Origin of the sequence: Streptomyces sp. NPDC047974 (assembly GCF_040653375.1) — a bacterium.
Taxonomy (GTDB): domain Bacteria; phylum Actinomycetota; class Actinomycetes; order Streptomycetales; family Streptomycetaceae; genus Streptomyces.
Genome location: NZ_JBEZNU010000013.1, coordinates 166414 through 211142, shown reverse-complemented (window position 1 = coordinate 211142; position 44729 = coordinate 166414). Strand labels below are relative to the sequence as shown.

Below are 44729 nucleotides of genomic sequence, written 5' to 3'. Positions count from 1 at the left end.
GCGGCTGCGCCGCCAGGAGGTCCTGGACCGGCCGGTGCCGTACGAGGCGGTGATCCACGAGGCGGCGCTGCGCATGCAGTTCGGCGGCCCGAAAGTGGCCCGCGCACAGCTGGAGCACATCCTGGAGCAGTCCGAGCGGGCGACCGTCACCGTGCGGGTCATCCCCTTCGCCGCCGGGGGTTTCCCCGGCGCCGGACAGTCGTTCACCTATGTGTCCGCGCCGGTGCCGCAGCTCGACACCGTGCAGCTCGACTCCTCGCACGGCTCGCTCCTGCTCGACGCCGACATGAAGCTGCGCCGGTACCAGGGGCTGCTCGGGCGGCTGCGCGGACTCGCCCTGCCCACCGCCGACTCCCGCGCGTTCATCCGCGCGATAGCCCAGGACCTGTGAGGGACCCCCCACCATGAACGCCACCGACACCACCTCCGCCTCCCCCGACCGCATCGCCTGGGGCGACGCCTTCTGCAGCGAGGGCGCCAACTGCTTCCGCTTCGGCCTCGACGACGCCGGCCGCGCCTACATCGGCTCGACCCTCGCCCCGGGCGAGTACGTCAGCGACTCGGTGGAGGCGCTGCGCGCGCTGATCTCCGCGGTGAAGTCCGGCGCCGCCGATCATCTGCTCTGAGTAGCCGATCAGTTGTTCGCGGGTGACCACCCCCGAGGTGACCTGCGTCTCTTTTCCCGGCCCGAGCTGGGTTCATAACGGAACGTAACCGGACAACGCCCGGAAGGGGCTTGGTCGACCCCTTACAGAGCCTTAACCTACGGTCTCGTAACCTACGAGTCCGTAGGTAGTTCCGTTTGCCCTTTCTCCGTCCCCAGGAGTCCCCGTGACGCTCACCTCTCCCCACCTCGGCAGCTCGGCAGGGTGGACCGACGCGCGCTTGCTGTACGCGCTGGAAGAGGTGGTGGAGAAGGAGCTCAACCGGCACCTCAAGGTCGCCAAGGACTGGATGCCGCACGAGTACGTGCCGTGGTCGGACGGTCGCAACTTCCCGGGCTTCTTCGAGGACGGCGAGGCCTGGGACCCGGCCCAGTCCAAGGTCACGGACATAGGGAAGATCGCCCTCGTGGTGAACCTCCTGACCGAGGACAACCTCCCCAGCTACCACCACGAGATCGCCAGCCTCTTCGGCCGCGACGGCGCCTGGGGCACCTGGGTGCACCGCTGGACCGCCGAGGAGGGCCGGCACGGCATCGTCATGCGCGACTACCTGCTCGCCTCCCGCGCCGTCGACCCGGACAAGCTGGAGCAGTTCCGGATGTCGCACATGAGCGAGGGCTTCGAGTCGGACAACCGCCACTCGATGCTGCACTCCGTGGCGTACGTGTCCTTCCAGGAGCTCGCCACCCGCATCTCGCACCGCAACACCGGCCACCAGTCCGGAGACCCCGTCTGCGACCGGATGCTCGCCCGCATCGCGCTCGACGAGAACCTCCACATGATCTTCTACCGCAACCTGCTGAAGGCGGCCCTGGAGATCGCCCCCGACCTGGCGATGCAGGCCGTGCGGGACGTGGTCGTGGACTTCCGGATGCCCGGTCACGGCATCCCCGGCTTCGAGCGCGCCGCCGCCCAGATGGCGATCGGCGAGGTCTACAACCTGCGCATCCACCACGACGACGTCCTGGCGCCGGTCATCCGGCACCTGCGGATCCTGGAGCTGGACGGCCTCGGCCCCGACGGGCTGCGCGCCCAGGAGGAGCTCGGCCTGTTCATGAACGGCCTCGACACGGAAGCCGCGAAGTTCGACGAGAAGCTCGCCGCCCGCAAGGCCCGGATGGCCGCCCGCGCCGCGCACTGAACGGGGTCGTGCCCCGGAGCGGTCGTCGGACCCCCGGAGCGGTTCAGGAGCGCTGCGTGCGCCGCAGCCTGAGCCGCTCCTTCTCCGAGAGCCCGCCCCACACCCCGAACCGCTCGTCGTGCGCGAGCGCGTACTCCAGGCAGGCCACCCGCCCCTCGCACGCGCCGCAGAGCTGCTTGGCCTCGCGGGTCGAGGACCCCGGGGCGGGGAAGAAGAACTCGGGTCCGGCCTGGGCGCACAGCGCGTCCTCGCGCCAGGCGAGGTCGGCGGCGGGGCGGGCGGTCGGGAAGGTCAGGACTGCGGTCTCGGTCTGCATGGCTCCACCCTGCCGGGGGCCGCTAAACACACCGTCAACGTCCGATCAATGCGGCGCGTCGGGCGCGTCGGCACCGTTCCCTTCCGGCTTCCTCGCCCGGCTCGGCTGGACCCGCTTCGGCTCCCCGGGCATCTTCGGGTACTCGGGCGGATAGGGCAGGTCCCCGAGGGCGTGCTCGGCCTCGTCGCGCCGGGCCAGTTCGAGGAGCGGCTCCAGGTCGAAGCGCTCGTCGTCCATGTCGGCATGGACGTCGCCCAGTGCGGCGTAGCGGGCCGGCATGGTGCGGATGTCGAAGTCCCGCGGCACCGCGTCGTCGATCTCCTCCCAGCGCAGCGGCGCGGAGACCGGGGCGTGCGGCCGGGGCCGTACCGAGTAGGCGGAGGCGATCGTGCGGTCGCGGGCCGTCTGGTTGTAGTCCACGAAGATCCGCTCGCCGCGCTCCTCCTTCCACCACTTCATGGTCACCCGGTCCGGCATCCGCCGCTCCAGCTCCCGCCCGCACGCGATGGCGGCCCGCCGCACCTGGACGAAGGTCCAGTCGGGGCGGATGGGGACGAAGACGTGCAGCCCGCGTCCGCCGGAGGTCTTGGGCCAGCCGCGCAACCCGTACTCGCCGAGGACGGCGCGCAGTTCGTGGGCGGCGCGGACCGCGTCGGCGTAGTCGGTGCCCGGCTGCGGGTCGAGGTCGAGGCGGAGCTCGTCGGGGCGGTCGGTGTCGGCGCGCCGCACCGGCCACGGGTGGAAGGTGACGGCGCCGAGGTTGGCCGCCCAGAGCACGGCGGCCGGTTCGGTGGGGCACATCTCGTCGGCCGAGCGTCCGCTGGGGAAGGTGATGTGCGCGGTGGGGATCCAGTCGGGCAGGTACTTCGGGGCCCGCTTCTGGAAGAAGGACTCGCCCGTCACCCCGTCGGGGTAGCGCTCCAGGGTGGTGGGCCGGTCCCGCAGGGCGCGGGTGATGCCCTCGCCGACGGCGAGGTAGTAGTTCACCATGTCCAGCTTGGTGTAGCCGGGCTCCGGGAAGTAGACCTTGTCCGGGTTGGAGACGCGGACGGTGCGCCCGCCCGCCTCCAGTTCCACCGCTGCCGTCTTGCCTGCCATGGGCGCCACCCTAGAGCTCGCCGACAACTGCCGCATACCGGACAATCTGCTGCATGGATCTGCCGGTGATGCCGCCCGTGAAGCCGATGCTCGCCAAGGCGGTGAAGAAGATCCCGCCCGGGATGCAGTACGAGGCCAAATGGGACGGCTTCCGGGCGATCGTCCACCGCGACGGCCCCGAGCTGGTCATCGGCAGCCGCACCGGCAAGCCCCTCACCCGCTACTTCCCCGAACTCGTCGAGGCCCTCGCGGAGCGGCTGCCGGAGCGGTGCGTGGTGGACGGCGAGATCGTCGTCGAGCGCGGCGGACGGCTCGACTTCGACCGGCTCAGCGAGCGGATCCACCCGGCCGACTCCCGGGTCCGGATGCTCGCCGACACCACCCCCGCCCGCTTCGTCGCCTTCGACCTGCTCGCCCTCGGGGACGACGCCCTCCTCGACACCCCGCTCGCCGAGCGCCGCGCGGCCCTGGAGCGGATGCTCGCCGGCACCACCGCCCCGCTGCACCTCGCCCCCGCCACCCGGGACCCGGAACTGGCCGCGCGCTGGTTCGAGCAGTACGAGGGGGCCGGGCTCGACGGGGTGATCGCCAAACCGCTCGACCTGCCCTACCGGCCCGACGCCCGGCTGATGTACAAGATCAAGCACGAGCGGACCGCCGACGTCGTCGTGGCCGGGTACCGCTTCCACAAGAGCGGCCCCGTCGTCGGCTCGCTCCTCCTCGGCCTGTACGACGACCGGGGCGCCCTCCAGCACGTCGGCGTCTGCGCCGCCTTCACCGCCACGCGGCGGGCCGAGCTCGTCGAGGAGCTGGAGCCGCTGCGGATGGACCCGCCCGACGGACACCCGTGGGCGGCCTGGGCCGAGGAGGCCGCGCACGAGGGGGCCAGGCTGCCGGGCGCGCCGAGCCGCTGGTCGGGCAAGAAGGACCTCTCGTGGGTGGCGCTGCGGCCGGAGCGGGTCTGCGAGGTCGGCTACGACCACATGGAGGGCGACCGCTTCCGGCACACCGCGCAGTTCAAGCGCTGGCGCCCGGACCGCGCCCCCGAGTCCTGCGGCTACGCGCAGCTCGACGAGCCGGTCTCGTACGACCTGTCGGACGTCCTGGGCTGACCCTCCGGGCGGGACGGCGACGGGACAAGCGGACGATCTTGCCGGTCCTGGCGTCCGCGCGCCACGTGATTTCCTTCACACAGGCAGGGCCGTCACGGGTCTTGCGCGCCCCGCGCCCCGCCCCGAGGACACCCCTCCGCGCCCGCGATACGCAGGGACCGTACGCAATGCGGCGCCGGCGACACGCCCCGTACCTGCGGGAACGCCGGGGCCGGCGATCACCGGGGCCGCGCGGTCCGAGGCGGGTGCGCCCGCGCACCCCGCGCGGGGCGGGCGCCCCCGGCGCACCCCGGCACCGGAGCCGTACCGGAACCGCTCCCGCCATCCGGTACGTATGGAGGTGAGAGCCCTTCCCGTCCGCCCCCACGAACCGCTAGGACTGACCCGTGATCGCCTCGCCCTCCCCCCTCGTCCCCGTCCCGATCCCCGACCGCGTGGCCGCTCTCATCGGCGCCTGTCTGCCCGCGCACGTCCTCCAGGCGGAGATCGAGGCGGACTGCGCGGCGCGCGAGGTCTACCGCTTCCGCGGGCCGCTCTGCCCCGAGGACCTCGCCGACCGCGAGCACGCCCTCGCCGCGCTCGCCCGCGCCAACAAGATCCTGGCCAAGCACCACCCGACGCTGCCGGTACGCCCCTGAGGGCCGTCTGAGGGCGTCGCCCGTTCGGGCGCATCCCACGGGCAGCGGAGGCGGCGCGGTGTGACGCTGCGAGGGTGACCACGACCAGCGACGCAGCACCCGCCGCCCCGGCCGCGCCCGCACCGCCCGTGCTCGACGGCCGGCGCCGCAACATCGTCTTCGGCACGATCATGCTCGGCGTGCTGCTCGCGGCACTCGACCAGACCATCGTGGGCACCGCCCTGCCCACGATCGTCGCGGACCTCGGGGGCGCCGCCCACATGTCGTGGGTCGTCACCTCCTACCTCCTCGCGGAGACCGTGGCGACGGTCCTGGTCGGCAAGTTCGGCGACCTCTTCGGCCGCAAGCTGATCTTCCAGATCTCCGCGGTCGTCTTCATCACCGGCTCCTTCCTCTGCGGCCTCGCCACCAACATGACGCTGCTGATCGTCTGGCGCGGCCTGCAGGGCATCGGCGCCGGCGGCCTCATGGTCACCTCGATGGCGCTGATCGCCGACGTGATCCCGCTGCGCGAGCGCGGCAAGTACCAGGGCGCGATCGGCGCCGTGTTCGGCGTCTCCACGGTGATCGGGCCGCTGCTCGGCGGCCTGTTCACCGACCACGCCAGCTGGCGCTGGGCCTTCTACGTCAACGTCCCGATCGCGATCCTCGTCGTCATCGCCGCCGCCCGGACCATCCCCTCCGTGCGCTCCGCGAGCCGGCCGGTCATCGACTACCTGGGCATCGCCCTGGTCGCGATCGGCTCCAGCGCCCTGATCCTGGCGACCAGTTGGGGCGGGAACGAGTACGCGTGGGGATCCGGCGTCATCATCGGCCTCTTCGCCGGCGGCCTGATCGCCCTCGCCCTGTTCTGCTGGGCGGAGATGCGGGCCGCCGAACCCATGCTGCCGATGCGGCTGTTCCGCAATCCGGTCTTCACCGTCTGCTCGGTGCTGAGCTTCGTCGTCGGCTTCGCCATGCTCGGCGCGATGACCTTCCTGCCGACCTACCTCCAGTACGTGGACGGGGATTCGGCGACCGTCTCCGGCATCCGGACGCTGCCGATGGTCGTCGGTCTGCTGATCGCCTCGATCTACAGCGGCAACGTGGTCAGCAAGACCGGGCACTACCGGATCTTCCCCATCGTCGGCTGCGCGGTGATGGGCGTCGGGCTCTATCTGCTGTCGCTGATGGACCAGAACACCGGCGCCTGGCTGGAGTCGCTGTACATGTTCGTGCTCGGCGTCGGCATCGGCCTGTGCATGCAGGTCCTGACGATCGCCGTGCAGAACACCGTCGACTACGCCGACCTCGGCACCGCCACCTCCGGCGTCACCTTCTTCCGCACCCTGGGCAGCTCCTTCGGCACCGCCGTCTTCGGCACGATCTACACCAACTCCCTCAAGCCCAACCTCACCGACGGGGTCGCCGAGGCGTCCGCGCTCGCCGGGCAGGCGGGGCTCGACCCCGCCTCGGTGCCGGGGGCCGCGCAGAGCCCGCAGGGACTGCACGGCCTGCCCGACGGGGTCGCCGAGCCGATCGTCCAGGCCTATGCCGACACCCTGCACACCGTCTTCCTGTGGACCGTGCCGGTCGCCGTCGTCGGCTTCGTCGTCGCCCTCTTCCTCAAGCAGGTCGAGCTGCGGGACTCGGCCCGGGAGGCCGCCCCCGACATGGGCGAGGGCTTCGCCTCCCCCACCGCCAGCGGCGACTCGGCGAAGCTCCTCGAACTCTCCGTCGGCCGACTGCTGCGCCGGGTCGACATGGACACCGCCCGCCGGATCGTCGCCGGCTCCGACACCCGGCTGGACACGGCCGGCGCCTGGGCGGTCATGCAGGTGGAGCTGCACACCCGGACGGTCGGGCACGCGAGCCTCGGCCTGATCGCGGCGAGCCGCCGCCTGCCGCCGGAGGTCATCCTCCCGGTCTTCGACCGGATGGTCGACGAGGGCTTCCTCACCCGGGACGGCAACCTCCTCTCGCACACGCCGGCCGGCACCCGCGAGGCCGAGGTCATCACCCACGCCTGGGGCGACTGGCTCTCCGCCCGCCTGGAGCAGGAGCGCGACCGCCCCAGCGGCCCCGAACTGCGCGCCGCCGTCGACGCCATCGCGAAGAAGGCCGTCGCCGAGGACCTGTCCACCGGCATCCCGACGGGCCGCGCGAACGACCGGCCGAAGGCCGCCTCCCGGTCGTGAGCCCCGGGAACGGCGCCGTTCCGGCCGGGGTCAGTGCTCCGGGAAGTCGCCGTCGACGTAGACCCAGGCGCCGTCGTGGCGGGTGAAGCGGCTGTGTTCGGTGAGGGCGCCGGGCTCGCCGTCGTGGACGTAGCGGGCGGTGAAGGTGACGGTGCCCCGCTGGTGGAAGGCGGTGCCGTCGGTGGTGCCGAGGATCTCCAGGCCCGTCCACCGCATGCCGGGGTCGAGGTCGAGGGTGCCGGGGCGGGTCTCCGGGGCCCAGGTGCCCAGCAGATAGGCCGCGTCGCCGATGACGAAGGCGCTGTAGCGGGAGCGCATCAGCAGTTCGGCGGTGGGCGCGGTGGCTCCCGTACCGGCGTGGAAGCGTCCGCAGCAGGCACCGTAGGCACCGCCGAGACCGCAGGGGCAGGGCGTGTCGGCGGTGACGGCCGGGGCGGGCGCGGGCGTACGGCGGCGGGGGGCGGTCTTGCGTCGGGACATGCGGTCATTCTCCCCCAGGAGCCGGGCGGTCCGGCGGGGCCGGCCGAGTAGCGTACGGCCCATGCGACTGACGATTCTCGGAGGCGGCGGTTTCCGGGTGCCGCTGGTGTACGGCGCGCTGCTCGGCGACCACGCCGAGGGGCGGATCACCCACGTCACCCTGCACGATCTCGACGGGGACCGGCTGACGGCCATCGCCCGGGTGCTCGCCGGGCAGGCCGAGGGGGTGCCGGACGCGCCCGTCGTCACGGCCACCACGGACCTCGACGAGGCTCTGCGCGGGGCGGACTTCGTCTTCTCCGCGATCCGGGTCGGCGGTCTGGAGGGCCGGGCCGCCGACGAGCGGGTGGCGCTGGCCGAGGGGGTGCTCGGGCAGGAGACGGTGGGCGCGGGCGGGATCGCGTACGGCCTGCGGACCGTGCCGGTCGCGGTCGCCGTCGCCCGGCGGATCGCCGCGCTCGCCCCGGACGCCTGGGTCATCAACTTCACCAACCCGGCGGGGCTGGTGACGGAGGCGATGTCCCGGGTCCTGGGCGACCGGGTCGTCGGCATCTGCGACTCCCCCGTGGGACTCGGCCGCCGGGTGGCGCGGGTCCTCGGCGCGGACCCGGACCGGGTGTGGATCGACTACGCGGGCCTCAACCACCTGGGCTGGCTGCGCGGGCTGCGGGTGGACGGGCGGGACGAGCTGCCGCGGCTCCTCGCGGACGACGCGCTGCTCGGCTCCTTCGAGGAGGGGCGGCTCTTCGGCACCGGGTGGCTGCGCTCGCTCGGCGCGGTGCCCAACGAGTACTTGCACTACTACTACTTCAACCGGGAGGCGGTCGCGTCCTACCGGGGCGCGGAGAAGACCCGGGGCGCCTACCTCCTGGACCAGCAGGCCGGGTTCTACGCGGAGGCCGGCCGGCCCGGGGCGCGGGCCCTGGACGCCTGGCACCGCGCGCTGGCCGACCGGGAGGCCACCTACATGGCGCACAACCGGGAGGCGGCCGGGGCCGGCGACCGGGCGGCGGAGGACCTGGAGTCGGGCGGCTACGAGAAGGTGGCGCTGGCGCTGATGCGGGCGATCGCGCGCGGCGAGCGGGCCACGCTGATCCTGAACGTGCGCAACGGCACGGCGCTGCCCGGCCTCGACGCGGACGCGGTGGTCGAGGTGCCGTGCCTGGTGGACGCGAACGGCGCCCGCCCGGTGGCGGCGGCCCCGCTCCCGTCCCACGCGATGGGCCTGGTGACGGCGGTGAAGGCGGTGGAGCGGGAGGTGCTCGCGGCGGCGGAGAGCGGGTCGCGGGCGACCGCCGTGAAGGCCTTCGCGCTGCACCCGCTGGTGGACTCGGTGGGCGTGGCCCGCCGGCTGCTCGACGGCTACACGGCGGTGCACCCGGGGCTCGCGTACCTGCGGGCGTGACGCGCGCGGGCCCGGGGACACTCCCCGGGCCCGTGCGGACGTGCGGTCAGGGCTTGCGGGCCACCGCGGCCCAGCCCGGGATCGGGTCGTCGCCCTGGACCGGCACCGGCTCGCCCAGCTCGGGGTGCCACTCGGCGGTGAGCGACACTCCGGGCTCGACGAACTCCAGGCCGTCGAAGAAGGCGGCGAGCTCGTCGCGGGAGCGGGGCCGCAGGGTCAGGCCGCGGGCCTTGTACATGCCGACGGCCTTCGCGGCGCCCTCGGGGTCGAAGTCCCCGGTGACGTGCGAGAGGACCAGGTAGGAGCCGGGGGCGAGCTGGTCGACGAGCTTGGCGACGATGTCCCGGGCGCCGTCCTCGTCCCCCAGGAAGTGGAGCAGGGCCAGCATCGACAGCGCGATCGGCTTGTCGAAGTCAAGGACCTTTCCGGCCCTTTCGAGGATCATCTCGGGGTCGCGGGCGTCCGCCTGGATGTACTCGGTGGCCCCCTCGGGGGTCGAGCGCAGCAGGGCGGCCGCGTGCGCGAGCACGATCGGGTCGTTGTCGCAGTAGACGATCCGGGACTCCGGCGCGGCCGCCTGCGCGATCTGGTGCAGGTTGGGCTCGGTCGGGATCCCGGTGCCGACGTCCAGGTACTGGCGCACGCCGTGGGCGCTGAGCCAGCGGATGGCGCGGTGCATGAAGGCGCGGTTGACCCGGGCCATGTCACGGCCGCGGGCGTCGACGGTGAGGAGCTGGCGGGCCATCTCCTCGTCGACGGGGTAGTTGTCCTTGCCGCCCAGGAACCAGTCGTACATCCGCGCGGGGTGCGGCTTGCTGGTGTCGATCCGAATCTCGCGGGATGCGGGGTCCTGGGTCATCGTCGGCTCTCCTGGTAGGGACGAACGGGTGGCGCTCCTACAAGAGTTACGTGACGGTAGGGGCGCGACGGAAGGGGTCAGGTGAGCAGAAAGTCAGCCTGGCCGGATTTGGCTCCCGCGATGAACGCGGCGATCTCCCCGTGGGTGTAGATCAGGGCGGGTCCTTCAGGGTCTGCGGACTGTCGCACGGCGACCCTGCCGTCGGCCAGCTTCATGGCCTCCACGCAGTTGCCCCCGTTCCCGCCGCTCCAGGGCTTGTGCCATCCCTCGGCACCGAGCTCCGCGGCGGGCATGCCGTTGTATATGCGATCCATTCACAGCTCCTTGCGGAGATCCCGGAGGACCTCCTTCGTGCGTTGTGCAGTCGCGGCCTGCGCCGCCATACGGTCCATGACCTCCAGGTGGGACGCCACCTCGGGACGCGCGTCGAGGTAGACGGCGCCGGTCAGGTACTCGCTGTAGACCATGTCCGGGAGTTCGGGCATGGCGAAGCGGAAGAGGACGAAGGGACCGTACGTGCCGGGGTGGTGGCCGGACGCGAACTCCGCGATCTGCAGGGTGACGTTCGGCAGCTCGGACGCTTCGAGCAGCCGGTCGAGCTGGTCGCGCATCACCTCGGGCCCGTCGCCGACCGGCCGGCGGAACACCGTCTCGTCCATGATCACCCAGAACTTGGGGGCGTCCTCCCTGGTCAGCAGGGACTGGCGCTCCATCCGCAGGGCTACATGCCGATCGATGTCCTCCTCGCGCGCGGCGTCGCCGCCGCCGCCGACCGCTCCGCTGCGCAGGATGGCGCGGGCGTACTCCTCGGTCTGGAGCAGACCGGGGACGAACTGGGGTTCGTAGGCCCGGATGAGGCTCGCGGCCCCCTCCAGGCTGACGTACATGGAGAACCAGCCGGGCAGCACGTCGTGGAACCGCTGCCACCAGCCGGGCAGGTTGGCCTCCTCGGCGAGCGCCACGAAGGCCTCCGCCTCGGGGCCGTCGATGCCGTACGCGCGCAGCAGCAGCTGGACGTACGGGATCTTCAGCGCGACCTCCGCGGTCTCCATGCGGCGGATGGTGGCCGGGGCGACGTGGAGGACCTTGGCGGCCTCCTCCCGCTTGAGGCCCGCGCGCTCGCGCAGGTCCTGCAGACGCCGACCGAGTACGACCTGTCCCACCGTGGGGGCGGACCGCGGCTCGCTCACTCTCAGACCTCCCCGACGCGCTGTGTTCGACGAGTGTGCCACGAAGCCCGGCCAGAGAGAACAAGGCACTCTGCATTTTTCAGAGTGCCACTTGCCAAGTGTCCGAGTCAGGAGGACAGTGTTCCGGTGAACCAGTACGGACTGCCGCCGGTGCCCCCCTCGGGCCCGGCGACAGCGACGTACGGCAGCCCTGCCCACTGTTGTGAGGAACCGGTCGTGGCTTCTGGTAACGCGCAGCCCTCAGGTCTCATGAGCCCCAGAGTCATGGCCCAGCGTCCCCAGGCCCACCACGATCCCGCCCACCGCTTCGCCTTCGAGCTGCCCGCCCTCACCGAGTCCGTGAGCCGCGCCCGCCACCTCACCGAGGAGCGGCTGCTGCTCTGGGGCCGCGGCGCCGAGATACGCGACACGGCCGCCCTGGTCGTCTCCGAGCTGGTCACCAACGCCGTGCTGCACACCGCCAGCAGCCGGATCGTCTGCGAACTCCGCCAGGGCGCCGACAGCATCCGCATCGCCATACGCGACGAGGGCGGCCCCGCCGGCCCCCGGATACGCGACTGCGGCGCGGACGAACGCGGCCGCGGACTCCTCATCGTCGACGCGCTCTGCGAGGCCTGGGGCGCCGAGCGCACCGGCCACGGCACGGCACAGATCGTCTGGGCGGAGCTGCCCCTCTCCCTGGGGGAGCGATGCTGAAGTCGATGGCCGGCCTGCTCGTCCCCCGCGCCCGCCGCTCCCCCGAGCACGGCCCCGGCCTCTCCCCCGCCGTCCCCGCCACCCGCCTCTCCGTGCCCACCGGCCTCAGCACCGGACTCGGCTGCGACGCCGTCGGCGTCCCCGCCCGCTTCGGCTTCAAGATCCTCTCCCGGCTCCCCGCCAAGGGCTGCGTGTACGCCGACACCGACTGGTGGTGGTGGCTGGTGCCGGCCGGCTCCGACCTCGACCTGGTCTGGCCGCTGCCCGCCTGCTACGCCCGGGGCGCCGAGATCCCCGACCGCGGACCGCGCCTGATCCACCACCCGGACGGCACCTCGCCCTACACCCCGCCGATCCCCCTCTACCTGCTGGCCTGCCAGCTCACCGGCATCGCCCCGGCCTGGCCGACCCCCCAGGTGCGCACCGCCCTGTGACGCCCCGGGCCGCCCGCTGCGTAGAGTCGGCACCATGTTCACCCCGCAGGGCCCGACCCTCCGCGAACTGACCGTCCAGGCCCTCTCCTCGGTCGAGCACGGCTACGACCTCCTGGCGCCCACGTTCGAGGCGACGCCCTTCCGCACCCCGGACCGGATCCTCGCGGCGGTGGCCCGCGCCCTGGAGGAGCTGGGCCCCTTCGACGCGGGCCTCGACGTCTGCTGCGGCACCGGCGCCGGCCTCCCGGTCCTCCGCTCGGTCTGCGCGGGCCGGGTCACGGGCGTCGACTTCAGTACGAACATGCTGGCCGAGGCGCGCCGCCGGCACCCCGACGCGACCCTGGTGCGCGCCGACGCCCGGGCCCTGCCCTTCACCGCCGCCTTCGACCTGGCGGTCAGCTTCGGCGCCTTCGGCCACTTCCTCCCGGACGAGCAGCGCACCCTCTTCGCCGGCGTCCACTCGGCCCTCCGCCCCGGCGGCACGCTCGCCTTCCCCCTCCCGGCCCCGCCCCGGGTCGGCTCCCGCGCCTACTGGGCCCTCTGGGCCTTCGACGCGGCGATGCGCGTCCGCAACGCGGTGTGGCGCCCGCCGTTCGTCATGTACTACCGCACCTTCCGCCTGGCGGACGTCCGCACCCGCCTGGAGGAGACGGGCTTCCACGTCACCCACCAGCCCCTGACCGCCTTCGGCACCCGCCCTGACGGCAGCCCGAACTGCCGGCTGGTGGTGGCCCGGAAGGGGTGACGGCGGGGCTCAGGGAAGCTCGCCGGCCCAGTGGACGGCGTCTCCTTCGAAGCCGACGGTCACCCCCACCTCCAGGGTGTTCCCCGCACCGGGCGGGAGGTCGAAGCCGTACGCGGCGACGGTCCTGCGGCCCGGCAGGAGGTCTCCCTCCAGGGGCATGACCACCTGCTCCGGGTCGAAGACGCCGGCGGCCTCCCGGCCGTCGCCGTCCCGGCCCTGCACGATCACCGTGACGAGCTTGAGCCGCTCGTCCGAGCCGTTGCGGACGGTCACGTCGACCTTCACGGCGATGTTCCCGTCCTTGTGCCCGGCCGAGGACTGGGCGGGGGTGAACCGCTCGGGCGGCGACACCGTCACCTCGACCCCGCTCGCGTAGCGGTGGGTCCGGCCGAACGGCAGCAGCCCCGCGCTCTCCGGCGGCGGCGGCGCGGTCGTCTTCCGCGCGGGGGCCGCCGGCGGTGAGGTCGAGGCCGCTCCGCCGTCCCCTCCCCCGCCGTCGCCCCCGAACGCGCCCGTGCCGACGAGGAGGCCGGCGACGCCGACGGCGAGGACCAGCACCCCGGTCAGGGCGAGCAGCCAGGTGCGGCGGCGGGGCGGCGTGGGGGTCGGCCCGCTCAGCGGGCCGGGCGGGGGGCCGGCGGGAGGGCCGCCGCCCGGGGCGGGCCGTCCGGGACCGGAACCGTTCGCGTCGCTCATGGCACGCCTCCGCTGTCCCCGAGGGGTTTTCCTCAGGGTAGGCGCGGCATGCGGAAAGCGCCGGTCGATGAGATCGACCGGCGCTTCCGTGTGGTGTCCGAGGGGGGACTTGAACCCCCACGCCCGATAAAGGGCACTAGCACCTCAAGCTAGCGCGTCTGCCATTCCGCCACCCGGACAGGGTGTGTGTCGTTCTCGCGGGTGTTCCCCGCGGCGACATGGATAACTCTACCAGGGGTTCGCGGGGGCTTTCACCGGCGTTTTCCGTGGTCAGTCGTGGGGTGGCCCAGAGGGGGGAGGTCCCGTGCGCCGGTGGACCCCGGGTCGTGACCGGACGCACGGGGACCGCCCATCCCCTGGAGGATGCCGCCGTGGCGGCCGGGAGCCGGGCGCCCCCCGACGCCCGCTCCGGGGACCACGATCGCTCCGAGGGGTTGGTCCAGGCCAGTCCGTGTCCGGAATACGTCAGGTCAGGCCCGGAGGTCGGTGAGGCGGGCGGAGACGACGACGTTGCCGGTGTAGCCGGTGGCGCGGGTGTAGGTGCCGCCGCAGGTGATCAGGCGGAGTTCGGGGGCGCGGGTGGAGGCGTAGACGCGGTCGGCGGGGAAGTCGTCCTTCGGGAGGAGTTCGACGGCGTGCACGGTGAAGACGGCCGTGCGGCCGTCGGCCCGGCGGACCTCCACGGTGCGGCCCCGGGTGAGGGCGCCGAGGGAGTGGAAGACGGCGGGGCCCGCGGGGGTGTCGACGTGGCCGGTGAGGACGGCGGTGCCGGGTTCGCCGGGGGTGACCGCGCCCGCGTACCAGCCGGCCCGGCCGGGGTGCTCGGCCGGCGGGGCCTCCAGCCAGCCGTCCGCGTCCAGGCCGACCCGGGCGAGGGGGGCGTCGACGCCGATCGCGGGGATCGCGACGGCGATGGGGGCCGAGGCGGGGAGGCCGGCGCGGGCCGGGGGCGGGGGCGCCGCCGGGGCCGGGGCGTCCGCCGCCGGGGGCCGGGGCGGGCCGGGGGCGGTGAGCTGCTCGGTACCGCCGCGGACGAGGTGGACGCCGGCGAGGAGGAGGATCGCGACGACGCCCCAGGCGCCGCGCCGGCCGTAAGCGCTGTCCACGGCCACGGGACTCCTCTCCTCGGATCCTCGGATGCGTGCTGGTCGCCCCTCCGTCCCGGACCTCGTCACACCGGGACGGAGGGGCGGTCTCAGGGGCGGCGCCGGGCGAGGACGAGGGCGGAGCCGGCCGCGGCGGCGATGAGGACGGCGCCGGCGGCCAGTTCCGCGGCGCCCAGCGCGTCGGAGCCGGTGGAGCCGCCGAAGCCCGCCTTCACGCCCTTGTGCGGGGGCGTCGGGTGCGCCGGGGTGACCGGCGCGGGCGGCGGGGTGGTGCCGTGGGTGACGGTCAGGGTGGTGGTGCCGCGCTCGCCCTTGCAGTCGAAGGCGATCTCGTACTCGGCGCCGGCCTTGGCGTCGAGGTCGACGGTCGCGCGGCCGGGGCGGCCCTCGGTGAGGGTCACCGTGTCGAAGACGCCGGAGGTGACCGTGACGGAGGGGACCTCGCAGCCGTCCGCGGTCAGGGTGACCGTGCCGCCGGGGGCGACGGTGCGGGGCGTGACGGAGAAGCCGAAGGAGGTGATGTCCGCGTCGGGGCGGGTGTCCGTGCCGCCGTCGTCGGCGGAGGCCGTGGGGGCGGCGGAGAGCGCCAGGGCCGCGGTGGCGATCAGGGCGGCGGAAGCGGTACGTATCGCGCGCATGCGGTCCTCCGGTTCGCGGCGGGGGCACGGGCACCCCCACCGCGATCGAAGCTAGGCGCGCCCCGGGGGCGCCGCCACCGGGCTCCCCCTCGCGCTCCGCCGAACGGGGTCGTTTCAGGGCAGTCGGACGACCTGGCCGGCGTAGGAGAGGTTGCCGCCGAAGCCGAAGAGGAGGACGGGCGCCCCGGAGGGCAGCTCGCCGCGCTCGACGAGCTTGGCGAGGGCGAGCGGCACGGAGGCGGCGGAGGTGTTCCCGGAGTCGACGACGTCCCGGGCGACGACCGCGTTGACGGCGCCGATCTTCGCGGCGAGGGGTTCGATGATCCGGAGGTTGGCCTGGTGGAGGACGACGCCGGCGAGGTCCTCGGGGACGATCCCGGAGCGGGTGCAGACCTCGCGGGCGAGGGCCGGGAGCTTCTGGGTGGCCCAGCGGTAGACGCTCTGGCCCTCCTGGGCGAAGACCGGCGGGGTGCCCTCGATGCGGACCGCGTTGCCCATCTCGGGGACGGAGCCCCACAGGACCGGGCCGATGGCCCCGGTGTCGGTCTCGGTCGCCTCCACGATCACGGCGCCCGCGCCGTCGCCGGTGAGGACGCAGGTGGTGCGGTCGTTCCAGTCGGTGACGCCGGTCATCTTGTCGGCGCCGATGACCAGGGCGCGGCGGGCGGCGCCGGCGCGGACCGCGTGGTCGGCGGTGGCCAGCGCGTGGGTGAAGCCGGCGCAGACCACGTTGAGGTCGAGCGTGGCGGGCGAGGCCATGCCGAGGCGGGCGGCGACCCGGGCGGCCGTGTTGGGCGAGCGGTCGATCGCGGTGGAGGTGGCGACGATGACGTAGTCGATGTCGCCGGGGGCGAGACCCGCGGCGGCGAGCGCCTTGCCCGCGGCGTGCGCGGCGAGCTCGTCGACCGGCTCCTCGGGCCCGGCGACGTGCCGCGTGCGGATGCCGACCCTGCTGAGGATCCACTCGTCGCTGGTGTCGACCAGCTCGGCCAGGTCGTGGTTGGTCAGTACCTTGGCGGGCTGGTAGTGCCCGAGCGCGGCGATGCGAGTGCCCGTCATCCCGGGACCCCCTCGATGGTTCGTTCAGCGGCAGGAACCACCCAGTCTTGCCAGCGACTGATGGGTAACAGGTGACGTAAACCACCAAGATTCCCCCGGATGGCTTGGCCGACCGTGACAAGGGGTCAGGCGGCACACCGGATCCGGCGGGTCGGGCGGGGGTGGCGCAGAATGGCACGGTCAGGGCCAGGAACACCGGAAGAATCGAAGGCGGCGGGGATGGGACGGGTCACCGAGCGACGGCGGGTCACACGGATCCGGGGCGGCGCGGTGAGCACGCGGCCGGACACCCTGGTGGCGGAGGAGCCGCTGGAGATCCGGCTGAACGGCAAGCCGCTGGCGATCACCATGCGGACGCCGGGCGACGACTTCGCGCTGGCGGCGGGCTTCCTGGTGAGCGAGGGCGTGCTGGCCTCGGCGGCGGACGTGCGGTCCATCGTGTACTGCGCCGGGGCGAAGGAGGACGGGACCAACACGTACAACGTGGTGGACGTGCAGCTCGCGCCCGGGGTCGCCGTCCCCGACATCACGCTGGAACGGAACGTCTACACGACCTCGTCGTGCGGCCTGTGCGGCAAGGCGAGCCTGGACGCGGTGCGGACGACGGCCCGCTTCCCGATCGCCGACACCCCGCCGGTACGGCTCTCCCCCGCGCTCCTGTCCGAGCTGCCGGACCGGCTGCGGGCGGCGCAGAAGGTCTTCGACACGACGGGCGGGCTGCACGCGGCGGCGCTCTTCACGGAGGACGGCGAGCTGCTCGACGTGCGGGAGGACGTGGGCCGGCACAACGCGGTCGACAAGCTGGTCGGGCGGGCGCTGCGGGAGGACCGGCTGCCGCTGGACCGGGCGGTGCTGCTGGTGTCGGGGCGGGCCTCGTTCGAGCTGGCGCAGAAGGCGGTGATGGCGGGGATCCCGGTGCTGGCGGCGGTGTCCGCGCCGTCGTCCCTGGCGGTCGACCTGGCGGCGGAGACGGGCCTGACGCTCGTCGGCTTCCTGCGCGGCCCGGACATGAACATCTACACGGGCGAGCACCGCGTCACGCTGTGACGGCGCCCTTCTCGGGCGCGACCGGCTCCGGATCCGGCTGCTGCTCCGGCTGCGGCTCCCCGGCCCGGCGCCTGGCCAGGGCGGCGCAGGTCATGAGCTGGAGCTGGTGGAAGAGCATCAGGGGGAGGACCGCGAGCGAGGCGTGCGCGCCGAAGAGGACGCTCGCCATGGGCAGGCCGGCGGCCAGGCTCTTCTTGGAGCCGGCGAACTGGATCGCGATCCGGTCGGCCCGGTCGAAGCCGAGGCGGCCCGCGCCGTACCAGGTCAGCGTCAGCATGACCGCCAGGAGGACGGCCTCCGCCGCGAGGAGGAGGGCGAGCCGTCCGGGGGTCACCAGGTGCCAGACGCCGGCGACCATGCCCTGGCTGAAGGCCGCGTAGACGACCAGCAGGATCGAGCCCCGGTCCACGTACCCCAGCGCCCGCTTGTGGCGGACCAGGACGCCGCCCAGGCGGGGCCGCAGGAGCTGGCCCAGGAGGAACGGGGCCAGGAGCTGGAGGGCGATCCTGAGGACGGAGTCGGCCGACGGGCCCCCCGTGCCGCCGCCGAGCAGCGCCGCGGCGAGCAGCGGGGTGAGCACGATCCCGGCGAGCGAGGAGAAGGAGCCCGCGCAGATCGCGGCGGGCACGTTGCCCCGCGCCATCGACGTGAAGGCGATCGAGGACTGGATCGTCGACGGCACCAGGCAGAGGAAGAGGAAGCCGGTGTACAGCCCGGGGGTGAGGACCGTGGGCACGAGGGCGCGCGCGGCGAGGCCGAGCAGCGGGAAGACGAGGAAGGTGCAGCCGAGGACCGTGAGGTGGAGCCGCCAGTGGCGGAGCCCGTCGAGGGTCTCGCGGGTGGAGAGCCGGGCGCCGTAGAGGAAGAAGAGGACCGCGACGACGGCCGTGGCGGCCGACTCGGCGACGGTGGCGCCCGCTCCGGACGCGGGCAGCAGGACGGCGAGGCCGACCGTGCCGAGCAGCGCGAGGAGGTAGCCGTCGACGGGCAGCCAGGAGGGCGGGAAGGAACGGCGGCGGGTCATGGCTCCACGGAGGTTCTCGGGGGGTGGTTCGGTGTCCATCCTGGTCCACGCGGGGGTCATCGGGAATCCCGTACAGCGCTCTGACTGTCATCACGGATCGCGATAGCCTCGTTTCGTGTACGAGCCCACCCAGTTGCGCACCTTCCTGGCCGTCGCGCAGACGCTCTCCTTCACCCGGGCCGCCCGCCGGCTCGGGGTGCGGCAGTCGACCGTCAGTCAGCACGTGCGACGCCTTGAGGAGGCGGTGGGGCGGCCGCTGTTCACGCGGGACACCCACAGCGTGGAGCTGACCGGGGACGGGGAGGCGATGCTCGGCTTCGCCCGGACGATCCTGCGGGCGCACGAGCAGGCGGCGGCCTTCTTCACGGGGACGCGGCTGCGCGGGCGGCTGCGGTTCGGGGCCTCGGAGGACTTCGTGGCGACCCGGCTGCCGGAGATCCTGGAGTCCTTCCGGCGCGCGCACCCCGAGGTGGACCTGGAGCTGACCGTGGAGCTGTCGGGGACGCTGGAGGCGCGGCTCGCGGCGGGCCGGCTCGATCTGGTCCTGGCGAAGCGGGGCACGGGGGCGGACGGCGACGGCGGGGTCCTGGTGTGGAGCGGCGTCCTGGTGTGGATCGGTGCGCCGGGGCTGCGGCTCGACCCGGAGCGGCCGGTGCCGCTGATCGTCTACCCGCCGCCGGGCATCACCCGCGCGCGGGCGCTGGCCGCCCTTGAGGCGGAGGGCCGGTCCTGGCGGATCGCGTGTACGAGTTCCAGCCTGAGCGCCAATGTCGCGGCGGCCCGCGCGGGGCTCGGCGTGATGGCCCACACGCGCGGTCTGGTGCCGCCCGGGCTCGTCCCCGTACCGCCCAGGTCGGGGCTGCCGGAACTGGGCGGGGTGGACTTCGTGCTCCGGCACGGACGGCGCGGCGGGGCGACGCAGGAGGCCGCGGACGCGCTGGCGGAGGCGATCCTGGAAGGCGGCGACGGACTGCGGCGGCCCGACGAGCGGCACCCGCCCGGGGTGTGACCGCCCGGGGTGCGTCCCCCCGGGGCGCGGCGGGGCGCGGCCGGTGGGGCTCCGTCGGATACCGGCCGGTCACGGGGGCGTGCGGGGGCGGTACAGATTCCGTGGAGACTTCGGGACGGCCGGACCTACCGGACGGTACGCAACGGGGGGCTTCCGCCGGTCACTTGCCTGCCCACCTGCCCTGACCTGTACGAACGGCGAATGTCGCGGCTTGGTGAAGGTCCTGCCGCGGGCCGTCCGGGTGGGGTACGGTCACGGCGCCGCAGCCGACGCAGCGGCCCCTTTCAGCCACCGAGCCGTCGAGGGAGGAGCAGGTCCGTGCGTGAGTTCACCGTGCCACCCGTCGAGGCGGCCCCGCTCGGCGGCGGGCTCGCGGACGCCGTCTTCACCCGCGCCGACACCACCCCCGACGCGGTCGCCTTCGGGCGCCGGACGCCGCACGGGGAGTGGGAGGACGTCAGCTGCGCCCGTTTCCGGGACGAGGTGCTGGCCCTCGCGAAGGGGCTCGTCGCGCACGGGGTGCGGTTCGGCGACCGGGTCGCGATCATGTCCCGTACCCGCTACGAGTGGACGCTCTTCGACTTCGCGCTGTGGACGCTCGGCGCCCAGCCCGTGCCGATCTACCCGACGTCCTCCGCCGAGCAGGTCCACTGGATGCTGTACGACGCCGAGGTCACCGCCTGTGTGGTCGAGCACGAGGACCACGCCATGACCATCGGGTCCGTGGTGGACCGGCTGCCGCGGCTCCAGCGGCTGTGGCAGCTCGACCCCGGCGAGGACGCCGGTCCCGGCGCGGTCGCCGAGCTGACCGCCGCCGGCGAGGCCATCGACGAGGACGTGGTGCAGCGGCACCGGCGGGCCGTGACCCCCGAGTCGGTGGCGACGGTCATCTACACCTCGGGCACCACGGGCCGCCCCAAGGGCTGCGTGCTCCACCACGGCCACTTCATGGTCGAGACCGACGCCCTGCTCGCCGGCTGGGAGCCCGTCTTCCGCTCGCGCCCCGGCGACCAGGCGTCCACCCTGCTCTTCCTGCCGCTCGCCCACGTCTTCGGACGGATGGTGGAGGTCGCGGCCGTCCGCGGCGGGGTGAAGCTGGGCCACCAGCCGTCGATGACCGCCTCGGCGCTCCTGCCCGACCTGGTGACCTTCCGGCCGAGCTTCGTCCTCGCCGTGCCGTACGTCTTCGAGAAGATCTTCCACGCGGCGCGCCGCCGGGCGGAGGCGGACGGCCGGGCCGGCGTCTTCGACAAGGCCGCGGACGTGGCCGTGAAGTACGCGGAGGCGCTGGAACAGAAGGCCTTCGGCCTCGGCCCCGGCCCGTCGGCGGCGCTGCGGATGCAGCACCAGTTCTTCGACAAGACGGTGTACGGCAGGGTCCGCGAGGCGCTCGGCGGGCGGATCCGGTACGCGATGTCGGGCGGTTCGGCGATGGACCGGCGGACCGGGCTCTTCTTCGCGGGCGCCGGCGTCACCGTCTTCGAGGGGTACGGCCTGACGGAGACGACGGCGGCGGCGACCGCGAACCCGCCCGGCCGGGTCCGGTACGGCACGGTGGGCCGGCCGGTGCCGGGCACGACCGTGCACATCGCGGAGGACGGCGAGGTGTGGATCCACGGCGGCCAGGTCTTCTCCGGCTACCTCGGCGACCCCGCCGCCACCTCGGCCGTCCTGAACGACGGCTGGCTCGCCACCGGCGACCTGGGCGCGCTGGACGGCGAGGGCTATCTGACGATCACCGGGCGGAAGAAGGAGATCCTGGTGACCTCCGGCGGCAAGAGCGTGGCGCCGTCCGGTCTGGAGGAGCGGGTGCGGGCGCACCCGCTGATCGCCCAGTGCCTGGTCGTCGGCAACGACCGCCCGTACATCGCGGCGCTCGTCACCCTGGACCAGGAGGCGGTGGACCACTGGCTGGCCATCCAGGGCCGGGCGCCGCTCTCCCCCGCCGAGCTGGTCCGCGATCCCGACCTGGAGACGGAGATCCGACGCGGGGTGGTGGCCGCCAACACGCTGGTGTCGCAGGCGGAGTCGATCCGTACCTTCCGCATCCTCGCCCAGCCCTTCAGCGAGGAGCACGGGCTGCTCACCCCGTCGCTGAAACTGAAGCGGAAGGCGATCGAGCGGGCGTACGCGGCGGAGGTCGAGGCGCTGTACGGCTGACGGAACCGCCGTACGGCCGTGGCGCGGCGACCGGAATGATGCGGGACGCGTGATCGTTGGGGTTCGAGGGGCGGTCGTTTCGCGCGCCCGCCCGCGTACGAGGCACGAGCACGACGACGTAAGGATCCCTCCCACGTGAGCACGGACAGCAAGGTCCCCCCGGTCACCCTCAACAACGGCGTGGCGATGCCGCAGCTCGGCTTCGGCGTCTGGCAGGTCCCGGACGACGAGGCGGAGAAGGCGGTGGCCACCGCGCTCGAAGCCGGCTACCGGTCCATCGACACGGCCGCGATCTACGAGAACGAGCGGGGCACCGGCAAGGCCCTCGCCGCCTCCGGGGTCCCCCGCGAGGAGCTCTTCGTCACCACGAAGCTGTGGAACGCCGACCAGGGGTACGACTCCGCCCTGCGGGCCTTCGACACCTCCCTGGAGCGGCTCGGCCTCGACCACGTCGACCTGTACCTGATCCACTGGCCGACGCCGGCGAAGGACGCGTACGTCGACAGCTACCGGGCCCTGGAGAAGATCCTCGTCGAGGGCCGCGCCAAGGCGATCGGCGTCTCCAACTTCCTCCCCGAGCACCTGGAGCGGCTGAAGGCCGAGACCGGTGTGGTGCCGGCGGTGAACCAGATCGAGCTGCACCCGCAGCTGGCGCAGGCCGAGTCCCGCGCCCTCCACGCGGAGCTGGGCATCGCGACGGAGGCGTGGTCGCCGCTGGGCTCGGGCCGCGGCCTGCTCGACGTGCCCGCGATCGTCGCCGTCGCCCGCAAGCACGGGCGGACCCCCGCGCAGGCGGTGCTCCGCTGGCACCTCCAGACGGGCAACGTGGTCATCCCGAAGTCGGTGACCCCGTCCCGGATCCGGGAGAACATCGACGTCTTCGACTTCGAGCTGGACGCGGAGGACATGGCCGCGATCGCCGCGCTCGACGAGGGCCGGCGCCTCGGCCCGAACCCGGCCGAGTTCAACGCGGGCGCCTGACGCCATGGCCGAGGGGAGGGTCGACGGGGGCACCGCCCCCGTCGAGGACGGGCTGTACCGGCTGCGGAACGTGGGCAGCGGCCTGGTCCTGGAGGTGTACGCGGGTTCCCGGCGCGGCGGCGCCAAGGTGCAGCAGGGCGCCGGGACGGACGCGCCGGGGCAGCGCTGGCAGGTGTCCGCGGTGCCGAACGGCGGCGGGCTCTACCACCTGGTCAACGCGGCCAGCGGGAAACGGCTCGACGTCGTGAACGCCTCCACGGAGCCGGGCGCGCTGATCCAGCAGTGGCGGGCGAACAACTTCGGCGCCCAGGAGTGGATCATCGAGCAGGACGTCGAGTCGCCCGGGACGGTGACGCTGGTGAGCTTCATCAGCGGGCTGCTGCTCGAAGTGGCGGACGGCTCGACCGCCGAGGGCGCCGACATACGCCAGGGCGAGGACACCGACTCGCCGTTCCAGTGGTGGCGGCTGGAGCCGGTGTCCTCCTGAGTGCCCCGGGTGCGCCCTGGGCGGTCAGCCCTTGCGGGCGGTGTGGACCGTGTGCGCCGCCAGGTGGAACAGGTCCGTGCGGTGGTGCAGGGACTGCTCGTCGGCCGGGTCGAGGAGCCGGTCGAGGGTCGCCCGGTCCTCGGCCCCCAGGTGCTCGCCGAAGCCCTCGCGGAGCCGCCCGAAGTGGCTGACGGCGAGCTCGCGCACGACCTGCGGGACGGGCGCGGGCACGTCCACCAGGAAGGTGCGGGTGCCGGCCGGGGTGAGGCCCGCGGAGACGAAGAGGGCGCGCCAGTCGTCGGGTTCGCGCGTCGAGCCGGGCAGCTCGGCGCGCATCCGGGCGAACCAGTCGGCGTGCTCGGCGTCGAAGCGGGCCTCCAGGCCGGGGCGGCCGATGCCGATGTCGCGGGGCAGGTGGCGGGGGGTGAGCCCGCCCTCGACGAGGGCGATCAGGCCGCCCGGGCGGAGCAGCTTCGCGAAGTCGGCGACGGCGGCGCGCTGGTCGCCGATGTGGTGCAGGGAGTTGCCGGCCCACAGCAGGTCGGCCTCGCCCAGGCTGCCGGTCTCCTCCGGGAGCTCGGCCCGCAGGGTGCCGACACGCGCGCCGAGGCCCTGGGCCTCGGCCCGGGCCCGGGCCCGCTCCAGGAGCTCCGGGGTGCCGTCGACGGCGACGGCCTCCGCGTAGGGGAAGGCCTCCGCGAGCACGGCGGTGATGACGCCGGGGCCGCTGCCGACGTCGAGGAGCCGGCGGACGCCGCTCGCGGGGACGAGGGTGCCGAGCCAGGCGGCGGCCTCCCGGTAGGCGCCGCCGGCCACCTCGGCCTGCGCCTCCAGGAGCGGCGCGAGCCGACCCCAGTCGAGCTCGGTGTCGTGCCCGTGGGAGTGCGCGTGCGCCTGGCCGTGGGAGTGGTCGTGGTCGTGGTCGCCGTGCGGCGGGTGGGATGCGCGATGCCGGTTCATGGCACCAGCGTGCGCCGGGACCCCCGGAAGCGCGAGAAAAGTTGCCGGTACGGCAAACGTGTCGGGCCCCGCGGAAAAGGGGCGGCGGCAGGATGCGGGCGGCTGTTAGCCTCGACGCATGGGCGCTTTCCAGCACTACTTCTTCCTCTGATTCCGGGTACCGGCCCGGCCGCCGTCGCGGCCGTGGGCCGGTTTCGTGCGCCCTGATTCCACGAACCCACCAGAGGAACACCCATGCGCGAGCGCGCTCAGCTCACCCTCCGTCACGTCGGCGTCGCCTTCGGCGACCGTCGCGTCCTCGACCAGGTCTCGTTCACCGTCCGCCCCGGCGAGAAGGCGGTCGTCGTCGGCGAGAACGGCTCCGGCAAGTCCACCCTGCTCCGACTGCTCGACGGCGGTCTGACCCCCGACGAGGGCGAGGTCCTCGTCCGCTTCCCCGGGTCCGCCGCCCGGCTCGCCCAGACCCTCCCCGAGACGTACCCCGTCGGCCCCGACGACACCGTCCAGGACGTCGTCGACCTCGCCCTGCGCGAACTGCGCGCGATGGAGGCGGAGTTGCGGGCCGCCGAGGACCGGCTCGGAGAGGCGGGCGCGGAGGAGCTCACCGCCTACGGGGAACTCCTCGAACGCTTCGAGGAGCGCGGCGGATACCGCGCCGACGCCGAGGTCGCCGCCTCCCTCCAGGCCCTCGGCCTCGGCCACATCACCGCCGACCGGCGGCTCGCCGGGCTGTCCGGCGGCGAGCAGGCCCGGCTGGCGCTGGCCTGTGTGCTCTCCTCCGGCGCCGAGCTGCTGCTGCTCGACGAGCCGACGAACCACCTCGACCGCGACGCCGTCGACTGGCTGCGCGGGCGGCTCGCCGCGCACCGGGGCACCGCGCTGGTCGTCACCCACGACCGGTCCTTCCTCGCCGGTTTCGCCACCACCGTCCTGGAGGTCGACCGGGACCGGCGGACCGTGCTGCGGTACGGGGACGGCTGGGCCGGCTACCGGGCCGCGAAGGCGGCCGAGCGCCGCCGCCTGGCGCAGGAGCACGAGGAGTGGCGGGAGGAGGTGGCCCGCACGGAGGAGCTGGTCGCGGCGGCCGGGCAACGGCTCGCGGTGACCGGGAAGGATCCGCGCCAGGGCTTCGGCAAGCACCGCCGCTCCAGCGAGAACAAGCTCTCCGGGCAGGTCCGGACGGCCCGCCGCCGCCTCGACGAGCTGCTGCGGGAGCCGGTGGCCGCGCCGCCCGAACCGCTGCGGTTCGGCGGCCGGTTCACCGGGGACGGGGTGCTCGCCGACGTGCTGGTGGAGTGCGACGGGGTCCGCGTCGGCGAGCGGCTCGCCGTGGACGGGGTGCGGATCGGGGCCGGTGAGCGGGTGCTCGTCTCCGGCCCCAACGGGGCAGGGAAGACCACCCTGTTGCGGCTGCTCGCCGGTGAACTCGCCCCGGAGGAAGGAGTGGTGCGCCGCACCGGCCGGGTCGGGTACCTCGCCCAGGAGCTGCCGCACTCCCCCACCCGCCGGACCGCCCTCGCGGTCTGGGCGGACGGCAGGCCCGGACCGCCCGAGGAGCACGCGGCGGAGCTGCTCGCCCTCGGGCTGCTGCGCGAGGAGGACCTCGCCGTCCCCGTGGCCGCCCTCTCCGCGGGCCAGCGCCGGCGCCTCGAACTGGCCCTGCTGGTCTCCCGCCCCGCGGACCTGCTGGTCCTGGACGAGCCCACGAACCATCTGGCGCCCGCGCTGGTGGAGGAGCTGGAGGAGGCGGTGGCCGCCTTCCCCGGCACGGTCGTCGCGGTCTCGCACGACCGCGCGTTCCGCGCGCGCTTCGGCGGCCGTTGCCTTGAGCTGGCCGGAGGCCGGGTCGCCGGCTAGGTGACGGGCCTGGCGTAGGCCGTCAGGCGGTACTCCGGGGCCGGGCGGGGGCGGGCCTGGTCCGGGAGGGCCGCCAGGGCGGTCGCCAGGGAGTCCGTCACGGTCCGGTCGCCGCGGAACCAGGAGGCGTAGGAGCCGGCGCGGAGCTTGCGGGCGGTGTCCTCCGGGGTGGCGCCCTGGCCGTGGCCGGTGAAGGCGGTCCCGCCCGCGGGGGCGAGCCCGTGCGCGGCGGCGAGGGCCTCGACGCGGTCGGCGCGGTCGTGGGCGGCGCCGGGCGCGCGGTGCGGGCGCAGCAGGGCGTCGATGTCGCTGCCGACGTCGTGGGCGGCGTCCTTGTCGACGGTGACGGCGAGGACGCCGCCGGGGCGGAGCACCCGCGCGGCCTCGGCGACGACCTCCTCGGTGAACGGCACCAGGTGGAGCAGCCACACCGCGCTGACCGCGTCGAGGCTCGCGTCGGGGAACGGCAGTCGGCGGGCGTCGGCGCGCAGGACCCGGCCGGGGAGGCGCCGCCCGGCGGCCAGGAGCATGGCGTGGGCGGCGTCGGCGCCGAGGACCCGGAGGCCGGGCCGGGCGATCCGTCCGGTGACGAGCCCGGTGCCGCAGGCGAGGTCGAGGAGGGTGCGGGCGCCGGGCGGCACCAGGCGCAGCACGGCCGCGGCCGCCGCCTCCGCCCGGGGCACGCCGCCGCGGGTCTCGTCGTAGTGGGCCGCCTCGGTCTCGTAGTCGAGCAGGGTGTCCGCCATGACGGACAGCCTAGGGAGCGGATCGTGCGTCAGTGGGCGCCGTGGCCGGGGGCGATGGCCTCGACGCGCTCGGCCAGCGCGAAGTCCTTCTCCGTGAGGGCCCCGCCGGCCGAGTGGGTGTGGACGGCGAGGGCGACCGTGTCGTAGCCGAGCGTCAGGTCCGAGTGGTGGTTCAGCTCCTGCTGGATCTGCGCGACGTGGACGACGAGGGCGGTGGCCGCGAAGTGGTCGGGGAGACGGTAGGAGCGGACCAGGCGGGCGTCCTCGACGGACCAGCCGGGGAGTTCCCGCAGACGGTCCTCGATCTCCTTCTGCGACAGCGGCTGCGTGGACACAGGGGTGCTCCCTCCGGTCGGTGGTGCGCGGGGCGTGGTCGGTGGTGCGGACGCTCCCCGGGGTACGTACCCGGGTCACCCCTCTGGGATACCGTCTGCGCATGACGACTGTGGTGAGCGACACGGGGGTCGGGCCGCTGCTGCGCGGCTGGCGCGAGCGGCGGCGGCTCAGCCAGCTGGAGCTGGCGCTGCGCGCGGACTCCTCGGCCCGGCACATCTCCTTCGTCGAGACGGGCCGGTCGCGGCCGAGCGAGGAGATGATCCTGCGGCTCGCGGAGCACCTGGACGTGCCGGTGCGGGACCGCAACGCCCTCCTCCTCGCGGCGGGTTACGCGCCACGGTACGCGGAGTCGACGCTGGACGCGCCGGAGCTGGAGACGCTGCGGGAGGGCATCGCGCGGCTGCTCCAGGGGTACGAGCCGTATCCGGCGCTCGTGGTGGACGGCGCGTACACGGTGGTGGCGGCGAACCGGGCGATCGGGCTGATGCTCGGCGGGCTGCCGGAGCACCTGCTGACGCCTCCGCTGAACGTCATGCGGATCACCCTGCACCCGGAGGGCCTGGCGCCCCGGATCCAGAACCTGCGGGAGTGGCGGGCGCATCTGCTGGCCCAGATGGAGCGTCAGATCGCCTTCGCCCGCTCGGACGCGCTGCGCGCGGTGTACGAGGAGGTGAAGGCGTATCCGCTGCCCGAACCGCGCCCGGACGACGTGCCGGACCCGGAGCCGTACCCGTACTTCGCGCTGCCGCTGCGGATCGAGCACGACGGACGGGTGCTGTCCTTCGTGTCGTCGATCTCGACCTTCAACACGCCGATGGACGTGACCGTCGCCGAGCTGGCCATCGAGACGCTGCTCCCGGCGGACCCGGCGACGGTGGAGTACCTGAAATCCCTGGAGTTCTGACGGTCCTTCAGTCGGTGGAGGCCCGCAGCGCGGCCCACTGGAGGAGGGCGAAGCCGGCGACGGTGCCGGCCTGCATCGGCGTCCAGACGAGTCCGGCGGTGGTGGGCTCCAGCCAGGCGACGAGGGCGACCACGCTGAGGGCGGCCCACAGCAGGTTCGCGTCGACGACCAGCTTCACGGCGGTCGCCGGGGGCTGCGGGCGGCTCGCGAGCCAGGCGACGCCGGCGGCGTACGCGGTGAGGAAGAGGCCGAGTCCGAGGAGCAGCCCGGCGTCCACGCCGAGGAGTTCGCCGAGCGGACCGGAGGCGAGGGCGTAGGCGAGTCCGTTGGCCCCGGTGACGACGGCGTCGAGGGCGAGGAAGCGGCGGAGCGCGGTGGCCGGCCGGGTGGTGCGGGCGAGACCGGTGAGCAGGGTCTGGGACATGGCGGATCACCCTCCAGTAGGGGTCGTTCGTACGCGGGGACCCGGCGCCCGGGCGGAGTGCGCCGCCCGGGTTCCGGTGCTTCAGAGCTTGCCGCCGGGGGCCGGTGCGGGTCGATTACCTGAGAGGTCATGCCGGGCGGCCGGGGCCCGGATCCGCCAGGAGGCGGCCGGGCGGTGTCGGCGTCGGTCCGGCCCGGGGGCGGGACGACGGCCGCCCAGCCGTCGACGGCTCCGGCGCCGTAGCGGTGTCCGTGCGGGGCGTCCACGCCGGACGGGACGGCCGCCGTGTCGATCGGGGTCCGCCGGAAGGGGACGAGGGGGAACCAGCGGATCTCGGGGGCGGGGCCCGGTCCGGAGGGGGTTCCGGTCCGGAGGGGGTTTTGGTGGACCGCTCGGGGCCGGCGTGCCGGTCGGTCGAGGTCATCCGGTCGGCCTCGTACGCCCGGACGGCCGCCCGCCGTCGGATTCCCCGGCCGCCGGAGGGATCCGGCCGCCGGGCGGCCGGATCCCCCGGGGGGTCAGCGGGTCGGGTGCTCCCGGCGCGGGCGCGTCCCGGCCGCTTCGGGGGCGGTGTCCGGGGCGGCCGGCTCGGGCGCCGGTTCGGGCCGGTGCTCGGCGGCCCGGCGGTCCCGGGCGGCCTCGGCGCGCAGCAGGGCCTGGAGGACGGCGTACGGATCGGTGGGCATGGCGGTGCTCCTCGCGGACGCGGGGGTGGGTGGGGGGCTGCTGGAGGCACGGCCTGTCAGCAGCGCAGCACCACCCGCCGGCGCGAGGACGGCCGCGGGGCGGGGACGGGGGCGGGGGCGGGGCCGCGCGGCGCGCGGCGGCGGCGCGGGCCCGCAGGTCCCGCGGTCCTGGCCCTGGTCCGGCGGTGCCGGGTGCGCCCGGGCAGCCCCGCCTCGGCGCTCCCCGGCTCGTACGTCTCCCCACCGGGGTCGGGCACGGCGGGCGCCCCCGCCGGCCGGGGTTCGGCGCCGGCCCCGGCGAGCGGCCCCGCCGGACCGGACGTGCCGGGCGCGGTGAGGACCGCGACCACGGTGAGCACGAGGAGGACCCCGCGGAGCAGGGCCGGCAGCCGCCGGACGCGCGCCGCCCGCCCCGCCGGGGCGGCGGTGCGGGCGGGGGGCCTGGGGGCGGGGGTCACGGTGATCCGTACTGCCCCGCGCGGCCGGTGCGCGCTCCGGACGGGCCGGAGATCCGCCCTCCTGGGCTACGCCTCCGGGGCCGGATTCACCGCCTCGGCCGCACGGGCGGCCGCCGCGCGCTTGCGGCCGGCCATCCAGGCGTGGACGAGGACGCCGCCGAAGAGGAAGAGGACGCCCTGGTAGACGGCGGCGTAGCCGGAGCCGGCGACGAGCCAGAGGGAGAAGCCGAAGGCGGCGAGGGCGAGGACCGCGTCGCGGATCAGCCGGGGCCGGTGGACGCGGTCGCCCTGGCCGGAGAGCAGGAAGTGGATCTGGGCGGCGGCGGAGAGCAGGTAGGGGACGGTCGCGGTGAAGGTGGTGACGAGGACCAGCATCTCGAAGACGCCGCTCGGGCCGGCCGTGTAGTTGTACACGGTCAGGAGGGAGGCGAGGACGACGGTCACGATCACGCCGACGGTGGGCACCCCGCGCCGCTTCACGGTGAAGACCCGCGGGAAGAGGCCGTCGCGGGCGGCGGCGTACGGGGTCTGGGCGCTGAGCAGCGTCCAGCCGTTGAGCGCGCCGACCATGGAGACCAGGGCCATGCAGGCGACGGCGGCGCCGCCCCAGCTTCCGCCGAACATCAGGTTGACGGAGTCGGCGAAGGGCGCGCTGGAGGAGACGAGCGTGTCGTGCGGGACGGTGCCGAAGACGGAGACCATGGTGAGCAGGTACAGCGTGGCGGCGGCGAGGGTGCCGAGGACGGTGGCGCGGCCGACGTTGCGGCGCGGGTCGCGGACCTCGCCGGCGCTGACGGTGGCGGACTCGACGCCGAGGTAGCTGAAGAGCAGGATCGCCGCGGAGGCGGAGACCGCGCCGAGCGCGCTCTCGTCGCCGGCCCGGAAGGGGCCGAGGTTGGCGCTGTCGAAGAAGAAGAACCCGCCGACGGCGACGAGCAGCAGCGGCACGAACTTGAGCACGGTGGCGACGAGCTGGACGGCGCCGACGTACCGGGTCCCGGCGAGGTTGGCGAGGGCCGGAAGCCACTGGATCAGCAGGGCGGCGCCGATGGTGGCGGCCTTCGACTCGTGGAGGGGCACGAGGACGTCGAGGTAGCCGACGGCGGCGACGGCGAGGGCCGCGTTGGAGACCCAGGCGGTGATCCAGTACGACCAGGCCGCGAGGAAGCCGGCGAAGTCGCCGAAGGCCTCGCGGGCGTAGACGTACGGGCCGCCGGTCATCGGGTGGCGGTGGGCGAGCCGGCCGAAGACCAGGGCGAGGGCGAGGGCGCCGAGGGTGAGGACGCCGAAGGCGACCAGGCTGATGGTGCCGAAGGGGGCGACGGAGGCGGGCAGCAGGAAGATGCCGCCGCCGATGATGTTGCCCATGACCAGGGCCGTCGCGATCGGGAGGCCGAAGCGACGGGTGTGCTGCCGGCCGGGGTCGCCGGTCCCTTCCGTGCCGTCCGTGCCGTCCGTGGGGAGCGTCGGGGCCGAGGGGGCCGTGGGGGCCGTGCTCATGGGGTGGTGCGCCTTCCGTCGTGCGGTTCCGGACAAGCCTCCGGAACCGGACCATGGTCGGGTACGGCGAACACCCGTCCAAATCAGTGGTTTTTGTCCGGCCGGACCGGCCACTCCACCGGAAGAACTGATTCCGTTTCCGCGCCCGACGGGGAAATCTCCGGGGCGTCCGCCGGGTCGGCGGACGGGCCGAGCGGCACCTGCGGCCCGTCGTCCTCGCGCAGCCAGCGCCGCAGCACCCGGTGCACCCGCTCGGCGCCCACCAGCTCCTCCCCCTCACCGACCGGCGGCGACAGCTCCGGCGGCGACAGCAGGAAGGGGTGCGCCTGCTCGCCGCCCAGACCGCCGTGCGAGCCGATCTGCTCCTCGAAGGCGTGCACGGTGCCGGTCGCCGGGTCGTACATCGAGTTCACCATCACGTCGGCGACGTGCGGGAAGCCGTCGGTGCGCCGCACCGCGTCGGCCGCGCCCCGGCCGAAGACCGCCAGCGGCCCGTCGTCGGCCAGCTCGGCCACCGGCACCTCCACGCCGTCCCCCGCCAGCACCACCGACCCGTGCGCCTCGCTCGCCACGAGGAGGAAACCGATCCCCGGATGCTGGGCCAGGGCGCGCAGCAGCGCCGGATGACGCCGGTCGATCTCCTCCCGCGTCATCCGGTGCGGCACGTCCGGGAAGGAGACCAGGCCCAGATTGCCCGAGGCGAGGACGACCGGCTCGGACGGCCGGGCGGGCAGCTCCCGCTCCGTCTCCTCGCCCGTCTCCACCGGCCGGTGCAGGGCGCTGCGCAGCGCGTCCCGGGCGGCGTCCCGGGCCTCCGCGCCGCTGCGGGTGCGGCCGACCCGGCGCGACACCGGCAGCCCGCAGCCCGCCCGCACCAGGTCCTTCAGCGTCAGCCCGTACGCGCCCTCGAAGGTCTCCCCCGGGCTCTGCCCGTGGTCCGACAGGAGCACGATCCGGTACGGCCGCGGGGCGTGCTCGGCGACCCGGGCGATCAGCCCGACGGCGCGGTCGAGGCGGCGCAGCACCTGGTCGGTGTCGCGGCCGCGCGGCCCCGAGTGGTGCGCCACCTCGTCGTACGCGACGAGGTCCGCGTAGACGGCGGTGCGGCCGGCCAGCATGTCGCCCAGCACCGCCGCGACCACCACGTCCCGCTCGACGACGGTCGCGAAGGCGCGCACGAAGGGGTACGTGCCGCCGCGCCGGATCCGGGGCGTCTCGCGGCGCAGCCGGGCCCGGGTCGACTGGGCCACCTCGCGGACCACCTCGTTGACCAGGGAGCCGGCGGTGCGGACGGCGTTGGCCGGATCGGAGAAGTACGCGAAGTAGCCGGCGCGCGAGCGGTTGCGGCGGCCCCGGCGCGCGGCGACGGTCAGGACGAGCGCCACCTCGTCGGCGCCGCCGCTGAAGAGGTTGCCCCGGGAGGCGCCGTCCAGGCTGAGCAGGCCGCCGTCTCCGGTGCGGCGCACCGCCCGCCGCTGCAGCTCCACGGCGCTCGCCGGCCGGTTCGACACCATCAGCCGCCCGGTGTCCTTCTCGTACCAGCGGAAGGCCGGCACGTCCTCGTTGCTGCCGTGCAGGATGCCGAGCTGGCTGGCGCCCGTCTGGCTCGACCAGTCCGTCCGCCACGGGGTGAGCCGGTACCCCGCCTCCAGCCACCCCGCCACCGTCGGCATGAGCCCGTCGTCGACGGCCCGCCGCAGCACCTCGTGCCCGACGCCGTCGAGCTGCAGGAAGACCGTGCCCGGCGCGGGCACGGGGACGGACCGGGGGTCGCGCGGACGGGTCCGGCCCGTCAGGCGGTACAGCCGGCGGCGGTAGGCGTCGTCGTCCCGCACGGCGAGCGCGGTCGAGCTCGCGGACGCCACGGCGGACATCACGGCCGCGACGACGACGGCCGTCTCCGGATCCGCCGCGCCCCGGCCGTCCGGGATCAGCCACAGCGCGACGAGCAGCAGCGAGCCGTTCAGGAAGAACACCAGCAGTCCGAGCACCAGCGCGGGCACGAGGAGCAGGGCGCGGACGACGAGCGGCCAGACGAGGGCGGTCAGCAGGCCGAAGGCGCCGGCGGCCCAGGCGGCGGTGAGGGCCGTACGGGTGAGGCTGTCGCCGTCCGGCGACTGCAGCTGGAAGTCGGGCAGGAGCGCGGCGAGCACGAGCAGCGTCGCCGTCGACACCGCCCACACGCTGACCACCCTGACGGCGGCCCGCCCCGCCCCGCGCCATCGCCCGTACCCCACGCCACCCGACCTTCCACCCAAACGTCCCCCCACCCTGACATACCCACTCCGTTGCGGGCATACGTCCTGGGGGCGACGGGGTCAGGTGCCGTCGTAGCCGGCGGTGGGCATGGAGAGGCGGCGGTGGACGGCCGCCTTCGCCGCCGAGTCGTAGCCGGGCAGCGGCCCGTCCGCCGTCTCGACCCGCACCCCCCGCCGCGCGCACTCCGCGCGGAAGTCCGGCACCGAGGTCAGCGCCCGCGCGAGGACCCGCTCGTTCGCCGCGACGAAGACGTCGACCTCGCCGGACTCGACGTCGGCCCAGAGTGCGTCGTGGTCGGGGCGGACGCCGTAGCAGTGGAGCTCGCGCGCGAGGACGTACCCCCGTTCCACCGCCCAGCGGGCGCAGACCGCGTGCTGGCCGCGCGTGTCGACGAGGAAGGGGTCGGAATCGAGTTCTTCGAGCGGGGTCAGGCTGGCGATCGCCGCGACCCGGACGTCGTTCATGCGCAGACCCTACTGCCCGGCGCAGCCGCACGGGAGGGCCGCCGGGCCTCTACCCTCGGGAAGGAGAGCGCGCGGGCGAGGGAAGGGCGGCATGCCGGTGGAGGTCACCTGGTGGGGGCACGCGACCTGCACGGTCGAGGACTCCGGGATCCGGTTCCTCACCGACCCGCTGTTCGCCCGGCGCCTCGCGCATCTGCGGCGCAGGAGGGGCGCCCCGCCGCCGCCGGAGGCGACGGTCGCGGAGGCGGTGCTCGTGTCGCACCTGCACTCCGACCATCTGCACCTGCCGTCGCTCGCGCGCCTGGCGCCCGGCACCCGGATCCTGGTGCCGCGCGGCGCGCCGGAGGCCGTGCCGGGGCTGCGGCGGCTCGCCGGGGCGGGGCTGCGGCTGACGGAGGTCGCGCCGGGCGACGAGGTGACGGTGGAGGGCGTGACCGTGCGGGCGGTGCCGGCCCGGCACGACGGACGGCGGCTGCCGTTCGGCCCGCACCGGTCCCCCGCGCTCGGGTACGTCGTCGAGGGCGAGGCGCGCACGTACTTCGCCGGGGACACCGGGCTGTTCGACACGATGGCGGAGGAGGTCGGCCCGGTGGACGTGGCGCTGCTGCCGGTCGGCGGCTGGGGTCCGTACCTGGGGCAGGGGCATCTGGACGCGGGGCGCGCCGCGCAGGCGCTCGCCGCGCTCTCCCCCGCCGCGGCGGTGCCGGTGCACTACGGCACGTACTGGCCGATCGGCCTGGACGGGGTGCGGCCGCACGAGTTCCACGCGCCGGGCGACGAGTTCGTGCGCCACGCGGCGCGCCTCGCGCCGAAGGTGGCGGTGCACCGGCTCGGCCACGGCGAGCGGGTGCGGCCGGAGGTCGCCCGGTGACGGGTGCCCTGCTGGCGGCGGCCGGCGATCTGCCGCCGGAGTCGACGCAGCAGGCGGTCGGCTATCCGTCGCTGTTCCTCCTGGTGGCGTTGGGCGCCCTGGTGCCGGTGGTGCCGACGGGGGCGATCGTCAGCTCGGCGGCCGTCGTCGCCTTCCACCAGGCGTCGCCGTTCTCGCTGCTCGTCGTCTTCCTCCTCTCCTCGGCCGCCGCCTTCCTCGGCGACCTGGCCCTCTACTGGCTGGGCCAGCGCGGGGTGCGGTCGCGGAACGGTTCGCGCTGGCTGGCCGCCCTGCGCGCCCGGGTGACCCCGGACCGCCTCGCGCAGGCCCAGGGGCGGCTCGACACCCATCAGGTGTCGGTCCTGGTCCTGTCGCGGCTGGTCCCGGCGGGCCGCATCCCGGTCATGCTGGCCTGTCTCCTGGCCCGCATGCCGCTGCGCCGCTTCGCCCGCGGTGACGCGGCGGCCTGTCTGGCGTGGGCGGCGACGTACCAGCTCATCGGCATCCTGGGCGGTTCCCTGTTCCCCGAGCCCTGGCAGGGCGTGGTCGCCGCGGTCGGCCTGACCGTGCTGATCAGCGCGGCTCCGGCGGTCTGGCGGCGGCTGCGGGGCAGTGGCCGGCGCGACGGCGAGGGGCGGGACGGCGACGGGCAGGCGCTACGGCACGAGGACGCGTGAGCCGCCGACCGGGAGGGTCCACAGGTCCTCGGCGGGGAGGCCCGCGTGCGCCCAGGCGGCGCGGACCCGGGTGAGGGGTTCCAGGACGGGTTCGGAGGAGAGCACGAAGGTGGCCCAGTGCATGGGGGCCATCCGGCGGGCGCCCAGGTCCTGGAGGGCGCGGACGGCCTCCTCCGGGTCGGTGTGGACGTCGCGGAGCCACCAGCGCGGGGCGTAGGCGCCGATGGGGAGGAGAGCGAGGTCGATGCCGGGGTGGCGGCGGCCGATCTCGGCGAACCAGTGGCCGTATCCGGTGTCCCCGGCGAAGTGGACGCGGTGTCCGGCGGGGTCGGTGAGCACCCAGCCGCCCCACAGGGAGCGGCAGGTGTCCAGGAGGGTGCGCTTGGACCAGTGGTGGGCGGGGACGAAGTCGAAGCGGACGCCGTCGAGTTCGGCCGCCTCCCACCAGTCGAGCTCGGTGACCCGGGTGAAGCCGCGGCGCACGAACCAGCGGCCGAGGCCGGCGGGGACGAGGACCGGGGTGGCGCGCGGGAGGCGCCGGAGGGTGGGGGCGTCGAGGTGGTCGAAGTGGTTGTGGCTGATGACGACGGCGTCGACCGGCGGCAGGTCCTCCCAGCGGACGCCGACCGGGGTGAGCCGGGCGGGCGTGCCGAGGATCCGCCGGGACCAGACGGGGTCGGTGAGGACGGTGAGGCCGCCGACCCGGAGGACCCAGCTGGCGTGCCCGGCCCAGGTGACGGCGACGGTGGACGGCCCGGCGGGCGGCAGCGGCCCGGGGGCGAAGGGCAGCAGCGGAGCGTCCCGCAGCCCCTCGGGGCGCGGCCGTACGGCCCCTTCGCGCGCGAGCCGCGCGAGCGCCCGCACTCCGGGCAGCGGCGCGGTCAGCCGGTCGGCGAAGCTGCGGGGCCAGTCCACCCGCAGCCTCCCGAGCGGCTGGAGCACGGAGGTGGGCAGCACGGTGGCCCCGGCCGGACGCGGGTGGCCGGCGGGCGCGGTCGGGCGGGGGTGGTCCGTGGGTGTGGCCCGGGGCGGGGTTCCGGGCGGCGCGGCCGGGGGCGGGGCCTGGGTGGCCGGGGCGGGGTGGGCCGTCCGTTCGGTCATCTGCGGGCTCCGTTCTGCGCGGTCGGATGGGCCAGGTCGTCGAGGACGGCGGTGAGGGCGGCCAGGGCCCGTACCGTCTGGGGCAGGTGTTCGGGTTCGCGGGTGGCGAGGGTCTCGGCGCGTTCGGGCGGGGTGGCGCCGAGCAGCGGCGCGGTGGCGAGGCGGACGCGCAGGGCGCCGAGTTCGTCGCCGAAGCGGTGGCCGCCGGGGGTGGGGGCGCCGAGGCGGGCGGTGAGGTACTGCTCCAGTTCCAGGGAGTCGGTGACGCCCCGGGCGGCGAGGCCGGCGCGGAGCGGTCCGAGGTCGGCGTAGAGGTGGCGGCCGGCCCGCGGGGGCCGGGCGAGGGCGCCGGCGGCGAGGACGGCACGGTGTGCGGCGGCGGCGAGCCGGCCGTGGACGGCGGCGGCGCGCAGGGCCGGTACGAAGACGTCCTCGGGTTCGTCGAGGGCGTGCGCGACGGCGGGCGCGACGGGGGCGGGGAGCACGGCGCCGAGGGCGGTGAGGACGTCGAGGGCGCGGGCGCGGGGGTCGCCGTACCGGTCGGCGCGGGCGGCGGCGGTGGGCGGGAAGCGGGCGATGGCGCAGGGCCAGGAGCCGGGGACGAGTCCGCCGCCGGCGAGGTCGGCGAGGACGGTGACGTCGTCGGGGCACATCTCGGCGGGGCTGAGCAGGACGGTGTCGCGGGGGTGGTGGAGGGTGTCGCGCCAGGTCTCGTCGCTGATGACGTGGAGGCCCTCGGCGACGGCGGCCTCGCAGCTCTCGCGGACGAGTTCGGGCGGGGGGACGGTGGCGGTCGGGTCGTCGGCGACGGAGAGCAGCAGCACCCGGGGGTCGCCGCCCTCGGCGCGGACCCGGCGGACGGTCTCCAGGAGGGCGTACGGGTCGGGGACGCCGCCGGCCTCGGCGGTGGTGGGCACGTGGTACGCGGGCCGGCCGAGGAGCCGGATCTGCGGGGTCCACCAGGCGGGGCAGGGCCGGGGCAGCAGCACGTCGCCGCCGTGCGCGGCGAGGAGGGCGAGGAGCAGGGCGGGGGCGCCGGGGGCGGCGAGGGAGTCCTCGGCGTGGCCGCGCAGGCCGCGGCGCCACCAGTAGCCGGCGGCCGCCTCGCGCAGGACGGGTCCGCCGCCGGGCGGTTCGGGGTCGGTCCGGCCGGCGGCGGCCGCGAGGAGGGCGGCGAGCCCCGGGGGGACGGGCCGGCCGCTCTCGGGCGCGGGAGGTCCGTAGCGCACCGGGCCGCGGCCTTCCGGAGCCGTCTCCCGCATGTCCCGTACCTCCTGAGCGCGCGGGGCGCCGGGCAGGGCGTCCCCGTGCCCTTTATACGGAGGTTCGTTCCGTCATGCCCGTTCAGGCGACGGTGATCGGGTGACGGACGACGGCGTCGAAGAGGTAGCCCTGGGTGTTGTGGACGGCGGTGCCGGGCTGGACGTTCCCCGCGGCGTCAGTGGTGCGGGAGAGGAGGGTCGCGGGCCCGGCGGCCGCGGGCCGCCAGGGCAGCGACCAGCGGACCCAGGCGCCGCGCCGGGGGCCGTCGTGGAGGCGTGCGGGACGCCAGGTGCCGCCGCCGTCGGTGGAGACCTCGACGGAGCGGACGGGCGCGTGCGCGGACCAGGCGCGGCCGGTGAGCCGGTGGACCCTGCCCGCCTCCAGGGTGGCGCCGAAGGGCAGCTGGAAGCCGGACTTGAGGGTCTGGCGGGTGATCGGGGCGCTGCCGCCGGCCGGGTGGGGCTCCCCGAACAAGCGGTACCAGTCGGTGGACCAGGGGCTGGCGAGCGGCCGGGTGGCGACCTCGATGTCGCCGAGCCACTTGATGGAGGCGATGCCGACCCAGTGCGGCACGACGAGCCGGACGGGGTGCCCGTGGTCGTACGGGAGCGGCTCGCCGTTCATCTCGTACGCGAGGATCACGTCGTCCAGCGCCTTGGCGACCGGCAGCGGGCGGCGGACCCGGCCGTGGTCGGTGCCGCCGGAGACGTACGGGTCGTCCAGGCCGCGCGGCAGCAGGTCGACGGCGTCGTGGGCGAGTCCGGCGCGGTGCAGCACCTCGGCGAGGCGGACGCCGCGCCAGCGGGCGGCTCCGACGGCGCCGAGCGTCCAGGCGGTGCCGGAGACGGGCTGCCCCTGCTGGGTGGCGTAGAGGCTGCGGCCGTTTCCGGCGCATTCGACGAGGGCCGTCCGGGTGACGGAGGGCAGGTCGCGGAGCTGTCCGTAGGTGAAGTGGACGGGGGCGCGGCCGTGGAGTCCGTCGCCCCAGAGGGTGAGCCGCCAGTCGGCGGCGTCGAGGACGGGGGTGGAGGTGTGGTTGCGGACGAAGAAGCGGTCGGCGGGGGTGAGGTACCCGGTGTCGCCGAAGGCGTCGAACCGCGCCTCGGCGTTGGTGCCGCGCACGGTGAAGTGCGCGTCGGGCAGCGCCTTGACGATCCCGGGCGCGGCGGAGGCGGAGGCCACGGACGCGGCGCCGGCAGGAGTGGCGGCGGCACCGAGGGCGACGGCGGCGGCCGGGGTGGCGGCGAGGGCCTTCAGGAGCGTTCGGCGGGCGGGCGCGGACGGGTGCGGCACGGGACTCCTCGGCACGGTCACGGGTCGGTCCGCCGGACGGCGGCGGGCCGATCGTAGGCGCGCGCGGGGCGCCCGGGCCGGGGCGACGGGGGTCTGTTCACGAGGCTGTCACGAGAACGGCCGAAAGGACACGGCGGCGGCCCGGTTTCCCCCACGGTCCGGGCCGCCCCGCGCGGTACGCGCCCCCGTTGCGCGTCCCCCCGGACCGAACGATATAGAAGTCGTTTCTAGAAACCAACTTCAGTCCCTCCGCTTCTCGCCGCGGCCCGACGGAGCACCATCCGAACTCCCCTCCTCCCGGCGAGCGTTCACCACTCCCCTCCCCGCCGATCGAGTCCATATGTCAAGACGGCAGTCTCACCATGCGGCGATCGGTCGTACGGTGGACCCACCACCCACACCGAGGGAGTCGGTTCCATGACGCAGCAGCCCGTCGTCTACACCCATGGCCACCACGAGTCGGTCCTCCGTTCCCACACCTGGCGCACGGCCGCCAACTCGGCCGCCTACCTGCTGGGCGAACTGCGCCCGGGGCTCGACCTGCTGGACGTCGGCTGCGGGCCCGGCACGATCACCGCCGACCTGGCCGCGCTGGTCGCCCCCGGGCGGGTGACCGCCGTGGACACCTCCGAGGAGGTCCTGGCGAAGGCGCGCGCCACGGCCGCCGAACGAGGCCTGGAGAACGTGGAGTTCGCGGTGGCGGACGTCCTGGCCCTGGACTTCCCCGACGACTCCTTCGACGTCGTCCACGCCCACCAGGTGCTCCAGCACGTGGGCGACCCGGTGGGGGCGCTGCGCGAGATGCGCCGCGTCTGCCGGCCCGGCGGGATCGTCGCGGCCCGCGACAGCGACTACGGCGCCTTCGCCTGGTATCCCGAACGGCCCGTCCTGGACGGCTGGCTGGAGCTCTACCACCGGGTGGCGCGCGCCAACGGCGGCGAACCGGACGCCGGACGGCGGCTGTTCGCCTGGGCCCGGAGCGCCGGGCTCGCCGACGTCACCGTCACGACGACGGCCTGGACCTTCGCCACCCCCGAGGAGCGGGCCTGGTGGAGCGGCCTGTGGGCGGACCGCACCACCGCCTCCTCCTACGCGGACCTGGCGGTCGGGGGCGGTCACGCCACCCGGGCCGAGCTGGCGGAGATCGCCGCGGCCTGGCGGGAGTGGGGCGCCCGGGAGGACGCCTCCTTCATGGTGCCGCACGGCGAGATCCTCTGCCGCGTCTCCTGAGACGGGTGCCCGGGGCCGCGGGCGGCAGCCGTTTATTGGCGCGCGTCCGCGCCCGCCCCCGACCTAGGGTGGAGGGTCGTCCGCCGTCGGGGCGGGCGCGGGAGCACCACGGGAGTACGAGAGATGGGCACGCCACACACCTACCGGGTCATCGTGCGGGGCACCTTCGACGGGCTGACGCCGGAGGGCCGGGAGCGGCTGCTCGCCGGGGTGGAGGAGCACGGCCTGGCCTCGATGCGGTTCACCGAGGAGGGCTCGCTGACCTACGACCGGGCGCTGAAGCACTTCTCGTACCGGCTGGTCGTCGTGTCGGACGCCGAGGACGGCGACGAGATGGCCGGGGCGCTCGCCGAGGAGCGGGTGGAGGCCGCGCTGGCCGCGCTCGGCCACGGCCACCAGGGGCTGAAGTCCACGGTGACCGACCTCGACACGATGAAGATCAACCGCAAGGGTCGGTGATCGCCCAGCGCTCGTGGTCCCGCCAGGCGCCGTCGATGAACAGCATGGCGGGCGAGAAGCCCTCCAGGCGGAAGCCGGCCCGGCGGACCAGGGCGCGCGAAGGGGCGTTGCCCGGCTGGATGTTGGCCTCCAGGCGGTGCAGTCCCATCGGTCCGAAGGCATGGGCCAGGAGGAGGCCGAGGGCCTCCCCCATCAGGCCGCGCCCGGCGGCGTGGGCGAAGGCGCCGTAGCCGAGGGCGCCGCTGCGGAAGGCGCCGCGGACGATGTTGTTGACGGTGAGGAAGCCGGCGATGCGGCCCGCCTCGCCGTGCTCGCAGACGAGGAAGCCGGCCCGGGCGGGCTCCGCGATCAGGGCGCCCGCGTAGGCGGCGTAGTGCTCGGCCGTCCGGGGCGGGAACAGCCACGGCCGGTGGAGCTCGACGCTCTCCTCGGCGCGGGCGGTGAACTCCTCGGCGTCGTCGAGGGTGAACGGCCGCAGACCCACGCGGGGTCCGGCCGTGAGGAACCGGTCGGGTCCATCGGGCATGCGCCCAGGCTAGCCCGGGCCCGCGGACCGGCCTCCGGAGCCCCGTGCCCGCCCGGCCCCGCACCCGCCCGGCCCCGCACCGGCCCGACCCCGTGCCCGCTCACCCCGTGCCCGCTCAGCGGCGGGCCACCGTCACGCGGACCGGGCAGGGCTCGCCCTTGCGGAGCACGCCGATGACGACCGTGGTGCGGTGGTCGAGGCCCGTCCCCGCGGAGGGGTACTGGGTGCAGACCCGCCAGCGCGGGGGCCACAGGACCCGTCGGTCCCGGCCGCTCGCGTCGTGGACGTCGAGCCGGATGCGGTGGTCCAGACGGGTGAAGACCCGCCACAGGCCGCCGTCCCGGAAGTCCGGCATCGGCGGCCACGCGCCGGCCGCCGCCCGCCGGGCCCGCCGCGTGTCGGCGTCCCCCGCCGCCCCGGCCGCCACGGCGGCGAGGGCGAGGGCCGCGCCCGCCCCGATCAGGGCGCCGCGCTTCACCCGCTCCTCCTCGGGCCCCTCCGGGCCGCGTACCAGCCGCAGGCCGCGCCGAGCAGTGCCGTCGCGAGGAGCGCGAGGTAGAGCGGCATCGTCACCTCGGGGATGAGCAGCCGGATCTTGACGTCGCCGGTGTTCTCGAAGATGAAGACGAGCAGGAGGACCGCGACGACCGCCATCCCGATCCGTCCGGGGGTGATGGCGCCGAACCTGTCACCCCTCCGCGTGCCCGCCGTGTCCTTGGGACTCATGCCCGCCGCCTCCTCCGTCGTCCGTCACGGGCGTACCCGTGGGACCAGAATGGGGGGACCGGCACGTCGAGGGGACGGTGGACGACGCCGTCCGGGTGACTTGTCAGACAACCAGGACCGTTACGGTGGTGGGGACCGGGCGCGGGACGAAACGGCAGGAGGAGGGGCCTTGGCGGCCAGCGGGCACCGGCGGCGACCTGTGGTGGCGCTCTACGAGCGGATCGCGGACGCCGTCCACGACGGCACCTATCCGCCCGGCTCCACCCTCCCCTCCGAGCCGAAGCTCGCCGCCGAACTGGGCGTGAGCCGGCCCGCGCTGCGCGAGGCGCTGCTGCTGCTCCAGGAGGACGGCCTGCTGACCGTGCGCCGGGGCGTGGGCCGGACGGTGAACGCGCGGCCGCCGCGCCGGGGCTTCGAGCAGGTCCAGCCGCTGGAGGAGCTGATCGGCGGCGGCACGGGGCCGCGCGTGCGGGCCCTGCTGCGCACGGTGGAGGAGCCCACCGACTTCACCACCCAGCACCTGCTGGCGCCCGCCCGCGCCGAACTGCGGTTCTGGGAGTCGGTGCTCGGCGGCGAGGCCGGACCGGCCGCGCTCTGCCACGAGTGGGCGGCCGCCGACGAGGTCCTGGACCGCGTCCACCCGGCCTTCGCCACCGCCCTGCGCGGGTGCGGTTCCGCGCCGGTGTCCGAACCGGCCGTGTCGATGCTGTCGGTCCTGCTCGGCGCCTCCCGCGAGGTCGCGCTGCGCGCCCACAGCGGCATCACCGCCACCCTCCTCGGGCGGCGCCGCGGCGAGCAGCTCGGCCGCCCCGCCGACACCCCGGCCGTCCTGGTCACCCAGGTCGTCCGGGTCGGGGACACCCCGGTCCTGGCCGCCAAGCACATGCTGCCCACCGGCGCACCCGCCCTCCCGGTCCTCCAGTCCCACTGAGCCGCGCCGCGCCCCGGGCCGGCGGGCCCATCCGGGCCCGGGGCGCCCGCCTTCGGAGCCGTACCGAATCGTCCTCGCACATCCGTGCCCGCGCCGGGCGGGTCATGACGTACACTTCCCGGCCATGCACTTGTCTGACAACTCTGCCACGCCTGCCCGGGCCGCCGTCTCCGACTGGATCCGCCGCGCCCCGAAGGCCGTCCTCCACGACCACCTCGACGGCGGGCTCCGCCCGGCCACCATCGTCGAGCTGGCCAGGGAGTGCGGCTACACCGCGCTGCCGACCGAGGACCCGGCCGAGCTCGCGGTCTGGTTCCGGGACGCCGCCGACTCCGGCTCGCTGGAGCGCTACCTGGAGACCTTCGCCCACACCTGCGCGGTCATGCAGACCCGCGAGGCGCTGGTCAGGATCGCGGCCGAGTGCGCCGAGGACCTGGCGGCGGACGGGGTCGTCTACGCCGAGGTGCGGTACGCCCCCGAGCAGCACCTGGAGGCCGGCCTCACCCTCGACGAGGTCGTCGAGGCCGTCAACGACGGCTTCCGCGAGGGCGAGCGCAGGACCGGCGGCCGGATCACCGTCCGCGCCCTGCTCACCGGCATGCGGCACACCGACCGGTCCCTGGAGATCGCCGAGCTGACCGTCGCCCACCGCGACAACGGCGTCGCCGGCTTCGACATCGCCGGTGGCGAGATCGGCAACCCGCCCGCCCGCCACCTGCCCGCCTTCCAGCACCTGAAGCGGGAGAACTGCCACTTCACCATCCACGCCGGCGAGGCCGTCGGCGCGGAGTCGATCCACGAGGCCGTGCAGGTCTGCGGCACCGAGCGGATCGGCCACGGTGTGCGGATCACCGACGACATCGCCGAGGACGGCACCCTCGGCCGGCTCGCCGCCTACGTCCGCGACAACCGGATCGCCCTGGAGGTCTGCCCGACCTCCAACCTCCAGACCGGCGCGGCCAAGGACTACGGCTCGCACCCGATCGACGAGCTGCGCCGGCTCGGGTTCAGGATCACCCTGAACACCGACAACCGGCTGGTCTCCGGCACCACCATGAGCGAGGAGTTCCAGCACATGGCGGACGCCTTCGGGTACGGCCCCGAGGTCTTCGAGGAGTTCACGGTCGCCGCCCTGGAGGCCGCGTTCCTGCCGCTGCCCGAGCGCGAGCGCCTGATCGAGGAGCTCGTGCGTCCGGGGTACGCGGCGCTCTGACGGACCGGCCGCGGGAAGGGAGGGCGGCGGCCGCCGCCCTCCCCGATGGAAGAATGGCGGCCATGACAGCTGCTGAGGAGTTCAGGCCCGAGTCGGAGCGGATCACGCGCACCCTGCGCGACCAGATCATCGACGGGACCCGGGCCCCCGGCAGCCGGCTGGTCGAGCGGGAGATCGCGGCCGAGCTGGACGTGAGCCGGCTGCCGGTCCGCGACGCCCTGCGGGACCTGGTCAACGAGGGGCTCGTGACGCCCCGGCCGCGGACCTGGGCGGTGGTCCGCGAGTTCACCGCCTCGGACATCGCCGACCTCGTCGAGGTGCGCTCCGCCCTGGAGATCCTCGCCTTCCGGCTCGCCGCCCAGCGCCGCACCCGCGCGGGGCTCGCCAAGCTGCGCGCCGTGCTCGACGCCGAGCAGGCGGCGGCGGCGCGCGGTGACGGCGCGGAGGCCCGGCGCGCCGCGGCGGACTTCCACGAGACGGTCACCGAGCTCGCCGACAACGCCCTGCTCAACGAGTTGGAGGGCACCCTGCGCAGCCGGATGCGGTGGCTGCTCGGGCAGCACGACGAGTTCTCCGTCGTGGCCGAGGAGCACGAGGAGCTGTTCCGCGGGATCGAGGCGCGGGACGTCGAGCGCGTCGAGGAGCTGGCGCTGCGCCACCTGGAGACGAGCCAGAGCAAGGC

Annotated in this window: 50 protein-coding genes, 1 tRNA gene and 1 pseudogene (1 of these 52 running past the window's edge); 24 read left to right on the top strand and 28 right to left on the bottom strand. The window is 74.8% G+C overall.

What is annotated here, in order from left to right:
* The 3 genes from AB0E19_RS20510 to AB0E19_RS20500 form a co-directional block, all read left to right on the top strand.
* A partial coding sequence (locus AB0E19_RS20510; RefSeq protein ID WP_362181848.1) for a DUF5753 domain-containing protein occupies positions 1 to 391 on the top strand: 391 nt, incomplete at its 5' end.
* A 13-nt stretch (positions 392 to 404) separates the two neighbouring features.
* Positions 405 to 626 (top strand): hypothetical protein, encoded by a 222-nt coding sequence (locus AB0E19_RS20505; RefSeq protein WP_362181845.1) that lies wholly within the window; start codon positions 405 to 407, stop codon positions 624 to 626.
* Positions 627 to 831: 205 nt separating this feature from the next.
* Positions 832 to 1806 (top strand): acyl-ACP desaturase, encoded by a 975-nt coding sequence (locus AB0E19_RS20500; protein WP_362181842.1) that lies wholly within the window; start codon positions 832 to 834, stop codon positions 1804 to 1806.
* A gap of 43 nt (positions 1807 to 1849) precedes the next feature.
* Here the strand turns inward: AB0E19_RS20500 and AB0E19_RS20495 are convergent, their stop codons facing one another.
* Both AB0E19_RS20495 and ligD read right to left on the bottom strand, forming a co-directional pair.
* A complete protein-coding gene (locus AB0E19_RS20495; RefSeq protein ID WP_362181839.1) occupies positions 1850 to 2122 on the bottom strand; it encodes a WhiB family transcriptional regulator in 273 nt (90 codons plus the stop codon).
* A gap of 45 nt (positions 2123 to 2167) precedes the next feature.
* The gene (gene ligD, locus AB0E19_RS20490) at positions 2168 to 3220 is read right to left on the bottom strand and encodes a non-homologous end-joining DNA ligase (protein ID WP_362181836.1); all 1053 of its coding nucleotides are present in this window, start codon (positions 3218 to 3220) and stop codon (positions 2168 to 2170) included.
* Positions 3221 to 3273: 53 nt separating this feature from the next.
* On the opposite strand from ligD, the gene AB0E19_RS20485 reads away from it, so the two are divergent.
* The 3 genes from AB0E19_RS20485 (at position 3274) to AB0E19_RS20475 (ending at position 7147) form a co-directional block, all read left to right on the top strand.
* Complete coding sequence (locus AB0E19_RS20485; RefSeq protein WP_362181833.1) at positions 3274 to 4332, top strand: ATP-dependent DNA ligase; 1059 nt, start codon at positions 3274 to 3276, stop codon at positions 4330 to 4332.
* A gap of 386 nt (positions 4333 to 4718) precedes the next feature.
* Positions 4719 to 4970 carry a hypothetical protein gene (locus AB0E19_RS20480; protein ID WP_360609325.1) on the top strand — a complete coding sequence of 84 codons (252 nt, stop codon included), beginning with the start codon at positions 4719 to 4721 and terminating at the stop codon, positions 4968 to 4970.
* A gap of 74 nt (positions 4971 to 5044) precedes the next feature.
* On the top strand, positions 5045 to 7147 hold the full coding sequence (locus AB0E19_RS20475; protein WP_362181829.1) for an MDR family MFS transporter: 2103 nt from the start codon (positions 5045 to 5047) through the stop codon (positions 7145 to 7147).
* A 30-nt stretch (positions 7148 to 7177) separates the two neighbouring features.
* Here AB0E19_RS20475 and AB0E19_RS20470 read toward each other — a convergent pair whose 3' ends face one another.
* The gene (locus tag AB0E19_RS20470) at positions 7178 to 7627 is read right to left on the bottom strand and encodes a YchJ family metal-binding protein (protein WP_362181825.1); all 450 of its coding nucleotides are present in this window, start codon (positions 7625 to 7627) and stop codon (positions 7178 to 7180) included.
* Positions 7628 to 7688: 61 nt separating this feature from the next.
* On the opposite strand from AB0E19_RS20470, the gene AB0E19_RS20465 reads away from it, so the two are divergent.
* Positions 7689 to 9032 (top strand): 6-phospho-beta-glucosidase, encoded by a 1344-nt coding sequence (locus tag AB0E19_RS20465; RefSeq protein ID WP_362181822.1) that lies wholly within the window; start codon positions 7689 to 7691, stop codon positions 9030 to 9032.
* A gap of 46 nt (positions 9033 to 9078) precedes the next feature.
* On the opposite strand, the gene AB0E19_RS20460 is transcribed toward AB0E19_RS20465, so the two are convergent.
* From AB0E19_RS20460 to AB0E19_RS20450, 3 genes are all read right to left on the bottom strand, one after another.
* Positions 9079 to 9891, bottom strand: a complete 813-nt coding sequence (locus AB0E19_RS20460) for an SAM-dependent methyltransferase (RefSeq protein ID WP_362181819.1) — start codon at positions 9889 to 9891, stop codon at positions 9079 to 9081.
* Positions 9892 to 9968: 77 nt separating this feature from the next.
* Positions 9969 to 10205, bottom strand: coding sequence for a DUF397 domain-containing protein (locus tag AB0E19_RS20455; protein ID WP_030495614.1), 237 nt, complete (start codon positions 10203 to 10205; stop codon positions 9969 to 9971).
* A complete protein-coding gene (locus AB0E19_RS20450; protein WP_362181814.1) occupies positions 10206 to 11081 on the bottom strand; it encodes a helix-turn-helix transcriptional regulator in 876 nt (291 codons plus the stop codon).
* A gap of 264 nt (positions 11082 to 11345) precedes the next feature.
* Here AB0E19_RS20450 and AB0E19_RS20445 point away from each other — a divergent pair, with 264 nt between their 5' ends.
* From AB0E19_RS20445 to AB0E19_RS20435, 3 genes are read left to right on the top strand one after another with little or no spacing between them, the layout of a single operon-like run.
* Positions 11346 to 11777, top strand: a complete 432-nt coding sequence (locus AB0E19_RS20445; RefSeq protein WP_362181811.1) for an ATP-binding protein — start codon at positions 11346 to 11348, stop codon at positions 11775 to 11777.
* The gene (locus tag AB0E19_RS20440) at positions 11771 to 12211 is read left to right on the top strand and encodes a hypothetical protein (protein ID WP_362181808.1); all 441 of its coding nucleotides are present in this window, start codon (positions 11771 to 11773) and stop codon (positions 12209 to 12211) included. Before AB0E19_RS20445 ends, AB0E19_RS20440 begins: the two co-directional genes overlap by 7 nt.
* Before the next feature lie 34 nt (positions 12212 to 12245).
* Positions 12246 to 12956, top strand: a complete 711-nt coding sequence (locus AB0E19_RS20435) for a class I SAM-dependent methyltransferase (RefSeq protein ID WP_362181805.1) — start codon at positions 12246 to 12248, stop codon at positions 12954 to 12956.
* 9 nt (positions 12957 to 12965) lie between these two features.
* On the opposite strand, the gene AB0E19_RS20430 is transcribed toward AB0E19_RS20435, so the two are convergent.
* From AB0E19_RS20430 to AB0E19_RS20410, 5 genes are all read right to left on the bottom strand, one after another.
* A complete protein-coding gene (locus AB0E19_RS20430; RefSeq protein ID WP_362181803.1) occupies positions 12966 to 13652 on the bottom strand; it encodes a DUF4352 domain-containing protein in 687 nt (228 codons plus the stop codon).
* 91 nt (positions 13653 to 13743) lie between these two features.
* A tRNA-Leu gene (locus AB0E19_RS20425) sits at positions 13744 to 13831 on the bottom strand.
* Positions 13832 to 14122: 291 nt separating this feature from the next.
* Positions 14123 to 14758 carry a class F sortase gene (locus AB0E19_RS20420; RefSeq protein ID WP_362181800.1) on the bottom strand — a complete coding sequence of 212 codons (636 nt, stop codon included), beginning with the start codon at positions 14756 to 14758 and terminating at the stop codon, positions 14123 to 14125.
* A gap of 89 nt (positions 14759 to 14847) precedes the next feature.
* Positions 14848 to 15396, bottom strand: coding sequence for a hypothetical protein (locus AB0E19_RS20415; RefSeq protein WP_362181796.1), 549 nt, complete (start codon positions 15394 to 15396; stop codon positions 14848 to 14850).
* A gap of 114 nt (positions 15397 to 15510) precedes the next feature.
* Positions 15511 to 16455 carry a beta-ketoacyl-ACP synthase III gene (locus AB0E19_RS20410; protein ID WP_362181793.1) on the bottom strand — a complete coding sequence of 315 codons (945 nt, stop codon included), beginning with the start codon at positions 16453 to 16455 and terminating at the stop codon, positions 15511 to 15513.
* 219 nt (positions 16456 to 16674) lie between these two features.
* Here AB0E19_RS20410 and fdhD point away from each other — a divergent pair, with 219 nt between their 5' ends.
* The gene (gene fdhD, locus AB0E19_RS20405; protein ID WP_362181790.1) at positions 16675 to 17502 is read left to right on the top strand and encodes a formate dehydrogenase accessory sulfurtransferase FdhD; all 828 of its coding nucleotides are present in this window, start codon (positions 16675 to 16677) and stop codon (positions 17500 to 17502) included.
* Here the strand turns inward: fdhD and AB0E19_RS20400 are convergent.
* The gene (locus AB0E19_RS20400) at positions 17492 to 18526 is read right to left on the bottom strand and encodes a bile acid:sodium symporter family protein (RefSeq protein ID WP_362181786.1); all 1035 of its coding nucleotides are present in this window, start codon (positions 18524 to 18526) and stop codon (positions 17492 to 17494) included. The two genes, fdhD and AB0E19_RS20400, sit on opposite strands and share 11 nt — an antisense overlap.
* 115 nt (positions 18527 to 18641) lie before the next feature.
* On the opposite strand from AB0E19_RS20400, the gene AB0E19_RS20395 reads away from it, so the two are divergent.
* From AB0E19_RS20395 to AB0E19_RS20380, 4 genes are all read left to right on the top strand, one after another.
* Positions 18642 to 19535 (top strand): LysR substrate-binding domain-containing protein, encoded by an 894-nt coding sequence (locus AB0E19_RS20395; protein ID WP_362181783.1) that lies wholly within the window; start codon positions 18642 to 18644, stop codon positions 19533 to 19535.
* A gap of 318 nt (positions 19536 to 19853) precedes the next feature.
* A complete protein-coding gene (locus tag AB0E19_RS20390) occupies positions 19854 to 21695 on the top strand; it encodes a long-chain fatty acid--CoA ligase (protein ID WP_362181780.1) in 1842 nt (613 codons plus the stop codon).
* Positions 21696 to 21881: 186 nt separating this feature from the next.
* Positions 21882 to 22676: an aldo/keto reductase gene (locus tag AB0E19_RS20385; protein WP_362181875.1), complete on the top strand. Its 795-nt coding sequence runs from the start codon at positions 21882 to 21884 to the stop codon at positions 22674 to 22676.
* Between the two features lie 4 nt (positions 22677 to 22680).
* Entirely contained in the window at positions 22681 to 23163 is a 483-nt protein-coding gene (locus AB0E19_RS20380) for an RICIN domain-containing protein (protein ID WP_362181777.1), read from the top strand.
* A gap of 24 nt (positions 23164 to 23187) precedes the next feature.
* Here AB0E19_RS20380 and AB0E19_RS20375 read toward each other — a convergent pair whose 3' ends face one another.
* On the bottom strand, positions 23188 to 24123 hold the full coding sequence (locus tag AB0E19_RS20375; protein ID WP_362181774.1) for a class I SAM-dependent methyltransferase: 936 nt from the start codon (positions 24121 to 24123) through the stop codon (positions 23188 to 23190).
* A gap of 234 nt (positions 24124 to 24357) precedes the next feature.
* Here AB0E19_RS20375 and AB0E19_RS20370 point away from each other — a divergent pair, with 234 nt between their 5' ends.
* Positions 24358 to 25980, top strand: coding sequence for an ABC-F family ATP-binding cassette domain-containing protein (locus AB0E19_RS20370; protein WP_362181771.1), 1623 nt, complete (start codon positions 24358 to 24360; stop codon positions 25978 to 25980).
* Here the strand turns inward: AB0E19_RS20370 and AB0E19_RS20365 are convergent.
* Together AB0E19_RS20365 and AB0E19_RS20360 are read right to left on the bottom strand one after the other, a co-directional pair.
* Positions 25977 to 26714 carry a class I SAM-dependent methyltransferase gene (locus AB0E19_RS20365; protein WP_362181872.1) on the bottom strand — a complete coding sequence of 246 codons (738 nt, stop codon included), beginning with the start codon at positions 26712 to 26714 and terminating at the stop codon, positions 25977 to 25979. The genes AB0E19_RS20370 and AB0E19_RS20365 overlap by 4 nt on opposite strands.
* Before the next feature lie 41 nt (positions 26715 to 26755).
* Positions 26756 to 27061, bottom strand: a complete 306-nt coding sequence (locus tag AB0E19_RS20360) for a 4a-hydroxytetrahydrobiopterin dehydratase (protein ID WP_362181767.1) — start codon at positions 27059 to 27061, stop codon at positions 26756 to 26758.
* A 101-nt stretch (positions 27062 to 27162) separates the two neighbouring features.
* Here AB0E19_RS20360 and AB0E19_RS20355 point away from each other — a divergent pair, with 101 nt between their 5' ends.
* Positions 27163 to 27966 carry a helix-turn-helix transcriptional regulator gene (locus tag AB0E19_RS20355; protein ID WP_362181764.1) on the top strand — a complete coding sequence of 268 codons (804 nt, stop codon included), beginning with the start codon at positions 27163 to 27165 and terminating at the stop codon, positions 27964 to 27966.
* A gap of 7 nt (positions 27967 to 27973) precedes the next feature.
* Here the strand turns inward: AB0E19_RS20355 and AB0E19_RS20350 are convergent, their stop codons facing one another.
* The 7 genes and pseudogenes from AB0E19_RS20350 to AB0E19_RS20320 form a co-directional block, all read right to left on the bottom strand.
* On the bottom strand, positions 27974 to 28390 hold the full coding sequence (locus tag AB0E19_RS20350) for a hypothetical protein (RefSeq protein WP_362181761.1): 417 nt from the start codon (positions 28388 to 28390) through the stop codon (positions 27974 to 27976).
* 179 nt (positions 28391 to 28569) lie between these two features.
* A pseudogene (locus tag AB0E19_RS20345) lies at positions 28570 to 28770 on the bottom strand (alpha/beta-hydrolase family protein); the annotation flags it as partial.
* A gap of 138 nt (positions 28771 to 28908) precedes the next feature.
* Positions 28909 to 29076, bottom strand: a complete 168-nt coding sequence (locus AB0E19_RS20340) for a hypothetical protein (protein WP_362181758.1) — start codon at positions 29074 to 29076, stop codon at positions 28909 to 28911.
* 56 nt (positions 29077 to 29132) lie between these two features.
* Positions 29133 to 29534, bottom strand: coding sequence for a hypothetical protein (locus AB0E19_RS20335; protein ID WP_362181755.1), 402 nt, complete (start codon positions 29532 to 29534; stop codon positions 29133 to 29135).
* A gap of 66 nt (positions 29535 to 29600) precedes the next feature.
* On the bottom strand, positions 29601 to 31034 hold the full coding sequence (locus AB0E19_RS20330) for an amino acid permease (protein WP_362181752.1): 1434 nt from the start codon (positions 31032 to 31034) through the stop codon (positions 29601 to 29603).
* 83 nt (positions 31035 to 31117) lie between these two features.
* Entirely contained in the window at positions 31118 to 33271 is a 2154-nt protein-coding gene (locus AB0E19_RS20325; RefSeq protein ID WP_362181749.1) for a phage holin family protein, read from the bottom strand.
* 81 nt (positions 33272 to 33352) lie between these two features.
* Entirely contained in the window at positions 33353 to 33757 is a 405-nt protein-coding gene (locus AB0E19_RS20320) for a hypothetical protein (protein ID WP_360609296.1), read from the bottom strand.
* A 91-nt stretch (positions 33758 to 33848) separates the two neighbouring features.
* Between AB0E19_RS20320 and AB0E19_RS20315 the strand changes: the two genes are divergently transcribed.
* Both AB0E19_RS20315 and AB0E19_RS20310 read left to right on the top strand, forming a co-directional pair.
* On the top strand, positions 33849 to 34628 hold the full coding sequence (locus AB0E19_RS20315; protein ID WP_362181745.1) for an MBL fold metallo-hydrolase: 780 nt from the start codon (positions 33849 to 33851) through the stop codon (positions 34626 to 34628).
* Positions 34625 to 35305 carry a VTT domain-containing protein gene (locus AB0E19_RS20310; protein ID WP_362181742.1) on the top strand — a complete coding sequence of 227 codons (681 nt, stop codon included), beginning with the start codon at positions 34625 to 34627 and terminating at the stop codon, positions 35303 to 35305. Before AB0E19_RS20315 ends, AB0E19_RS20310 begins: the two co-directional genes overlap by 4 nt.
* Here AB0E19_RS20310 and AB0E19_RS20305 read toward each other — a convergent pair.
* From AB0E19_RS20305 to AB0E19_RS20295, 3 genes are all read right to left on the bottom strand, one after another.
* Entirely contained in the window at positions 35285 to 36406 is a 1122-nt protein-coding gene (locus AB0E19_RS20305) for an MBL fold metallo-hydrolase (protein WP_362181739.1), read from the bottom strand. The genes AB0E19_RS20310 and AB0E19_RS20305 overlap by 21 nt on opposite strands.
* Positions 36403 to 37668, bottom strand: coding sequence for an aminotransferase class I/II-fold pyridoxal phosphate-dependent enzyme (locus AB0E19_RS20300; RefSeq protein ID WP_362181736.1), 1266 nt, complete (start codon positions 37666 to 37668; stop codon positions 36403 to 36405). The genes AB0E19_RS20305 and AB0E19_RS20300 overlap by 4 nt, the downstream gene beginning before the upstream one ends.
* 82 nt (positions 37669 to 37750) lie before the next feature.
* Entirely contained in the window at positions 37751 to 38962 is a 1212-nt protein-coding gene (locus AB0E19_RS20295; RefSeq protein WP_362181733.1) for a sulfite oxidase, read from the bottom strand.
* A 417-nt stretch (positions 38963 to 39379) separates the two neighbouring features.
* Here AB0E19_RS20295 and AB0E19_RS20290 point away from each other — a divergent pair, with 417 nt between their 5' ends.
* Both AB0E19_RS20290 and AB0E19_RS20285 read left to right on the top strand, forming a co-directional pair.
* Entirely contained in the window at positions 39380 to 40192 is an 813-nt protein-coding gene (locus AB0E19_RS20290) for a methyltransferase domain-containing protein (RefSeq protein ID WP_362181730.1), read from the top strand.
* Positions 40193 to 40315: 123 nt separating this feature from the next.
* A complete protein-coding gene (locus AB0E19_RS20285) occupies positions 40316 to 40651 on the top strand; it encodes a DUF6204 family protein (protein WP_362181727.1) in 336 nt (111 codons plus the stop codon).
* Here AB0E19_RS20285 and AB0E19_RS20280 read toward each other — a convergent pair.
* The 3 genes from AB0E19_RS20280 to AB0E19_RS20270 form a co-directional block, all read right to left on the bottom strand.
* Complete coding sequence (locus AB0E19_RS20280; RefSeq protein ID WP_362181724.1) at positions 40632 to 41177, bottom strand: GNAT family protein; 546 nt, start codon at positions 41175 to 41177, stop codon at positions 40632 to 40634. The genes AB0E19_RS20285 and AB0E19_RS20280 overlap by 20 nt on opposite strands.
* Before the next feature lie 115 nt (positions 41178 to 41292).
* A complete protein-coding gene (locus tag AB0E19_RS20275) occupies positions 41293 to 41655 on the bottom strand; it encodes a hypothetical protein (protein WP_362181721.1) in 363 nt (120 codons plus the stop codon).
* The gene (locus AB0E19_RS20270; protein WP_362181718.1) at positions 41652 to 41903 is read right to left on the bottom strand and encodes a lipopolysaccharide assembly protein LapA domain-containing protein; all 252 of its coding nucleotides are present in this window, start codon (positions 41901 to 41903) and stop codon (positions 41652 to 41654) included. Before AB0E19_RS20270 ends, AB0E19_RS20275 begins: the two co-directional genes overlap by 4 nt.
* 169 nt (positions 41904 to 42072) lie before the next feature.
* Here AB0E19_RS20270 and AB0E19_RS20265 point away from each other — a divergent pair, with 169 nt between their 5' ends.
* The 3 genes from AB0E19_RS20265 to AB0E19_RS20255 form a co-directional block, all read left to right on the top strand.
* Entirely contained in the window at positions 42073 to 42834 is a 762-nt protein-coding gene (locus AB0E19_RS20265; protein WP_362181715.1) for a GntR family transcriptional regulator, read from the top strand.
* A 124-nt stretch (positions 42835 to 42958) separates the two neighbouring features.
* A complete protein-coding gene (locus AB0E19_RS20260; protein WP_362181711.1) occupies positions 42959 to 44047 on the top strand; it encodes an adenosine deaminase in 1089 nt (362 codons plus the stop codon).
* Positions 44048 to 44109: 62 nt separating this feature from the next.
* Positions 44110 to 44729, top strand: partial view of a GntR family transcriptional regulator gene (locus AB0E19_RS20255; protein ID WP_362181708.1) — the 5' portion only. Its footprint extends 34 nt past the window's final position; only the first 620 of its 654 coding nucleotides appear in the window; the start codon lies at positions 44110 to 44112; its stop codon lies off the right edge, out of view.

Excerpts from the sequence above, each read along its gene's own strand:
- AB0E19_RS20350 (WP_362181761.1), bottom strand. The coding sequence starts at position 28,390 with ATGTCCCAGACCCTGCTCACCGGTCTCGCCCGCACCACCCGGCCGGCC.
- AB0E19_RS20435 (WP_362181805.1), top strand. The coding sequence starts at position 12,246 with ATGTTCACCCCGCAGGGCCCGACCCTCCGCGAACTGACCGTCCAGGCC.
- AB0E19_RS20485 (WP_362181833.1), top strand. The coding sequence starts at position 3,274 with ATGGATCTGCCGGTGATGCCGCCCGTGAAGCCGATGCTCGCCAAGGCG.
- AB0E19_RS20355 (WP_362181764.1), top strand. The coding sequence starts at position 27,163 with ATGACGACTGTGGTGAGCGACACGGGGGTCGGGCCGCTGCTGCGCGGC.
- AB0E19_RS20330 (WP_362181752.1), bottom strand. The coding sequence starts at position 31,034 with ATGAGCACGGCCCCCACGGCCCCCTCGGCCCCGACGCTCCCCACGGAC.
- AB0E19_RS20455 (WP_030495614.1), bottom strand. The coding sequence starts at position 10,205 with ATGGATCGCATATACAACGGCATGCCCGCCGCGGAGCTCGGTGCCGAG.
- AB0E19_RS20465 (WP_362181822.1), top strand. The coding sequence starts at position 7,689 with ATGCGACTGACGATTCTCGGAGGCGGCGGTTTCCGGGTGCCGCTGGTG.
- AB0E19_RS20300 (WP_362181736.1), bottom strand. The coding sequence starts at position 37,668 with ATGCGGGAGACGGCTCCGGAAGGCCGCGGCCCGGTGCGCTACGGACCT.
- AB0E19_RS20495 (WP_362181839.1), bottom strand. The coding sequence starts at position 2,122 with ATGCAGACCGAGACCGCAGTCCTGACCTTCCCGACCGCCCGCCCCGCC.
- AB0E19_RS20470 (WP_362181825.1), bottom strand. The coding sequence starts at position 7,627 with ATGTCCCGACGCAAGACCGCCCCCCGCCGCCGTACGCCCGCGCCCGCC.
- AB0E19_RS20315 (WP_362181745.1), top strand. The coding sequence starts at position 33,849 with ATGCCGGTGGAGGTCACCTGGTGGGGGCACGCGACCTGCACGGTCGAG.
- AB0E19_RS20285 (WP_362181727.1), top strand. The coding sequence starts at position 40,316 with ATGGGCACGCCACACACCTACCGGGTCATCGTGCGGGGCACCTTCGAC.
- AB0E19_RS20260 (WP_362181711.1), top strand. The coding sequence starts at position 42,959 with ATGCACTTGTCTGACAACTCTGCCACGCCTGCCCGGGCCGCCGTCTCC.
- AB0E19_RS20340 (WP_362181758.1), bottom strand. The coding sequence starts at position 29,076 with ATGCCCACCGATCCGTACGCCGTCCTCCAGGCCCTGCTGCGCGCCGAG.
- AB0E19_RS20430 (WP_362181803.1), bottom strand. The coding sequence starts at position 13,652 with ATGAGCGACGCGAACGGTTCCGGTCCCGGACGGCCCGCCCCGGGCGGC.
- AB0E19_RS20280 (WP_362181724.1), bottom strand. The coding sequence starts at position 41,177 with ATGCCCGATGGACCCGACCGGTTCCTCACGGCCGGACCCCGCGTGGGT.
- AB0E19_RS20290 (WP_362181730.1), top strand. The coding sequence starts at position 39,380 with ATGACGCAGCAGCCCGTCGTCTACACCCATGGCCACCACGAGTCGGTC.
- AB0E19_RS20400 (WP_362181786.1), bottom strand. The coding sequence starts at position 18,526 with ATGACCCGCCGCCGTTCCTTCCCGCCCTCCTGGCTGCCCGTCGACGGC.
- AB0E19_RS20270 (WP_362181718.1), bottom strand. The coding sequence starts at position 41,903 with ATGAGTCCCAAGGACACGGCGGGCACGCGGAGGGGTGACAGGTTCGGC.
- AB0E19_RS20505 (WP_362181845.1), top strand. The coding sequence starts at position 405 with ATGAACGCCACCGACACCACCTCCGCCTCCCCCGACCGCATCGCCTGG.
- AB0E19_RS20375 (WP_362181774.1), bottom strand. The coding sequence starts at position 24,123 with ATGAACCGGCATCGCGCATCCCACCCGCCGCACGGCGACCACGACCAC.
- AB0E19_RS20370 (WP_362181771.1), top strand. The coding sequence starts at position 24,358 with ATGCGCGAGCGCGCTCAGCTCACCCTCCGTCACGTCGGCGTCGCCTTC.
- AB0E19_RS20445 (WP_362181811.1), top strand. The coding sequence starts at position 11,346 with ATGGCCCAGCGTCCCCAGGCCCACCACGATCCCGCCCACCGCTTCGCC.
- AB0E19_RS20385 (WP_362181875.1), top strand. The coding sequence starts at position 21,882 with ATGCCGCAGCTCGGCTTCGGCGTCTGGCAGGTCCCGGACGACGAGGCG.
- AB0E19_RS20380 (WP_362181777.1), top strand. The coding sequence starts at position 22,681 with ATGGCCGAGGGGAGGGTCGACGGGGGCACCGCCCCCGTCGAGGACGGG.
- AB0E19_RS20460 (WP_362181819.1), bottom strand. The coding sequence starts at position 9,891 with ATGACCCAGGACCCCGCATCCCGCGAGATTCGGATCGACACCAGCAAG.
- AB0E19_RS20410 (WP_362181793.1), bottom strand. The coding sequence starts at position 16,455 with ATGACGGGCACTCGCATCGCCGCGCTCGGGCACTACCAGCCCGCCAAG.
- AB0E19_RS20440 (WP_362181808.1), top strand. The coding sequence starts at position 11,771 with ATGCTGAAGTCGATGGCCGGCCTGCTCGTCCCCCGCGCCCGCCGCTCC.
- AB0E19_RS20415 (WP_362181796.1), bottom strand. The coding sequence starts at position 15,396 with ATGCGCGCGATACGTACCGCTTCCGCCGCCCTGATCGCCACCGCGGCC.
- AB0E19_RS20320 (WP_360609296.1), bottom strand. The coding sequence starts at position 33,757 with ATGAACGACGTCCGGGTCGCGGCGATCGCCAGCCTGACCCCGCTCGAA.
- AB0E19_RS20305 (WP_362181739.1), bottom strand. The coding sequence starts at position 36,406 with ATGACCGAACGGACGGCCCACCCCGCCCCGGCCACCCAGGCCCCGCCC.
- ligD (WP_362181836.1), bottom strand. The coding sequence starts at position 3,220 with ATGGCAGGCAAGACGGCAGCGGTGGAACTGGAGGCGGGCGGGCGCACC.
- fdhD (WP_362181790.1), top strand. The coding sequence starts at position 16,675 with ATGGGACGGGTCACCGAGCGACGGCGGGTCACACGGATCCGGGGCGGC.